At 52.9% G+C, this 57,671-nt stretch carries 53 protein-coding genes and 4 pseudogenes (1 of these 57 running past the window's edge); 37 read left to right on the top strand and 20 right to left on the bottom strand.

What is annotated here, in order from left to right:
• From CJP72_RS09920 to CJP72_RS09900, 5 genes and pseudogenes are all read left to right on the top strand, one after another.
• Positions 1 to 531: the 3' portion of a ZirU family protein gene (locus tag CJP72_RS09920; protein WP_162380699.1), read on the top strand. The gene continues 153 nt to the left of window position 1, outside the view; the window shows 531 of its 684 coding nt (coding positions 154-684); its start codon lies beyond the left edge, outside the window; the stop codon is at positions 529 to 531.
• Between the two features lie 50 nt (positions 532 to 581).
• Positions 582 to 1,442 carry a hypothetical protein gene (locus tag CJP72_RS09915; protein WP_162380698.1) on the top strand — a complete coding sequence of 287 codons (861 nt, stop codon included), beginning with the start codon at positions 582 to 584 and terminating at the stop codon, positions 1,440 to 1,442.
• A gap of 101 nt (positions 1,443 to 1,543) precedes the next feature.
• Positions 1,544 to 1,870, top strand: coding sequence for a flagellar transcriptional regulator FlhD (gene flhD / locus CJP72_RS09910; RefSeq protein WP_162380697.1), 327 nt, complete (start codon positions 1,544 to 1,546; stop codon positions 1,868 to 1,870).
• Positions 1,863 to 2,366: pseudogene (flhC, locus tag CJP72_RS09905) on the top strand (flagellar transcriptional regulator FlhC); the annotation flags it as partial. The gene flhD and the pseudogene flhC, both read left to right, overlap by 8 nt.
• Positions 2,367 to 2,729: 363 nt before the next feature.
• Positions 2,730 to 4,049: a hypothetical protein gene (locus tag CJP72_RS09900; protein ID WP_162380695.1), complete on the top strand. Its 1,320-nt coding sequence runs from the start codon at positions 2,730 to 2,732 to the stop codon at positions 4,047 to 4,049.
• 254 nt (positions 4,050 to 4,303) lie between these two features.
• Here CJP72_RS09900 and nikR read toward each other — a convergent pair whose 3' ends face one another.
• The 6 genes and pseudogenes from nikR to CJP72_RS09880 form a co-directional block, all read right to left on the bottom strand.
• A complete protein-coding gene (gene nikR / locus CJP72_RS09895; RefSeq protein WP_162380694.1) occupies positions 4,304 to 4,705 on the bottom strand; it encodes a nickel-responsive transcriptional regulator NikR in 402 nt (133 codons plus the stop codon).
• 12 nt (positions 4,706 to 4,717) lie between these two features.
• Positions 4,718 to 4,843, bottom strand: a pseudogene (gene nikE / locus CJP72_RS09890) (nickel import ATP-binding protein NikE); the annotation flags it as partial.
• Positions 4,824 to 4,994, bottom strand: coding sequence for an ATP-binding cassette domain-containing protein (locus CJP72_RS26310; RefSeq protein WP_446714966.1), 171 nt, complete (start codon positions 4,992 to 4,994; stop codon positions 4,824 to 4,826). The gene CJP72_RS26310 and the pseudogene nikE, both read right to left, overlap by 20 nt.
• Positions 4,994 to 5,182: pseudogene (locus CJP72_RS25485) on the bottom strand (hypothetical protein); the annotation flags it as partial. The gene CJP72_RS26310 and the pseudogene CJP72_RS25485, both read right to left, overlap by 1 nt.
• Positions 5,183 to 5,246: 64 nt before the next feature.
• The gene (gene acpT / locus CJP72_RS09885; protein ID WP_162380693.1) at positions 5,247 to 5,834 is read right to left on the bottom strand and encodes a 4'-phosphopantetheinyl transferase AcpT; all 588 of its coding nucleotides are present in this window, start codon (positions 5,832 to 5,834) and stop codon (positions 5,247 to 5,249) included.
• A gap of 54 nt (positions 5,835 to 5,888) precedes the next feature.
• A complete protein-coding gene (locus CJP72_RS09880) occupies positions 5,889 to 6,938 on the bottom strand; it encodes an AI-2E family transporter (protein ID WP_162380692.1) in 1,050 nt (349 codons plus the stop codon).
• A gap of 91 nt (positions 6,939 to 7,029) precedes the next feature.
• Between CJP72_RS09880 and CJP72_RS09875 the strand changes: the two genes are divergently transcribed.
• On the top strand, positions 7,030 to 8,289 hold the full coding sequence (locus CJP72_RS09875; RefSeq protein ID WP_162380691.1) for an MFS transporter: 1,260 nt from the start codon (positions 7,030 to 7,032) through the stop codon (positions 8,287 to 8,289).
• 3 nt (positions 8,290 to 8,292) lie between these two features.
• On the opposite strand, the gene CJP72_RS09870 is transcribed toward CJP72_RS09875, so the two are convergent.
• Together CJP72_RS09870 and CJP72_RS09865 are read right to left on the bottom strand one after the other, a co-directional pair.
• Positions 8,293 to 8,850, bottom strand: a complete 558-nt coding sequence (locus CJP72_RS09870) for a DcrB family lipoprotein (RefSeq protein WP_162380690.1) — start codon at positions 8,848 to 8,850, stop codon at positions 8,293 to 8,295.
• 72 nt (positions 8,851 to 8,922) lie between these two features.
• Positions 8,923 to 9,588, bottom strand: a complete 666-nt coding sequence (locus tag CJP72_RS09865) for a 7-cyano-7-deazaguanine/7-aminomethyl-7-deazaguanine transporter (RefSeq protein WP_162380689.1) — start codon at positions 9,586 to 9,588, stop codon at positions 8,923 to 8,925.
• Positions 9,589 to 9,758: 170 nt separating this feature from the next.
• On the opposite strand from CJP72_RS09865, the gene tusA reads away from it, so the two are divergent.
• Positions 9,759 to 10,004: a sulfurtransferase TusA gene (tusA, locus tag CJP72_RS09860; RefSeq protein WP_162380688.1), complete on the top strand. Its 246-nt coding sequence runs from the start codon at positions 9,759 to 9,761 to the stop codon at positions 10,002 to 10,004.
• Positions 10,005 to 10,107: 103 nt separating this feature from the next.
• Here the strand turns inward: tusA and zntA are convergent, their stop codons facing one another.
• Both zntA and CJP72_RS09850 read right to left on the bottom strand, forming a co-directional pair.
• Entirely contained in the window at positions 10,108 to 12,309 is a 2,202-nt protein-coding gene (gene zntA, locus CJP72_RS09855; RefSeq protein WP_162380687.1) for a Zn(II)/Cd(II)/Pb(II) translocating P-type ATPase ZntA, read from the bottom strand.
• A gap of 76 nt (positions 12,310 to 12,385) precedes the next feature.
• A complete protein-coding gene (locus CJP72_RS09850) occupies positions 12,386 to 13,012 on the bottom strand; it encodes a lysoplasmalogenase (RefSeq protein WP_162380686.1) in 627 nt (208 codons plus the stop codon).
• Positions 13,013 to 13,153: 141 nt separating this feature from the next.
• Between CJP72_RS09850 and CJP72_RS09845 the strand changes: the two genes are divergently transcribed.
• Positions 13,154 to 13,522, top strand: coding sequence for a DUF2500 domain-containing protein (locus CJP72_RS09845; RefSeq protein WP_162380685.1), 369 nt, complete (start codon positions 13,154 to 13,156; stop codon positions 13,520 to 13,522).
• Between the two features lie 24 nt (positions 13,523 to 13,546).
• On the opposite strand, the gene CJP72_RS09840 is transcribed toward CJP72_RS09845, so the two are convergent.
• Positions 13,547 to 13,822, bottom strand: a complete 276-nt coding sequence (locus CJP72_RS09840; protein WP_162380684.1) for a DUF1145 family protein — start codon at positions 13,820 to 13,822, stop codon at positions 13,547 to 13,549.
• A gap of 10 nt (positions 13,823 to 13,832) precedes the next feature.
• The gene (gene rsmD, locus CJP72_RS09835) at positions 13,833 to 14,408 is read right to left on the bottom strand and encodes a 16S rRNA (guanine(966)-N(2))-methyltransferase (protein ID WP_162380683.1); all 576 of its coding nucleotides are present in this window, start codon (positions 14,406 to 14,408) and stop codon (positions 13,833 to 13,835) included.
• Positions 14,409 to 14,556: 148 nt separating this feature from the next.
• On the opposite strand from rsmD, the gene ftsY reads away from it, so the two are divergent.
• The 6 genes from ftsY (at position 14,557) to CJP72_RS09805 (ending at position 21,673) form a co-directional block, all read left to right on the top strand.
• Positions 14,557 to 16,140: a signal recognition particle-docking protein FtsY gene (ftsY, locus tag CJP72_RS09830; protein ID WP_162380708.1), complete on the top strand. Its 1,584-nt coding sequence runs from the start codon at positions 14,557 to 14,559 to the stop codon at positions 16,138 to 16,140.
• A 2-nt stretch (positions 16,141 to 16,142) separates the two neighbouring features.
• Positions 16,143 to 16,811: a cell division ATP-binding protein FtsE gene (gene ftsE / locus CJP72_RS09825; protein WP_162380682.1), complete on the top strand. Its 669-nt coding sequence runs from the start codon at positions 16,143 to 16,145 to the stop codon at positions 16,809 to 16,811.
• Complete coding sequence (ftsX, locus tag CJP72_RS09820) at positions 16,804 to 17,862, top strand: permease-like cell division protein FtsX (protein ID WP_162380681.1); 1,059 nt, start codon at positions 16,804 to 16,806, stop codon at positions 17,860 to 17,862. The genes ftsE and ftsX overlap by 8 nt, the downstream gene beginning before the upstream one ends.
• A 252-nt stretch (positions 17,863 to 18,114) precedes the next feature.
• A complete protein-coding gene (rpoH, locus tag CJP72_RS09815; protein WP_162380680.1) occupies positions 18,115 to 18,969 on the top strand; it encodes an RNA polymerase sigma factor RpoH in 855 nt (284 codons plus the stop codon).
• A 129-nt stretch (positions 18,970 to 19,098) separates the two neighbouring features.
• Entirely contained in the window at positions 19,099 to 20,364 is a 1,266-nt protein-coding gene (locus CJP72_RS09810; RefSeq protein WP_162380679.1) for a 4-aminobutyrate--2-oxoglutarate transaminase, read from the top strand.
• Positions 20,365 to 20,569: 205 nt separating this feature from the next.
• Positions 20,570 to 21,673, top strand: coding sequence for a branched-chain amino acid ABC transporter substrate-binding protein (locus tag CJP72_RS09805; RefSeq protein ID WP_162380678.1), 1,104 nt, complete (start codon positions 20,570 to 20,572; stop codon positions 21,671 to 21,673).
• An 83-nt stretch (positions 21,674 to 21,756) separates the two neighbouring features.
• Here CJP72_RS09805 and CJP72_RS26305 read toward each other — a convergent pair.
• A pseudogene (locus CJP72_RS26305) lies at positions 21,757 to 21,891 on the bottom strand (hypothetical protein).
• Positions 21,872 to 22,255 carry an aspartate 1-decarboxylase autocleavage activator PanM gene (gene panM / locus CJP72_RS09800; protein ID WP_162380707.1) on the bottom strand — a complete coding sequence of 128 codons (384 nt, stop codon included), beginning with the start codon at positions 22,253 to 22,255 and terminating at the stop codon, positions 21,872 to 21,874. The pseudogene CJP72_RS26305 and the gene panM overlap by 20 nt, the downstream one beginning before the upstream one ends.
• Positions 22,256 to 22,679: 424 nt before the next feature.
• Here panM and livK point away from each other — a divergent pair, with 424 nt between their 5' ends.
• From livK to CJP72_RS09770, 6 genes are all read left to right on the top strand, one after another.
• The gene (gene livK / locus CJP72_RS09795) at positions 22,680 to 23,789 is read left to right on the top strand and encodes a high-affinity branched-chain amino acid ABC transporter substrate-binding protein LivK (protein WP_162380677.1); all 1,110 of its coding nucleotides are present in this window, start codon (positions 22,680 to 22,682) and stop codon (positions 23,787 to 23,789) included.
• 47 nt (positions 23,790 to 23,836) lie between these two features.
• On the top strand, positions 23,837 to 24,763 hold the full coding sequence (gene livH / locus CJP72_RS09790; RefSeq protein ID WP_162380676.1) for a high-affinity branched-chain amino acid ABC transporter permease LivH: 927 nt from the start codon (positions 23,837 to 23,839) through the stop codon (positions 24,761 to 24,763).
• A complete protein-coding gene (gene livM, locus CJP72_RS09785; protein WP_162380675.1) occupies positions 24,760 to 26,037 on the top strand; it encodes a branched chain amino acid ABC transporter permease LivM in 1,278 nt (425 codons plus the stop codon). Before livH ends, livM begins: the two co-directional genes overlap by 4 nt.
• Positions 26,034 to 26,801 (top strand): high-affinity branched-chain amino acid ABC transporter ATP-binding protein LivG, encoded by a 768-nt coding sequence (gene livG, locus CJP72_RS09780; RefSeq protein WP_162380674.1) that lies wholly within the window; start codon positions 26,034 to 26,036, stop codon positions 26,799 to 26,801. The genes livM and livG overlap by 4 nt, the downstream gene beginning before the upstream one ends.
• Position 26,802: 1 nt before the next feature.
• Positions 26,803 to 27,516, top strand: a complete 714-nt coding sequence (gene livF / locus CJP72_RS09775) for a high-affinity branched-chain amino acid ABC transporter ATP-binding protein LivF (protein WP_162380673.1) — start codon at positions 26,803 to 26,805, stop codon at positions 27,514 to 27,516.
• A 186-nt stretch (positions 27,517 to 27,702) separates the two neighbouring features.
• Positions 27,703 to 28,440 carry a tetratricopeptide repeat protein gene (locus CJP72_RS09770; protein ID WP_162380672.1) on the top strand — a complete coding sequence of 246 codons (738 nt, stop codon included), beginning with the start codon at positions 27,703 to 27,705 and terminating at the stop codon, positions 28,438 to 28,440.
• A gap of 135 nt (positions 28,441 to 28,575) precedes the next feature.
• On the opposite strand, the gene CJP72_RS09765 is transcribed toward CJP72_RS09770, so the two are convergent.
• Positions 28,576 to 28,752, bottom strand: a complete 177-nt coding sequence (locus CJP72_RS09765; RefSeq protein WP_162380671.1) for a hypothetical protein — start codon at positions 28,750 to 28,752, stop codon at positions 28,576 to 28,578.
• A gap of 62 nt (positions 28,753 to 28,814) precedes the next feature.
• Here CJP72_RS09765 and ugpB point away from each other — a divergent pair, with 62 nt between their 5' ends.
• The 5 genes from ugpB to ugpQ all read left to right on the top strand — a co-directional run bounded on the left by ugpB (position 28,815) and on the right by ugpQ (position 33,779).
• The gene (gene ugpB / locus CJP72_RS09760; protein ID WP_162380670.1) at positions 28,815 to 30,131 is read left to right on the top strand and encodes a sn-glycerol-3-phosphate ABC transporter substrate-binding protein UgpB; all 1,317 of its coding nucleotides are present in this window, start codon (positions 28,815 to 28,817) and stop codon (positions 30,129 to 30,131) included.
• A gap of 100 nt (positions 30,132 to 30,231) precedes the next feature.
• Complete coding sequence (gene ugpA / locus CJP72_RS09755) at positions 30,232 to 31,119, top strand: sn-glycerol-3-phosphate ABC transporter permease UgpA (protein WP_162380669.1); 888 nt, start codon at positions 30,232 to 30,234, stop codon at positions 31,117 to 31,119.
• Complete coding sequence (ugpE, locus tag CJP72_RS09750) at positions 31,116 to 31,961, top strand: sn-glycerol-3-phosphate ABC transporter permease UgpE (RefSeq protein ID WP_162380668.1); 846 nt, start codon at positions 31,116 to 31,118, stop codon at positions 31,959 to 31,961. Before ugpA ends, ugpE begins: the two co-directional genes overlap by 4 nt.
• 1 nt (position 31,962) lies before the next feature.
• Entirely contained in the window at positions 31,963 to 33,033 is a 1,071-nt protein-coding gene (locus CJP72_RS09745) for a sn-glycerol-3-phosphate import ATP-binding protein UgpC (RefSeq protein ID WP_162380667.1), read from the top strand.
• The gene (gene ugpQ, locus CJP72_RS09740; RefSeq protein WP_162380666.1) at positions 33,030 to 33,779 is read left to right on the top strand and encodes a glycerophosphodiester phosphodiesterase; all 750 of its coding nucleotides are present in this window, start codon (positions 33,030 to 33,032) and stop codon (positions 33,777 to 33,779) included. The genes CJP72_RS09745 and ugpQ overlap by 4 nt, the downstream gene beginning before the upstream one ends.
• On the opposite strand, the gene CJP72_RS09735 is transcribed toward ugpQ, so the two are convergent.
• A complete protein-coding gene (locus CJP72_RS09735) occupies positions 33,760 to 34,140 on the bottom strand; it encodes a DUF2756 family protein (RefSeq protein ID WP_162380665.1) in 381 nt (126 codons plus the stop codon). The two genes, ugpQ and CJP72_RS09735, sit on opposite strands and share 20 nt — an antisense overlap.
• Before the next feature lie 120 nt (positions 34,141 to 34,260).
• On the opposite strand from CJP72_RS09735, the gene ggt reads away from it, so the two are divergent.
• A complete protein-coding gene (gene ggt, locus CJP72_RS09730) occupies positions 34,261 to 36,006 on the top strand; it encodes a gamma-glutamyltransferase (protein ID WP_162380664.1) in 1,746 nt (581 codons plus the stop codon).
• A gap of 310 nt (positions 36,007 to 36,316) precedes the next feature.
• On the opposite strand, the gene tssD is transcribed toward ggt, so the two are convergent.
• From tssD to yhhY, 3 genes are all read right to left on the bottom strand, one after another.
• The gene (gene tssD, locus CJP72_RS09725) at positions 36,317 to 37,456 is read right to left on the bottom strand and encodes a type VI secretion system tube protein TssD (protein ID WP_162380663.1); all 1,140 of its coding nucleotides are present in this window, start codon (positions 37,454 to 37,456) and stop codon (positions 36,317 to 36,319) included.
• 275 nt (positions 37,457 to 37,731) lie between these two features.
• Positions 37,732 to 38,616, bottom strand: coding sequence for a hypothetical protein (locus CJP72_RS09720; protein ID WP_162380662.1), 885 nt, complete (start codon positions 38,614 to 38,616; stop codon positions 37,732 to 37,734).
• A gap of 49 nt (positions 38,617 to 38,665) precedes the next feature.
• A complete protein-coding gene (yhhY, locus tag CJP72_RS09715) occupies positions 38,666 to 39,154 on the bottom strand; it encodes an N-acetyltransferase (RefSeq protein WP_162380661.1) in 489 nt (162 codons plus the stop codon).
• Between the two features lie 524 nt (positions 39,155 to 39,678).
• On the opposite strand from yhhY, the gene CJP72_RS09710 reads away from it, so the two are divergent.
• The 5 genes from CJP72_RS09710 (at position 39,679) to gntU (ending at position 44,674) form a co-directional block, all read left to right on the top strand.
• The gene (locus tag CJP72_RS09710) at positions 39,679 to 40,716 is read left to right on the top strand and encodes an oxidoreductase (RefSeq protein ID WP_162380660.1); all 1,038 of its coding nucleotides are present in this window, start codon (positions 39,679 to 39,681) and stop codon (positions 40,714 to 40,716) included.
• A 123-nt stretch (positions 40,717 to 40,839) separates the two neighbouring features.
• Positions 40,840 to 41,535, top strand: a complete 696-nt coding sequence (gene yhhW / locus CJP72_RS09705) for a quercetin 2,3-dioxygenase (RefSeq protein WP_162380659.1) — start codon at positions 40,840 to 40,842, stop codon at positions 41,533 to 41,535.
• Between the two features lie 131 nt (positions 41,536 to 41,666).
• Positions 41,667 to 42,662, top strand: coding sequence for a gluconate operon transcriptional repressor GntR (gntR, locus tag CJP72_RS09700; RefSeq protein WP_162380658.1), 996 nt, complete (start codon positions 41,667 to 41,669; stop codon positions 42,660 to 42,662).
• 140 nt (positions 42,663 to 42,802) lie between these two features.
• Positions 42,803 to 43,330: a gluconokinase gene (gene gntK, locus CJP72_RS09695; RefSeq protein WP_162380657.1), complete on the top strand. Its 528-nt coding sequence runs from the start codon at positions 42,803 to 42,805 to the stop codon at positions 43,328 to 43,330.
• 3 nt (positions 43,331 to 43,333) lie between these two features.
• Positions 43,334 to 44,674, top strand: coding sequence for a gluconate transporter (gene gntU / locus CJP72_RS09690; RefSeq protein WP_162380656.1), 1,341 nt, complete (start codon positions 43,334 to 43,336; stop codon positions 44,672 to 44,674).
• Between the two features lie 865 nt (positions 44,675 to 45,539).
• On the opposite strand, the gene yhgN is transcribed toward gntU, so the two are convergent.
• Positions 45,540 to 46,133 (bottom strand): NAAT family transporter YhgN, encoded by a 594-nt coding sequence (gene yhgN / locus CJP72_RS09685; protein ID WP_162380655.1) that lies wholly within the window; start codon positions 46,131 to 46,133, stop codon positions 45,540 to 45,542.
• 191 nt (positions 46,134 to 46,324) lie between these two features.
• On the opposite strand from yhgN, the gene asd reads away from it, so the two are divergent.
• The 6 genes from asd (at position 46,325) to glgP (ending at position 57,071) form a co-directional block, all read left to right on the top strand.
• Positions 46,325 to 47,431, top strand: coding sequence for an aspartate-semialdehyde dehydrogenase (gene asd / locus CJP72_RS09680; protein ID WP_162380654.1), 1,107 nt, complete (start codon positions 46,325 to 46,327; stop codon positions 47,429 to 47,431).
• Between the two features lie 270 nt (positions 47,432 to 47,701).
• Positions 47,702 to 49,888 (top strand): 1,4-alpha-glucan branching enzyme, encoded by a 2,187-nt coding sequence (gene glgB, locus CJP72_RS09675; RefSeq protein WP_162380653.1) that lies wholly within the window; start codon positions 47,702 to 47,704, stop codon positions 49,886 to 49,888.
• Positions 49,885 to 51,858 carry a glycogen debranching protein GlgX gene (gene glgX, locus CJP72_RS09670; RefSeq protein ID WP_162380652.1) on the top strand — a complete coding sequence of 658 codons (1,974 nt, stop codon included), beginning with the start codon at positions 49,885 to 49,887 and terminating at the stop codon, positions 51,856 to 51,858. The genes glgB and glgX overlap by 4 nt, the downstream gene beginning before the upstream one ends.
• Before the next feature lie 17 nt (positions 51,859 to 51,875).
• Positions 51,876 to 53,171 (top strand): glucose-1-phosphate adenylyltransferase, encoded by a 1,296-nt coding sequence (gene glgC / locus CJP72_RS09665; RefSeq protein WP_162380651.1) that lies wholly within the window; start codon positions 51,876 to 51,878, stop codon positions 53,169 to 53,171.
• Positions 53,171 to 54,604, top strand: a complete 1,434-nt coding sequence (gene glgA, locus CJP72_RS09660; RefSeq protein WP_162380650.1) for a glycogen synthase GlgA — start codon at positions 53,171 to 53,173, stop codon at positions 54,602 to 54,604. The genes glgC and glgA overlap by 1 nt, the downstream gene beginning before the upstream one ends.
• A 19-nt stretch (positions 54,605 to 54,623) precedes the next feature.
• Positions 54,624 to 57,071 carry a glycogen phosphorylase gene (glgP, locus tag CJP72_RS09655; RefSeq protein WP_162380649.1) on the top strand — a complete coding sequence of 816 codons (2,448 nt, stop codon included), beginning with the start codon at positions 54,624 to 54,626 and terminating at the stop codon, positions 57,069 to 57,071.
• Positions 57,072 to 57,671 lie beyond the last annotated feature (600 nt).

Raw genomic sequence — 57,671 nt, 5'->3', positions numbered from 1 at the left:
CTGGATACTGGTGATGTCGTGAAAATTGATGACGCCCATCAATTCATTTTTTCTGATATAGACGGTGATACCCCCACAAATAACACTTACAGCTGGAAAGTAGACGGTAAAGAAGTCAGTACCGCCGGGACTTACACCATTAAAGACGAAGATTTAAATAAAAGCGTTGGGCTGGAAGTTACACCGCATACGGATGCCACCAGTACAGATCCTGCCATCGGTATTGCCACGCAGGCAACCGGGAACCTGCCGATTGTGGGAGGAGATACCGTGACGGCGGTTGCCATTACCGGTGGTTCTGGTACAGCAGGTGCACCCGTTGTTAAGGACACCCTGAAAGCAACACCGACTTGTTCGAAGACTTGCGGGACGTTGAACTACCAGTGGCGGGTAGAAACCGCAGTCGGAAGCGGTGAGTGGGAAGACATTACTGGTGCGACCAACGCAACATGGGTTGTTACCGGTGGTGTTCAGAAACGTAAGGTCCAAGTGAGGGTCAGCAACCCAGCGTCAAAAACCTCAGAAAAGTAGAAAAATCAACAACCTTAATTAACAGAACAACCGCAGGCTGAAATGCCAGTATGTACCAACGTAAAACAGAGAAGAAAGTGAAGAGAATAAAACTAACATTGCCCTGGAAATTGGCCTGTCTGACGTGGGGAATACTGTTGAGTCTGGCTACAGGTTCTGTTGCCGCATCCGCCAATATACTGTCTTTGCCTACACCGACCGTGCGTGGTCATAAACCGACAGTGACAGCCGGACAGATGGTGCTTGAAGACAAAAACCACAATGGCATACCGGATGTGGGTGAGGTTGTGAGTGTTGATGTCAGTCATCCGTTTAAGTCCACGGATCCGGATGGCGACGTGGTTTCGAACGTGTATAACTGGAAAGTAGACAATAGCAAGGTGAGCACTAAAGAAAGCTACACCATCAAAGCATCAGACGTTAACAAAATACTCACTCTGGAAGTGACACCTTACACGGATATTGCCACCACGGAGCCGTCAGTGGGTGATGTGGTGATCGTTTCTGACCTGCAAACTGCTGACGAATATTTTCAGCATTGCATTCCGAGTGGCGAGCGTTGGTACTATTCTGAGCGGTGGCGATTCTATTTATATCCTTGTGGATATAAAAATGCGCAACGTCCCGCCGAAACGGACATTACAGTAGAACGATTTTCTTCTACGGATAAGGATGGGATTACCAGGAACATCTCCTCTTTTCAGGCGTGGGTTTCGGAAACGTATGGCGCAGGTATATATGTTTTTGCCGACAATGAAAATGTCCCCAGGAGTTTTCCATTCACCCTGGTTGCTGACACTGTGCTGAAAATAAAAGATGGGACGATCAGACGGCTCAGGACGTCCTGCGTATTCTCAGAATATGGTGCTCCATATAATAAAGCTACCTGCACCGTGATCAGAAAACTATAAATTGATCTTACTCGCGTAATCTGGACACAGCACTAAGCGAAGTTCTGGTTTTCAAATAGTTCCACTTATTAAACTGCGTTAACTAAAACAGGAAGAGAAAAATGACCAAATTCAGTTATCAACATGATGTTCAGAGTATAAATCTTTCTTATCTCTCTTTAGCACAAAACATGATTAAGCATGATAAAGCATCAGCAATGTTTCGTCTTGGTCTCACAGAGAGTCTTGCTGATTTAATGGGAATGTTGACGTCGGCGCAAATGGTAAAGTTATCCAGCCTGGGGCAGTTTCTCTTTCATCTCCGACTGGATGACAAAATACTTGACTCCATGCTTGCAGAATCACGCGTTGAGGATGTTCAGTCGGTACATGCCGGAATATTATTGTCTACGGGGATGCTTGATAAAAACAGCATAAACCATGAATAATCAAAGTATTCTTCAGGATATACGCAATATAGGGCTTGCTGTCGAATTAATTTCTCTTGGAGCGCGCTTGCAAATGGTGGAGGCTGAAACAAACCTCAGTCGCGGTAAACTGACAAAACTTTATAAGGAGATTCATGGTTGTTCCCCACCAAAGGGATTATTGCCATTTTCCGCTGACTGGTTTATGCATTGGGAACAAAATATTCATGCCTCGGTTTTTTGTAATATATGGCGATTTATCCAGTCAACGGGGCTTTGTAGTAAAATTGAAACTATTGTAAAGGCATACCGACTTTATCTTGAACATGTCCCATCAATGGATGATAGTCCTTTATTATCATTTACACGGGCATGGACGCTGATTCGTTTTTTGGACGCCGACGTACTTGGAAGTACTCATTGCACTCAGTGTCGGGGGTTATTTGTCTCACACGCTTTTCAGCCGAAAGGGATCTTTATTTGCAGTTTATGTGCGCCGCCAAGCAGAGCGACAAAAATAAGTCAGGAAATTGGCTTCACAAAAGAAAGAGAAGAGGAAGTGGTTTATTCTGGTCAGTTTTTTTCTGCCCATGTCGGGTTTGCAAGAAAAGTGGATGTGTCACATCATTATATTGCAAGGTGAGTAAGATGAAATGTCGTGTTGTCATTAAAAAATAAACACAAATTCCAGGGTGATGTTATCATCTTTTGATTTTTATACTCGTTATAATTGTAGAGATATTCAGATCTCGTTCATGTCTCTATTTTAGTCGGGCAGGTTTTTTTCTGCCCGGCACCACTATATGGCTTCATGATGACAATATTATTACTATTTCGATTGCTATTCCGGATGCGCGTGGGCATTAAAAAAGGAATACAAATGGCAGACAGAAAAAAACATTCAGCACACCTCATCTGTGCGCTGTTGTTAATGGCAGGCACCTGCAATGCAGGCGCGACAACGGTTTTCGCACAGACTGAAACCGTTACGGGACATGCACCCGTGGTGGAGACCCCTGTAATTAAACTCACGGGAGGGCCTGGTCACTGGCGGCTGGAGTCAACCCCTGTACAATGGCGCGATGAGGATGGTGATTCCTTCGGCGAAGGGAATCATGGCGTGCAGTATGAATGGCAAATCTATCGCAATGACGGCACGAAGAAGACTGTTTTCTCTACCCCTGAAAACTATTTAGACGTCCCTGCGGAAAATGAAGGGATGGATATTGCTCTGCTTATCGGGGTATTTACGGACAACAAAACGACTGAATCTGCTAATGGATATTCACCAGAAACGGCAACAGTACATATTCCTGGAGTGGAGAATTTTCCCGATGAGAACAAGACTGAGGTAGCATTAACGACTAATGAAGTAGTCATTGGGAGTGGTGCGGGCGTGCAGGTCCGTCTGAAGGATAAGAACGGGAATAAAATAGAGGGACAATGTTCCCTGCTTGGTAAACAAATAAAGGTTAATGTACCCGCTGCAGAACCTTATAGTGAATGGCGTGAGGAATTTCCTGGTACAAGCTATTCATCCTGTACGCGTTATTACAACATGATGAAAATAGGTAATAATTTGAAAATAAGTTTGTCTTCTCCACAATGGAAGGAGACACATTTTTCGGAAGGCTACTCCGTCCGCAGTCCATATATTACCAAAATAACAACGTCAGACGGGTGGTATTTTTATCCTGAAGAAGGATTTCCGCACACCGGCATCAAGGGAAAGCAGTTCACACTGGAGTTCTGGGATGGTAACCCCGCAGACTATGACTGGTCTGATAATTCAGATGCTGTTGACGTCAACAACGGAACGGTCACATTCACGACGAACACGCCACCTGCAAACAGGACAATAACGATCACCGGGACACCCCACCATAAAGAATGGGACGTCGTCACCTATACCTTCACGCTCCATAAATGGTTTACCGAAGCGGGTAATGGTCAGAAATATACCTGGAAAGACGCCGTTAATCAGTGCGCATTAATGTCCGATGTTTTTCCTGAGAAGGACCAGCTTGACCTGGAGGGATGGTATATTCGCACGGCGTCCAGTGACTCCTTCTGGACAGCCACTAAAGGCACCTTTAATCACACGTATACTGTCAAAGGTTATGGTTTTCCTGACTGGGGGGGCTCTATGAATGAAAACGACAAAAATGGCGTGCTCTGTCTGCACGAATATTCTCACTGACCGTTACATCTTCATCCGTTAACGTTGACCGGTATATCGGCTGGGCTTTGGTCAGCAGGCCGTTGTAACGGCCTGCTGTTTAATTTACAGACTGCGCAGTCTTACGCTACACCATGAATGAAAACAGGTTTTTGCCAGACGGATGCAACGATTATTGTAGTTGCACAACTTTTTTATCACCACACCGCCAGCCTGAATATCACGCCCGACAATCCCAGCGTCGGGCAGGTGAAACTGCCATCAGGCAACGGATATCACTCTTCCTTCGGCAGGCACTGCAAATGACCGTGACGCACGCCGCGCTGGGAAATGACATCATCGGCAAAATGCTGGACATCGCCCATGTCGCCTTTCAGGACGGCAATTTCCAGACAGTCGTCGTGATTGATGTGTACATGCAACGTGGCGACAGACAAATCATGGTGGTGGTGCTGCGTAGAGACAATACGGCTGGCTAAATCGCGCTTCTCATGCTCATAAACGTAAGAAAGCACTGCGAAACCCTGGGTGCCGTGCTCTTGCGTTGTCTCCTGTGCCAGCGCGCCGCGCAGAATATCGCGGATCGCTTCCGAGCGGTTATTGTAGCCACGGTGCTGACTCAGGCTGTCCAGCGTTTCCAGTAAATCGTCATCGAGGGTGATGGTGACACGTTGCATCTGAGTAAAACCTTATAATTTCTGACTGCGGCGCACGGGAAATGCGGGAAGTACCGCATTTTGTAGCACACGTCCGGCGTCAGTGGAAAACGTTAATGCATCGCCCACATCCTGCGTCTCAACAATGTTGCCTTCTTCCTGTCACGGCGAAGCGCTTTTTGCGCCGGGCGGTTAAGCCGGATACCGGTTTTCCCTGCCTGCTCATGTCACCCTGCGTCTGCGATTCTAAACCAACCAGCAAGCGCTCGGAGGAACTTTTGCCACAGCCGCTACGGCCAGGCCATGTCACGGTTTCACGAAACCCTCTGCCTGATATTTCACCAACGGTTCATACACCAGGCTCTGGGCGAATATTTGATCAGGTGTGGAAAGGAAACGGGCGAGTGGCCCTACTTTTACCGGCCATGCGGTGGTTGTCTCGTCAGGTGTGGCGGTGTGTGCTGGATCAATAGATGGGCAACCAGAAGGGGAAAGTATACGAAAATCGTATACTCAATCGGGAGAAACGGGCGTGGGATACCTGCGTTTCTCAATCGTTGTTTCAGGCAACCGCGTCCAGTCGCTGTATCGATGCGGCGCTGATCTGAAACGGCGTAGGGGTGCATACGGCCAGGCTCAAGGTGTCAAGCTGGCAGTGGCTGACCGACAAGGCTGAAGCCAGTGTGCTGTCGACGCTGACGATTTGCCAGGCGGTGCCGCCGCGCTGTTTCACCATCGCTTCTTTACGCGTCCAGATGCGCCAAAACGCGGCCAACTGCTGGTCCGGATGCTCTGCGTCCATTTCGGCATGTTCCCCGAGGCTGAAGACTGCATTGGCCAGCGCCTGCCAGTTATGATGTGGACGGATAATTTCGATATCGCAACCCACCTCGCCTTCGTCACTCAACAGCAGGACGATGTCATCGCCGCTGTGACTCAAGTTGAACCACAGCGGTGTCTGGGCTGAAAACGCGGGTTTTCCCTGTTCGCCATATACAATCTCGGGTAAGGGTGAAAGCGCGTGGGAAAGCAGCACGCGGCCCGCCAGCCAGCGGGCACGACGCTTGCCTTGTGGAGCTTGAGCGTACAGCGAAGACGGTAACGCGCCTTTGCTCAGTGTCGACACTTTTCCCAGAACGATCCGGTACATATCAGGACCAACGTTTAATAATAATGGAATTTATACAGTGTATCATTTGTCATCTTATCCCGGTAATCGGCTCTTGGGGCGTCCTGGCCCCAGTAATATCGCCAGTTTGCTGCCGCCTTTGGTGGTTTCCATCCAAATCTTGCACACGCTGGTTAAGGGGACAGAAAGTAACATACCTACCGGACCTAATAACCATCCCCATACCAGTAATGAGAGAAAGACCACGAGAGTGGACATTCCCAGACGATGTCCCATGATGCGCGGTTCCAGGATATTACCAATGACCATATGGACCACCAAAAAGAGCGCGCCTACCAGGACACACTCATAAAACCCGTTAAATAACAGGGCCTGGATCATGGGCGGCACCGCCGAAATTACAGAGCCAATGTTGGGGACATAGTTCAGCAGGAAGGCGAGCACGCCCCACATGAGCGCAAATTGAATACCCATCAGCGCAAGTCCCAGCCAGATAATGGCCCCGGTCCATAAACTCAGCAGTGTTTTCAGTGCCAGATAGTGAGAGACGCCTTTTAACGCCCGGTGCAGACCGGCAATGTGGATCTGCGGATTGTTCAGCGCAAAACGCAGTTTGTATGGGACGTGGCGGACTTCAAATAGCATGAAAACGACGGTCATCACCAGCAGAACAATACTGGCCATCGCACCTGACAGTCCGGTCATCAGCGTGGTGGTAAAGGACATTAGTTTGTCAGAATCAATGCGTTGCAACATACGCTCCGGCGACAAATGGAGGTTGAGAAACGGCACCATCTCTTGCAGATGCAGGAGTTTGCGCGTCAACTCTTTGTTGTATTTCGGCAACATGGCAATGAACTCATTGATGGAGGAGGCCAGCACGCCAACCAGCGCGGTGAGAACGATGAGCATCACCACGACCACCAACGTAATCGCCAACGGACGATGCAACCCCCGACGGATGAACCAGGTGACCAACGGGTTCAGAACAATGGCGAAAAAGAGTGCCAGCAAGAGTTGCACAATGATATCTGCTGCGGCATGAATACCGGCCAGAATGACCACTAACGCCGCCAGTTTTAGCAGGATGTGCAAACCCGTTTTGTCAGGCTGAGGGGTTGTCATGTCTACGTCCTTCTTGTGTTTCGTTTGCTAAGTGTAGCGGCTGGCTTGCTGCTGCTATTCTGAATCTTGCTGCTGATTTTCGTGGCCGGGCATGATAGAAATGAAACACTGTTGTAAGAACGTGGTAAATCCCATGCCAGAACCTGTCGCTGAATCGGCGCTCAATGGATTGCGTCTTAATCTACGTATTGTCTCGGTTGTCATTTTTAACTTCGCCAGCTATCTGACCATCGGCCTGCCGCTCGCGGTACTGCCTGGCTATGTTCATGATGTGATGGGATTCAGCGCCTTCTGGGCGGGGTTGGTCATCAGCCTGCAATATTTTGCTACCCTCCTGAGTCGGCCCCATGCCGGACGTTTTGCCGATCTCCTGGGACCGAAAAAAATCGTGGTATTCGGTCTGTGCGGCTGTTTTTTAAGTGGCCTGAGCTATTTTCTGGCGGGCACCACCAGCGCCTGGCCGATCGCGAGCTTACTGCTGTTGTGCCTGGGGCGAGTGATCTTCGGCGTCGGCCAAAGTTTTGCCGGAACCGGCTCCACGCTGTGGGGCGTTGGAGTGGTGGGATCGTTGCACATTGGGCGGGTGATTTCGTGGAACGGGATTGTCACCTATGGGGCAATGGCGATGGGGGCACCGCTCGGCGTGCTGTTCTACGCCTGGGGTGGCTTGCAAGGGCTGGCGCTGACGATTATGGGCGTCGCTTTGCTGGCGGTGTTGTTTGCGCTCCCGCGTCCCGCTGTAAAAGCCAGTAAAGGCAAACCTTTGCCGTTTCGCGCCGTTCTCGGGCGGGTTTGGCTGTACGGCCTGGCCTTATCGCTGGCGTCTGCCGGATTTGGCGTGATCGCCACCTTCATCACACTGTTTTATGACGCTAAAGGCTGGGACGGCGCAGCGTTCGCTCTCACGCTGTTTAGCTGTGCGTTTGTCGGCACGCGTCTGTTGTTCCCCAATGGCATCAATCGGATCGGGGGGTTAAATGTGGCGATGATCTGTTTTGTGGTGGAGGTCGTCGGGCTGCTGCTGGTGGGGATGGCGGTCATGCCGTGGATGGCGAAAATCGGCGTCTTGCTGGCCGGCGCTGGGTTCTCGCTGGTCTTCCCGGCACTGGGCGTGGTGGCGGTAAAAGCGGTACCGCAGCAAAACCAGGGCGCAGCGTTAGCAACCTATACGGTGTTTATGGATTTGTCGTTGGGTGTCACCGGGCCGCTGGCCGGGTTGGTTATGACATGGGCGGGGGTGCCGGTTATCTATCTGGCGGCGGCAGGGCTGGTGACCATCGCCTTTTTGTTGACCTGGCGGTTAAAAAAACGGCCTCCGGCAGTATTGCAGGAGACCGTATCATCGTCGTAACCGTTACTGGATGACCAGCGTGTTAATGATGTTTTCAGCGGCGATTTGCGCTTTTTGCTGATCGTCGGCAGGCAGCGTGATCTGCAGGGTCAACAGTTGGTTACCCACTTTACCCAGCACGACGGAAGAGTAAGCGGTCTGGCCTTTCGCCGAAATAATGCTGTCTAACTGCTGAAGCGTGTGGCCTTTCAGTTCGATAGATTTGTTGGTCACGACCTGCAATTGCGGGTCGCGGCTACGCTGTTGCTCTTCCAGACGTTTCGCCAGCACGGCCAGCTCTTCTTTGGTGTCGTCGCCCACAATCACAATGACGGCTTTCTGGCCGGTGGCGTCAGAATAGACGTGCATATTGTTGGCCTGAGTCCCCAGCTTGCCGCTCTGGTCGGTCATATCTGCCGGCAGTGAGAAGCTGAGTTTGCCATCCATCAGGCTGACAGGTTGTCCGGTTGCGTTACTTTGGGCGGTGGCACCCTCTGCCGGAGCTTTCGTATCGCTGTTATCACAGGCCGCAAGCCCCATAACCAGCAGGCCAATACCGACATATTTAACCAGATTGCGCATTGACTTCTTCCTTTCGATAAACGGCCATAACGGCTCATTCGCCCATCTTATCACAACTCGGAAAACGAACCTTTAACTCGTCTGTAATGCCGAAATTTCAGATTTATCTGCCAGCCTTTTCAGCAACATATTGAGCAATACGCCATACATCGGCAGGAAGAAGACGAGGCTGATCAGCACTTTGAATGCGTAGTCGACGAGGGCTATTTCCATCCAGTGCTCGGCCATAAACGCGTCTGGGCTACGCCAGAAGGCGATAAAGAAGAAAGCGAGCGTATCACTGACGTTACCAAACAGCGTCGAGGCTGTCGGCGCCAGCCACCAGCGACGATTCTGACGCAGACGATTAAAGACATGCACATCCAGAATTTGCCCCAGCGCATAGGCCATAAAACTGGCGGCGGCGATACGGGCGACAAACAGGTTGAAGTGCAACAGCGCGCCAAATCCCTGCCAGGATCCCATATAGAACAGCGACGAGATGACATAGGAGATCAGCAGCGCCGGGATCATCACGGCAAAGATGATTCGGCGTGCCAGCGGCGCGCCAAAAATACGCACGGTCAGATCGGTGGCGAGAAAAATAAAGGGAAAACTGAACGCGCCCCATGTGGTGTGGAAACCAAAAATGGAAACCGGGAGCTGTACCAGATAGTTACTGGAGGTGATCACCAGCAAATGGAATAACGATAACCAGAACAACGCATTTACGCGCTGCATTTGAGTAAAGGAGTTCATATTGTACCTTTTTGATAAACCATTGGGGTGAGGGAACCCAATAAAACGGTCGCATGATACTGCTTTAACTACGCAATGCAATGGTTGTTTTTCACGCAATCGTTAACCTGATTGGCTTACTCGCAAACTGGGCGTAAACTACGACCGTTTTTTGAGTAAATGAGACGAAGATGACCGATCTGCTTTCAACCCCCGACCATACGCTTGATGCTCAGGGACTGCGCTGTCCGGAACCCGTAATGATGGTGCGTAAAACTGTGCGTAACATGCAGACAGGCGAGACGTTGTTGATTGTCGCCGACGATCCGGCCACGACCCGTGATATCCCCGGTTTTTGTACCTTTATGGAACATGAACTGTTAGCGAAAGAGACGGAATCACTGCCGTATCGCTATTTAATCCGTAAAGGGCAGTAAGCGGTGCCGGATGGCGCTTACGCTTATCCGGCCTACGGGCTGCACGTGGAGCATTATTCTTTGTAGGCCGGATAAGGCAACGCCGCCATCCGGCACAAACACATTAGCCTTTTCGCAACAGTCGCAGCGCATTCGCGGTCACCAGCACTGTCGCCCCCGTATCTGCCAGCACCGCCAGCCAGAGTCCGGTTAGCCCCAGCAGCGTCGTGACGAGAAAAATCCCTTTCAACCCCAGCGCAATAGCGATGTTCTGTCGAATATTGGCGTGAGTCGCGCGCGCCAGTTGAATCATCTGAACCAGCCCACGCAGACGGTTATGGGTCAGCGCGGCATCGGCGGTTTCCAGCGCGACATCCGTACCGCTTCCCATCGCGATGCCGATCGCGGCTGCTTTCATGGCGGGGGCGTCGTTAATACCGTCGCCAACCATCGCCAGCGGCGACTGCTGGTTAAGGGCGAAAACGGCCTTAACTTTATCTTCCGGCAGCAGCCCGGCTTTAAATTCAAGCCCCAGCTCACTGGCGATAGCAGCCGCTGCGCGTGGGTTATCGCCGGTCAGGATCACGCCATTCACCCCTAACGCGTTGAGTTCGCTAACGGCGGTGTGGGCATCCTCACGCAACGTATCTTGTAGGGCAATCACGCCAAGAACCGTTTCGTTACGCAACACCAGCACTACCGTTTGCCCGGCGTTTTCCAGCGCGTTGATCACCCCGACAAAGGTGTCAGCAGGTTGTTTACCCGCAGCGCAAATCAGCACGCGCTCGCCGTTGACCAGCGCTTCAATGCCGGAACCGACCAGCGCACGTTGAGACTGCGCTGTGGGAATATTGAGTTTGCGTGCCTGGGCTTCACCGACGATGGCCTGTGCCAGCGGATGCGTCGCCCCCTGTTCCACCGCCGCAGCCAGCGCCAGCAGGTCAGCTTCGCCGATTTCTGCCGCCGGATGGATAGCCGTAACCCGGGGTTTCCCGACCGTCAACGTCCCGGTTTTATCAAAGGCGACATGGGTGACTCTGCCCAGTTGTTCCAGCGCCGCCCCCCCTTTGATCAGCGCGCCACGGCGTGCCGCCGCCGCCAGCCCGGAGGTAATGGCGGCGGGCGTTGAGATAACCAGAGCACACGGGCAGCCAATCAGCAGCAGCGTCAGACCTTTATAAATCCACTCTTGCCACGAGGCGGCAAACAGCAACGGTGGCACGAGGGCGACCAGCAGCGCGATGGCCATGATCGCCGGGGTATAAATTCGGCTGAAGCGATCGATAAAACGTTCGATCGGCGCGCGGCGCTCTTCGGCCTCTTCAATCAGTTTCAGGATACGGTCAATCGCGCTGGCGCCCGGTTCCGAAAGCACTTCGAGCGTAACGAGGCGGTCAACGCTGGTGGCGCCAGCAGGAACCTTTTCGCCGGTTGCGCGCTCAACCGGGATGGATTCTCCCGTCAGTGCGCTTTCATCAAAACTGGCGAAAGCGGAAACCAGTTTACCGTCGGCAGGCAGGCGACCACCGGCGGCAACTTCAATGATGTCACCCGGTTGCAGGGTATTGATCGCCACCTCTTCGCGCTGGCCGTTACGTATACGTATGGCGGTTTCGGGTTTGAGCGCCATCAGCGCGCTGACCCCTTTACGGGCGCGGCTGGCAGCCCAACCTTCCAGGCGTTCGCCAATCAGGAACAGCAGTAGCACCATGGCCGCCTCTGCGGTTGCGCCAATAAACAGTGCGCCGATGGCGGCGACACTCATCAGTGTTTCAATGGCGAAGTAGCTACCGGTTTTCATCAGTCGTAGCGCCTGGCGGGCGATCGGGTAGAGACCGACCAGCGTGGTGGCGATAAACGCTAACTGACCAAACGGATGATTGAATTGCTCCAGGCCCCAACTGAGCGCCATCAACAGGATGAGCGTGACCAGCGGCAGATTTTCTTTAAAGCGCGATGCGGAACTCTCTTCACGGGCCTGCTCGTCGCGCAGGGTATAGCCCGCGTTTTGGACGGCGCGTTCAATTTGCTGACGCAGATCGGAACCCGCGTCTACCACCAGTTTTTCTGTCGCGAAGAGAACCTGAACCTGATTGACGCCACTCACCTGGCGTACGGCATTCTCGACTTTCCGAGCGCAGGCGGCGCAATCCATACCGGCAACTTTCCAGATATAACGGGTGCCTTCAATGGTGTCGGAAACCGGGGGGGCAGAGGTGCTACACGCCCCTTCACAGCAGCAGTCATCCGACTTCTGTGGCGCGGGCGCAAGGGTAAAGGATGAAAATTGTGGGGCCTTTTTGCCATCAGTATCGGGTGTCGACATGGCATCCTCCGGTCGATGATAATTTTCTCATTAACCGGAGGATACACTCTGGAGTCGACTCCAGAGTCAAGCGTTATTAGAGATAAAGTGAGCGCACGATCAGGAAGTGCCCCGCGAAGTAGCAGGCGGCGGCAATCGCGTTATCCGCCCGGAAGCGGTAGCGATAGTGGCTCCCCAGCCAGACAATATTGCCAACGAACAGCAATGCCGCCCCCATAAACGCAGAAAATGCTGGCGCGGTGGGGCGGAAGAACCACAGTTCACCGGCCAGCCAGACCATCACCAGCGTCATCGCGATAAACGTACACACCGGCCAGCGTAACTCCTCCAGACGCGTCCAGATGACCGCGATCAACAACGCGCCCAGCACCAGCAGTACCAACGGCAACGGCCAGAAGAAGGAGAGCGTCATTTGGCTGGCGAAGTAGATGGTATACAGCAGGTGCGACAAGAAGAATGCGCCAATGGCGTACAGCAGGCGCTGGCGAGGCAGCAGTGTCAGCGCGTCGCCCACCAGTGTGGCGCACAACCCCGCAAGGACCAGGTAGCTGACGGCACTGAACATCGGCGCTTGCCAGGCAAGCAACAGCAGGAGTAACAATGTGACGGGTTTAAAGACCCAGCGTTGCCACGCAGGCCCACGATAAGACGCATCCACAAATAACCATGCGGAAAGACAGACAGCGATAAACGACCAAAGCATCTTAGTTCCTTGAATTCGTTATTTTTTCGCAAGCGATATGCTCACGGCCTTAGTGTCCAGTGTAGAGGCGGGTACAGGCGGATGACAACACCATAACAGGCAGGGTATGCTTATTTCCGCATTTTCTGATGGGTTAAAAACATGAGTAAGCCACCTATTTTTTTCATTATTATCATTGGGTTGATTGTCATTGCTGCGTCGTTTCGTTTTGTTCAACAGCGGCGAGAAAAAGCCGATAACGAGAATGCGCCGTTACTGCAAACGTCGGTGGTAGTCAGTAATAAACGTGAAAAACCGCTCAATGACCGACGCTCGCGCCAGCAGCAGGTCACCCCGGCGGGCACGAGTATGCGTTATGAGGCGAGTTTTAAACCGCAGAGCGGGGGTCTGGAACAGACCTTCCGTCTTGATGCACAGCAATATTATGCGCTGACTGTGGGAGACAAAGGCACACTGAGCTACAAGGGAACGCGCTTTGTCGATTTTGTCAGTCAGACTGAGGCCCGGTAAACGTGGTGCCACCGGGCAAAAAAATCACTTTTTCATCTGTGACTTCAGTTTCTTCTGCCAGACCAGCAGTTCAAACACACCGAACAGGAAAATGCGGATTTTCTCGCCGTTAGTCATTTGCGGGCCCTCTTTTGGCAAGGTGCTTTTCAGCAACGCGAGCTGCATACCGTGCATCAACGCCATAAAAATCAACGCGACGTTCACGAAGATATTGAGTGGTCGCGGGAAAGGTTGTACCACGTTAAGTAACAAAAATGCCCAGACGCAGAGCATTAACAACCGTCCCAGATTAATCAGCATTACATTCTCCTTATTTTTCTCTTTGATATAAACGGTATGCGACTTGCCCGGCGACTTTCTCGCGATACAGCGACCAGTTTTCCGGGACCGGAGGCAGACCATTTTCGACTTCGCTTTCAACATAAATATAGGCTTCATCAGCCAGCCAACCGTGCGTTTCCAGCAACGTCAGCGTCTCTTCCAGCAGTCCTTTACGAAACGGCGGATCGACGAAAACCACGTTGTGCGGCGTCCCGGCCTGGGCGAGGTGCGCCAGGGTATTGGCATTGATAACCCGGGCGTTGCTGGCTTTTAGCGTCACCAAATTTTTTTGCAGCTGCTGCGAAACCGCGCGATCCATCTCCAGGAGCGTCGCGCCTGCCGCGTAACGGGACAATGCTTCCAGTCCCAGTGCGCCGCTGCCCGCAAAACAGTCCAGGCAGTGGGCGTCGACCATCACGGGCGCCAGCCAGTTGAACAGCGTTTCGCGGACGCGATCCGTCGTCGGACGCAGACCTGGGCTGTCCGGAACCGGGAGTTTACGGCCTCGCCATTGTCCGCCAATAATGCGGATTTGACCGCTGCCTGAGTGATTCGGTTTTTTCATGTCAAATGGCTCAATCCGCGGCTGATACGTAATACCAGGCGGTGATGTGAATTAAGTTAAGTGATAGACTATTTCATCATTTTTTTAGCTGCTATGTACATAGCGTTGACGCTGTGCCATGAAGCAACAGCGGGGAGTGTGGTCGCAAATGGCGAAAGAGAAAAAACGTGGCTTTTTTTCCTGGCTGGGCTTTGGTCAAAAAGAGCAGGCACCGGAAAACGAGACAGAACTAAAAAACGAAGAACAACAACAGGTTACTGATGAAGTTGTTGCGGCTGAAGAGAAGCAGCACGCCCCGGAGCCGCACAACGACGCTGAATCTGACGCTTTTGCCACTGAGGTGGTTGACGTCACTGAGCAGGTTGCCGAAAGTGAAAAATCGCAGCCGGAGCCTGTCCTTGCTGAAGCCGTGCCGGTAGAACCTGAGGTTGAACCACAGCCAGAAGAGGTAGAGACGACTGCTGTTATCGTCGAAGAGGCGGTTGTTGAAACACCTGAGCCGACCGTGGCTGTTGCTGATGTCATCGAACATGAAGAGCTGCCGTTGCCGGAAGAGGTGAAAGCCGAAGACATTTCCCCGCAGGAGTGGCAGGCAGAAGCGGAAACCGTCGAAATCGTTGAGGCGGTTGAGGAAGCGGCGGAAAACGAACCCGAATTAACCGACGAAGAGCTGGAAGCGCAGGCGCTGGCAGCCGACGCGGTAGAACAAGTAGAAGAAGTAGAAGAGACAGAACAGCCGGTTGTTGACGCCGCAGAGGCACAAGAAGAGACGCCAGTTGAAGAGAGTGCTCAGGAGCAGGAAAAACCGACCAAAGAAGGTTTCTTTGCGCGCCTGAAACGCAGTCTGCTGAAAACCAAAGAAAACCTCGGTTCCGGATTTATCAGTCTGTTCCGTGGAAAGAAAATCGACGATGATCTTTTCGAAGAATTAGAAGAGCAACTGCTGATCGCTGACGTCGGGGTGGAAACCACCCGTAAGATTATTGCTAATCTGACCGACGGCGCGAGCCGTAAGCAACTGCGCGATGCCGAAGCGCTCTACGGGTTGCTCAAGGATGAAATGGGCGAAATTCTGGCGAAAGTCGATGAGCCATTGAATGTGGAAGGCAAAACCCCGTTTGTTATTTTGATGGTTGGCGTTAACGGTGTGGGCAAAACGACCACTATCGGTAAGCTGGCGCGTCAATTTGAACAGCAGGGCAAATCCGTGATGCTGGCGGCCGGAGACACCTTCCGTGCCGCTGCGGTGGAGCAGTTGCAGGTTTGGGGGCAACGTAACAACATTCCGGTGATTGCTCAGCACACGGGCGCAGATTCCGCTTCCGTGATATTTGATGCGATTCAGGCGGCGAAGGCGCGTAACGTTGACGTGCTGATCGCTGATACCGCAGGTCGCTTGCAGAACAAAGCGCACCTGATGGAAGAATTGAAAAAAATCGTTCGCGTCATGAAGAAACTGGACGAAGATGCGCCGCATGAAGTTATGCTGACTATCGATGCCAGCACTGGGCAGAATGCGATAAGCCAGGCCAAACTGTTCCACGAAGCGGTCGGGTTGACTGGGATCACTCTGACCAAGCTGGACGGAACGGCGAAAGGGGGGGTTATCTTCTCGGTTGCCGATCAGTTTGGCATTCCTATCCGCTATATTGGTGTGGGCGAACGTATCGAGGATTTACGTCCGTTTAAAGCGGGCGATTTTATAGAGGCACTTTTTGCCCGAGAGGATTAACAATGATTCGCTTTGAACATGTCAGCAAGGCCTATCTCGGTGGGAGACAAGCGCTGCAAGGGGTCACATTCCACATGCAGCCTGGCGAGATGGCGTTCCTGACCGGTCACTCTGGTGCGGGGAAAAGTACCCTGCTGAAGCTGATCTGTGGAATTGAGCGGCCAAGCGCCGGGAAAATCTATTTCAGCGGGCATGACATCACGCGTTTGAAAAACCGTGAAGTGCCGTTTCTGCGCCGTCAGATCGGGATGATTTTCCAGGATCACCACCTGTTGATGGACCGTACGGTCTACGACAACGTGGCGATCCCGCTGATTATTGCGGGTGCCAGCGGAGACGATATTCGTCGTCGCGTGTCGGCGGCGCTGGATAAAGTTGGCCTGTTGGACAAAGCGAAGAACTTCCCGATTCAACTCTCCGGCGGTGAACAGCAGCGTGTGGGTATTGCCCGGGCGGTGGTGAACAAACCGGCAGTATTACTGGCGGATGAACCAACCGGGAACCTGGATGACGCGCTGTCGGAAGGGATCTTACGTCTGTTCGAAGAGTTTAACCGCGTCGGGGTGACAGTACTGATGGCAACGCACGACCTGGGACTCATTTCCCGCCGTTCGTATCGGATGCTGACCCTGAGCGATGGACATTTGCATGGAGGCGAGGCCCGTGAATAAGCGCGACGCTATCAACCAAATCAAACAGTTCGGTGGACGACTGGACCGTTTTCGTCGTTCCGGCGGCTCCTCCGGCGACGGTGGACGCAATGCGCCGAAGCGGGCGAAACCGTCGCCAAAGCCGAACTCGCGTAAAACCAACGTCTTTAACGAGCAGGTGCGCTATGCGTTTCAGGGCGCGTTACAGGATCTGAAAAGCAAACCGCTGGCGACGTTTCTGACGGTGATGGTTATCGCGATCTCCCTGACCCTGCCAAGCGTGTGCTACATGGTGTACAAAAACGTGAACCATGCGGCAACGCAATATTACCCTTCTCCGCAAATAACCGTTTATCTGCAAAAAACGCTGGATGATGACGCCGCGGCAGGGGTGGTGGCACAGTTACAGGCTGAGCAGGGTGTGGAAAAAGTGAATTACCTGTCGCGGGACGACGCGCTGGGCGAGTTCCGTAACTGGTCCGGATTTGGCGGCGCGCTGGACATGCTGGAAGAGAACCCGCTGCCGGCAGTGGCGGTGGTGGTGCCGAAACTCGACTTTCAGGGAACCGACTCGTTGAATACGTTGCGCGATCGGATTTCGCAAATTAACGGTATCGACGAAGTGCGCATGGATGATAGCTGGTTTGCCCGTCTGGCGGCGCTGACCGGTCTGGTGGGCCGGGTATCGGCGATGATCGGCGTACTGATGGTCGCGGCGGTATTCCTCGTCATCGGTAACAGTGTGCGCCTGAGCATTTTTGCCCGTCGCGATACCATTAATGTACAGAAACTGATCGGTGCGACAGACGGTTTTATTCTGCGTCCGTTCCTGTATGGCGGCGCGCTGCTGGGCTTCTCTGGCGCATTTCTTTCGCTGATTTTGTCAGAAATTTTGGTGATGCGACTGTCGTCCGCTGTGACGGAAGTGGCGCAGGTTTTCGGAACGAAATTTGATATCAACGGGTTATCGTTCGACGAGTGTCTGCTGTTGTTGCTGGTGTGCTCAATGATTGGCTGGGTGGCAGCCTGGCTTGCCACGGTACAACATTTACGTCACTTTACTCCTGACTAAAAAAACCGTGATATAATCTTTCCCTGCAATGAATTCCCGTTCGCAGGGAAAGAGCTTCAAAAAAATCTCCTGTCCCTGCCCGCGTATTTTTCAAAACGGTGTCACATTTTGTGCGTAGTTTATTCACAACGTTGCATTGAACTTGTGGATAGAATCACTGTCTGATAAAAATGTGAATGATATTCTCGTTGCTCATAAGCTCTGGCATGATTGTTGTTGTAACGCCGGAAGATAAAGATTGAGAGGATTTGAATGACCAAAGAAATGCAAAATTTAGCTTTAGCCCCTGTTGGTAACCTGGAGTCTTACATCCGGGCTGCGAACGCGTGGCCGATGTTGTCGGCTGACGAGGAGCGGGCATTGGCTGAAAAGCTGCATTACCAGGGCGATCTGGAAGCAGCTAAGACGCTGATTCTGTCTCACCTGCGCTTTGTTGTTCATGTTGCTCGTAACTATGCGGGCTATGGCCTGCCGCAGGCGGATCTGATTCAGGAAGGTAACATCGGCCTGATGAAAGCCGTGCGCCGTTTTAACCCAGAAGTGGGTGTGCGCCTGGTCTCCTTCGCCGTGCACTGGATCAAAGCTGAGATCCACGAATACGTTTTGCGTAACTGGCGTATCGTCAAAGTGGCGACCACCAAAGCGCAGCGTAAGCTGTTCTTCAACCTGCGTAAAACCAAGCAGCGTCTGGGCTGGTTTAACCAGGATGAAGTCGAAATGGTGGCGCGTGAGCTGGGTGTTTCCAGCAAAGACGTCCGCGAAATGGAATCCCGTATGGCGGCTCAGGACATGACGTTTGATATGTCTTCGGATGATGAGTCCGACAGCCAGCCGATGGCGCCTGTGCTCTATCTGCAGGACAAATCGTCTAACTTTGCCGACGGCATTGAAGACGACAACTGGGAAGAGCAGGCGGCAAACCGTCTGATCGACGCCATGCAGGGGCTGGACGAACGTAGCCAGGACATCATTCGTGCGCGTTGGCTGGATGAAGACAATAAGTCTACGTTGCAGGAACTGGCCGATCGCTACGGCGTTTCCGCAGAACGTGTGCGCCAGCTTGAAAAGAATGCCATGAAAAAACTTCGCGCCGCTATCGAAGCGTAATCCCGCGAAGTTCCCGATAAACCCTCGAATGCAAATTCGGGGGTTTTGTTTTTTTAACGCCTGATCTGGCGAATTTTCATCTCCTGGCAAACACTTACCGATGGGTTGTGCGCTTCTTAGGGGATGGAAATGAAAAATAACGAACTGAATGAACGGCGTTTACAGGCGACGCCGCGTGGGATCGGCGTGATGTGCGATTTTTATGCCGACAGAGCAGAAAACGCCACGTTGTGGGACGTGGAAGGTCATGAGGTGATTGATTTTGCCGCCGGTATTGCCGTGCTTAATACCGGTCATCGACACCCAAAAATTATCGCTGCCATTGAGAAACAGCTTCAGTCATTCACTCATACGGCTTATCAAATCGTTCCTTATGAAAGCTATGTCCGGCTTGCGGAGCGCATCAACGAACGTGTCCCCATCGACGGTCCGGTCAAAACCGCCTTTTTCTCTACCGGAGCGGAAGCGGTAGAAAACGCAGTGAAGATCGCCCGTGCGTACACCAAAAGGCCTGGGATTATCGCCTTCGGCGGCGCTTTTCACGGGCGTACCTTTATGACCATGGCGCTGACCGGAAAAGTCGCTCCCTACAAAATCGGCTTCGGACCGTTTCCCGGATCGGTGTATCACGCCCAGTATCCTAATGCGTTGCACGGGGTCAGCACGGCAGACGCCCTACATAGTCTTGAGCGAATTTTCAAAGCGGATATCGCGCCGGATCAGGTGGCGGCGGTAATCCTTGAACCTGTGCAGGGTGAAGGCGGCTTTAACGTCGCACCGGCTGAATTTATGCACGCGCTGCGCGCGCTGTGCGATACCCACGGTATTCTCCTGATTGCTGATGAGGTGCAGACGGGTTTTGCCCGTACGGGCAAACTGTTTGCGATGGAGCATTACAACGTACAACCCGATCTCATCACGATGGCGAAAAGTCTGGCTGGCGGGATGCCGCTGTCAGCGCTTGCCGGACGCGCCGCTATTATGGATGCACCAGCTCCCGGAGGACTCGGTGGCACCTACGCCGGGAATCCGCTGGCTGTTGCCGCCGCACATGCCGTACTGGATGTGATTGATGAAGAGAAGCTGTGCGCGCGCGCCGCTACGTTAGGTCAGTATCTGGTTGAGACGCTCAACACGGCCAAACTGAATTGTCCGCATATTGCGGATATTCGTGCGCAGGGCTCGATGGTGGCGGTGGAGTTTAACGATCCCTCTTCCGGGCAGCCGTCCCCTGAATTTACTCGTCAGGTGCAGAGTAAAGCGCTGGCGCAAGGACTCCTGCTGCTCTCCTGTGGCGTATACGGTAATGTGATCCGCTTCCTCTACCCGCTGACTATCCCCGACGCGCAATTTCGTAAAGCGCTGGAGATTATTACGCACTCGCTGACACGATAAACCTGCGCCGCCCAATGTGGCGGCCACTTTTTTGTCATCGACTTGTTATCTGACTGTCAAATTAGCTATTCCAAAATCTTAAAAATCGGGTATGTTTTAGCAGAGTGTGCTGAAAAAGCGCGAACTGCACACCTATAATTGAAATAAAGCGCTAAACAACAACATCACAACACACGTAATAACCACAATAATGGGGATTCTCAGGATGAATATGAAGGGTAAAGCGTTATTGGCAGGATGTATCGCCCTGTCTTTGAGCAATATGGCATTTGCTAAGGATATTAAAGTCGCGGTCGTCGGCGCAATGTCGGGTCCGGTAGCGCAGTATGGCGATCAGGAGTTTACGGGAGCGGAACAGGCGGTTGCCGATATCAACGCGAAAGGCGGTATTAAAGGCGACAAACTGGTCGTCGTGAAATATGACGATGCCTGTGACCCGAAACAAGCGGTCGCGGTCGCCAACAAAGTGGTTAACGACGGCATTAAGTACGTTATTGGTCACCTGTGCTCTTCATCCACCCAGCCCGCGTCTGACATCTATGAAGACGAAGGCATTCTGATGATCACGCCAGCGGCAACCGCGCCGGAACTGACCGCACGTGGCTATAAATTGCTTCTGCGTACCACCGGTCTGGATTCTGACCAGGGACCTACGGCGGCGAAATACATTCTGAATAGCGTGAAACCGAAGCGTATCGCAGTCATTCACGATAAACAGCAATACGGTGAAGGTCTGACGCGCGCCGTTCAGGACGACCTGAAAAAAGGTAACGCCAACGTCGTGTTCTTTGACGGTATCACGGCTGGCGAGAAAGATTTCTCCACGCTGGTGGCGCGTCTGAAGAAAGAGAACATCGATTTCGTCTACTATGGCGGCTACCACCCGGAGATGGGACAGATCCTGCGTCAGGCGCGTGCGGCGGGTCTGAAAACGCAGTTTATGGGACCAGAAGGGGTGGCGAACGTCTCCCTGTCTAACATTGCTGGTGAATCTGCGGAAGGTATGCTGGTCACGAAACCGAAGAACTACGATCAGGTTCCGGCGAACAAACCGATTGTGGATGCCATCAAGGCGAAGAAACAGGATCCAAGCGGCGCGTTTGTATGGACCACCTATGCCGCGCTGCAATCTCTGCAGGCTGGTCTGAATCAATCTGAAGATCCGGCAGAGATCGCCAACTACCTGAAAGCGAACACCGTAGAAACCGTGATGGGGCCGCTCTCCTGGGATGAAAAAGGCGACCTGAAGGGCTTCGAATTCGGTGTCTTTGATTGGCACGCCAACGGTACGGCGACTGACGCGAAATAATTTTCCTGGTGCCTTTCGCGCTGCAGGTGCGTTGGCTACGTTATTCAACCCCGGTCACTTACTTATGTAAGCTCCCGGGGATTTCATAACTTGCCGCCTTCCTGCAACACGAAATTCCTGGAAAATTGCGAGGTGGTTTTTTTATCTTTTCTCCCAACATGTAGGCCGGGTAAGGCGTAGCCGCCACCCGGCTTTCTTTTACCGCTTTTCCCAGCCATTCTCCTGGGCCGTAAATCCCAGCGCCTGCATAAACGCCATCATCACGTCCCGGTCCTCAACGCCGACATCCGCCATCCACCAGGAGACGACGCCCGGATTATCGCGCAGCACTTCTTCGATTAAGTATTTCCCCACGCCGCGGCGTCGTGTGACGTCTCGTATACGCAATGAATCCAGTGCGCCTTGCGTTGTCCCGAGCGTGACCCGCACTGCTCCCAGAAGACGCTCATTAAAGCGCGCGGCGTAGATCCGGTGCGTCTCATCAAGCGTTAAGGAGGAGGCTGAATATTCCGGCCAAATTTTGCCCAGATCGATGCGATCCTGGGCGCTGAAGTTTTCTAAACGAATGATGGTCAGCTTCATCAACAGCATGTCCAAATCTCAAAAGATAGGGATAGTTTACCGAAATAATTTCCCCGGAGGCTTTCTCTTTTTTCTATCATTTGTTAGGTGATTAATTTTTTGACAGCGAAAAGTACAGTTTGAAACATTAGGGAATGAAAATTAGGCAGAATAATCCCCTGAAAGGTAGTGTTTTATTCCGCCCTTTGTGCCGTTATTTTATGCTGACAACCGCGCTTTTTTTTGTTTATCTATAGTGAAAAGCAGAATATTATCTTTTCTTAATAGACTGAAAAATAGAGATTTTAATCTGTATTTGCTTAAAAGACATCGCTAAACCATTAATGGGATTGATAAAAGTAGCGAAGTTCAAAAAAAGCACAGACTGCTTTTTGACCATATAAATACAACATATAAATCACATCACAAATGGGGATTCGCAAAAATGAAACGGAATGCGAAAACGGTCATCGCAGGGGTTATTGCATTAGCGATATCGCATGCAGCAATGGCTGAGGATATTAAAGTGGCGGTCGTCGGGGCGATGTCCGGACCGGTGGCGCAATGGGGAGACATGGAATTTAATGGCGCGCGTCAGGCCATTAAAGACATCAACGCCAAAGGCGGCATCAAAGGCGACACGCTGGTTGGCGTTGAGTATGACGATGCCTGCGATCCGAAACAGGCCGTGGCGGTGGCGAATAAGATCGTCAACGACGGCATTCAGTATGTTATTGGCCACCTGTGTTCTTCTTCCACTCAGCCTGCGTCTGACATCTATGAAGAAGAAGGCATTCTGATGATCACCCCAGGGGCGACGAACCCGGAGCTGACGCAGCGCGGCTATGAACACATCATGCGTACGGCGGGCCTGGATTCTTCTCAGGGACCGACTGCCGCCAACTATATTCTTGAAACCGTGAAGCCGCAGCGTATCGCCATTATTCACGATAAGCAGCAATACGGCGAAGGCCTGGCGCGTTCGGTGCAGGACGGCCTGAAAGCAGGTAACGCCAATGTTGTCTTCTTTGACGGGATCACGGCAGGCGAGAAAGATTTCTCTGCGCTGATTGCGCGTCTGCAAAAAGACAACATCGACTTCGTCTATTACGGCGGCTACTACCCGGAAATGGGCCAGATGCTGCGCCAGGCGCGTGCTGTCGGCCTGAAAACACAATTTATGGGACCGGAAGGCGTGGGCAATGCGTCATTGTCTAACATCGCGGGCGAGGCGGGCGAAGGCATGCTGGTGACGATGCCAAAACGCTATGACCAGGATCCGGCAAACAATGCGATCGTCGCGGCACTCAAAGCCGAGAAGAAAGATCCTACGGGTCCGTACGTGTGGATCACCTACGCGGCGGTTCAGTCTCTGGCGACGGCCCTGGAGCGTAGCGGCAGCAAAGCGCCGCTGGATTTGGTGAAAGATCTGAAAGCACACGGGGCTGATACCGTGATTGGGCCGCTGAAATGGGATGAAAAAGGCGATCTAAAGGGATTTGAATTTGGTGTCTTCCAGTGGCACGCCGACGGGTCTTCCTCGGTAGCCAAATAATCATCCCACCGCCCGGCGCTACCGGGCGGACTGAGAAAGGTAGTCTTATGTCCGAGCAGTTTCTCTATTTTCTGCAGCAGATGTTTAACGGCGTCACGCTGGGAAGCACCTACGCGCTGATCGCTATCGGTTACACGATGGTGTACGGCATTATCGGCATGATCAACTTCGCCCACGGCGAGGTGTACATGATCGGCAGCTATGTCTCTTTTATGATCATTGCCGCGCTAATGATGATGGGCATTGATACCAGTTGGCTGCTGGTAGCCGCCGGGTTTGTTGGCGCCATTGTGATCGCCAGCGCCTATGGCTGGAGTATCGAGCGGGTGGCCTACCGGCCCGTGCGCAGCTCCAAGCGCCTGATTGCGCTGATCTCCGCCATCGGGATGTCTATCTTCCTGCAAAACTATGTCAGCCTGACCGAAGGGTCGCGCGACGTGGCGCTACCCAGCCTGTTTAACGGCCAGTGGGTGGTGGGCAGCAGCGAGAACTTCTCTGCCAGTATCACCACCATGCAACTGGTTATCTGGATTGTCACCTTCCTGGCGATGCTGGCGCTGACGCTGTTCATTCGCTACTCCCGTATGGGACGCGCCTGTCGCGCCTGTGCAGAAGACCTGAAAATGGCGAGTCTGCTGGGGATCAATACCGATCGCGTGATTGCGCTGACCTTTGTGATCGGCGCGGCGATGGCGGCGGTCGCGGGTGTACTGCTCGGACAATTTTACGGCGTCATCAACCCATACATCGGCTTTATGGCCGGGATGAAAGCCTTCACCGCAGCCGTGTTGGGCGGTATTGGTAGCATTCCAGGTGCCATGATCGGTGGTCTGATTCTGGGCGTCGCCGAAGCGCTCTCTTCGGCGTATCTGAGTACGGAATATAAAGATGTGGTGTCCTTCGCGCTGCTGATTGGCGTGCTGCTGGTGATGCCTACCGGTATTCTGGGTCGTCCGGAGGTAGAGAAAGTATGAAACCGATGCATTTTGCGATGGCGCTGCTCTCTGCCGCGATGTTCTTCGTGCTGGCGAGCGTTTTTATGGGCGTCCAGTTAGAGCTGGATGGCACTAAGCTGGTGGTTGATATTGCAAGCGATATCCGCTGGCAATGGGTGTTTATCGGCACGGCGGTGGTCTTTTTCTTCCAGATGCTGCGCCCGACATTCCAGAAGAGCCTGAAAAGCGTCTCCGGGCCAAAATTTATTCTGCCGGCGATTGACGGTTCAACGGTCAAACAGAAGCTGTTCCTTGTGGCATTACTGGTTATCGCCGTGGCGTGGCCGTTTATGGTGTCGCGCGGGACGGTGGATATCGCCACCCTGACCATGATTTATATCATCCTCGGTCTCGGGCTGAACGTTGTGGTGGGGCTTTCCGGTCTGTTGGTGCTGGGTTATGGCGGCTTTTATGCCATCGGCGCTTACACTTTCGCGCTGCTGAACCACTATTATGGCCTCGGCTTCTGGACCTGTCTGCCGCTGGCGGGGCTGGTTTCTGCGGCGGCGGGATTCCTGCTCGGTTTCCCGGTGCTACGTCTGCGTGGCGACTATTTGGCGATTGTCACCCTGGGTTTTGGTGAAATCGTCCGTATTCTGCTGCTCAACAACACTGAAGTGACCGGTGGCCCGAACGGCATTAGCCAGATCCCGAAACCGACGTTATTTGGTCTGGAGTTCAGTCGCACCGCCCGTGAAGGCGGCTGGGATACCTTCAGTCACTTTTTCGGCGTGAAGTATGACCCGTCTGATCGCGTAATTTTCCTCTATCTGGTGGCACTGCTGCTGGTGGTCTTCTCGCTGTTTGTCATTAACCGTCTGCTGCGTATGCCGCTGGGTCGCGCGTGGGAAGCGCTGCGTGAAGATGAGATTGCCTGCCGCTCGCTGGGCTTAAACCCAACGCGCATCAAGCTGACCGCCTTTACTATCAGCGCCGCGTTTGCGGGTTTTGCCGGAACGCTGTTCGCCGCGCGCCAGGGCTTTGTCAGTCCAGAGTCGTTCACGTTTGCCGAATCGGCGTTTGTGCTGGCGATAGTGGTTCTGGGCGGCATGGGGTCGCAGTTTGCGGTGATTCTGGCGGCTATTTTGCTGGTGGTTTCACGCGAGCTGATGCGTGACTTCAACGAATACAGCATGTTGATGCTGGGCGGCTTGATGGTACTGATGATGATCTGGCGTCCGCAGGGCTTGCTGCCGATGACCCGTCCACAGTTGAAACTGAAAAACGGGCAACCGAAAGGAGAGCAGGCATGAGTCAGCCATTATTATCTGTTAACGGTCTGATGATGCGCTTCGGCGGTTTGCTGGCGGTGAATAACGTCAACCTGGAGCTGCACCCACAGGAAATCGTTTCCCTGATTGGTCCGAACGGTGCGGGTAAAACCACGGTCTTTAACTGTCTGACCGGTTTTTATAAACCCACGGGCGGCACGATCACGCTACGTGACCAGCATCTGGAAGGGTTGCCGGGGCAGCAAATTGCTCGTATGGGCGTGGTGCGTACCTTCCAGCATGTGCGTCTGTTCCGTGAAATGACGGTGATCGAAAATCTGCTGGTGGCACAACACCAGCAACTGAAAACCGGCGTCTTTTCGGGGTTGTTCAAAACGCCGGCCTTCCGGCGGGCGCAAAGCGAAGCGCTGGACCGCGCGGCGAGCTGGCTGGAGCGAATTGGTTTGCTGGAGCACGCGAACCGCCAGGCCAGTAACCTGGCGTATGGCGATCAGCGTCGTCTGGAGATCGCTCGCTGCATGGTGACGCAACCGGAAATCCTGATGCTTGATGAACCGGCGGCGGGTCTGAACCCGAAAGAAACCAAAGAGCTGGACGAGTTGATTGCTGAACTGCGTAACCATCACAACACCACGATTTTGTTGATTGAACATGATATGAAGCTGGTGATGGGCATCTCTGATCGCATTTATGTGGTGAATCAGGGAACGCCGCTGGCGCACGGCACGCCGGAGCAAATTCGTAACAACCCGGACGTGATCCGCGCATACCTTGGTGAGGCATAAGATGGAAAAAGTCATGTTGTCTTTTGACAAAGTCAGCGCCCACTACGGCAAAATTCAGGCGTTGCACGCGGTGAGCCTGCACATTAATCAGGGTGAAATTGTCACCCTGATTGGCGCAAACGGCGCAGGGAAAACCACGTTGCTGGGGACTCTGTGCGGCGATCCGCGTGCGACCAGCGGGCGGGTGGTGTTTGACGGCAAAGATATTACCGACTGGCAAACGGCGAAAATCATGCGTGAAGCGGTAGCGATTGTCCCGGAAGGGCGTCGTGTCTTCTCACGCATGACCGTAGAAGAGAACCTGGCGATGGGGGGCTTTTTTGCCGAACGCGACCAGTTCCAGCAGCGAATCAAATGGGTGTACGAACTGTTCCCCCGTTTGCATGAGCGTCGCATTCAGCGTGCGGGTACGATGTCCGGCGGTGAACAGCAGATGCTGGCGATTGGTCGTGCGCTGATGAGTAACCCGCGCCTGCTACTGCTGGACGAACCGTCGCTGGGGCTTGCGCCGATCATCATTCAGCAAATCTTCGACACCATTGAACAATTGCGCGAGCAGGGGATGACCATCTTCCTCGTTGAGCAGAACGCCAACCAGGCGCTGAAACTAGCCGATCGCGGTTATGTGCTCGAAAACGGTCATGTGGTGCTGGAAGATACCGGTGACGCGCTGCTGGCAAATGAAGCGGTAAGAAGCGCTTATCTGGGCGGGTAAACTCTCTCCTTAAAAAAGGAGCCACTTCGGCTCCTTTTTTTATGGGGGAATCAAAATCTGAATTTACAGCCCGGTTATTGCTATTGATTAATTTCGACGGTTATAAGTAGCACTGAAATATGCATATTTACATGAATTATTCATCTGGGAATTAATTCAGGGAGAAATACGGTGCCGTTGTTATTAATGCTGTCTATTGCTGCGCAATTATTTTGCGCTTTTCATGTTGTCCGTTCTGGTCACGATCGTTACTGGATTTTTATTATCCTTGTGTTCCCTGCTATGGGATGCCTCATCTACCTTCTGTTTGTGGTGCTACCGGGTATGGGGTCCAGTTATCATGGAAGATCATTGATGCTGCGAATCATGGATAAAATAAGTCCGGAGCGGCATCTCAGAAAAATGACCGAAGAGTTGGCTATTGCCGAGACCAATCAGAATCATTATTTGTTGGCGAATGAATTAGCACGCTTAGGACGTTATCATCAGGCGATTCCCCATTATCAACAAGCATTGAGCGGGATTTTTGCGCATGAAGCCCCGATGATGCTGAGCCTGGCGAAGGCTGAGTTCGCGACGCAGGATTTTGCTGGTTGCCAAAAAACGCTGGAAGACCTGATCCACTTCAACCCCGATTTTCAGTCTTCAGAAGGGCATCTGCTTTATGCAAGAGCGTTAGCGGCTCAGGAAAACTATGCGGTTGCTGAGCCTGAGTTCGAAGAACTGATCAGATACTACCCTGGTCCACAGGCACGGGTTCATTATGCGGAAATGCTGGTGAAGTCGAATAGACTGCATGACGCCAATGCGCAATATGTGGCCATCATCGACGCCGCAAAACATGCGAGACCGCAATATCGTAAATATCACCGGGAGTGGATAAAAATAGCGAATGAAAAACTGAAACAAGGTCTTGTCCAGTAAATGACAGTGCTGTTCCCTGTACTTCATTCCGAATGGTAATACTGAACTCCCCAAAGAAACACCGGCAGCAAAGATGGATGCCAGGTTTGCTGTCGGTATAAAAATCCAGGGTGAAAAGAGCGCGACGTTGAGTGCTTAATAAAACTGGGTTTCATCGAAAGTGAAGTCATGAATTTGTTTTCTTATCTTATATACGTGCCCCACCTCCCATTTTCCTGTCACCGTGCCTTCATCGTCTTGCCATCCTTCTGACGCCTTACTATCTTTTTTTTGTAATGAAAACGTTATTTTTTTGTAATTTGAGCCTGTCATGTTACTTCCGCGAACATAAAACGCGTGAAATCGCGCATTCGAAACAACAAGAGAGATAATCAATGAAACCGTTACGACATACAGCCTTAGGACTGGCGCTCAGCCTGGCATTGGCTGGCCAGGCACTGGCAGTGACCTCTATTCCATTCTGGCATTCAATGGAAGGGGAGTTAGGTAAAGAAGTTGATTCTCTGGCGCAACGTTTCAATGCCGCCAACCCGGATTACAAAGTGGTTCCCGTCTACAAGGGTAACTACGAGCAGAACCTGAGTGCTGGTATTGCGGCATTCCGTACCGGTAACGCCCCGGCGATTTTGCAGGTTTATGAAGTCGGCACCGCCACCATGATGGCGTCGAAGGCGATTAAACCGGTCTATGAAGTGTTTAAGGATGCGGGCATCAGCTTTGATGAATCGCAGTTTGTGCCGACGGTTTCCGGTTACTACACCGACGGTAAAAGCGGCCATCTCCTTTCACAGCCGTTCAACAGTTCGACCCCGGTGCTCTACTACAACAAAGATGCCTTCAAAAAAGCGGGCTTAGATCCGGAGCAGCCGCCGAAAACCTGGCAGGATCTAGCGGCGTATACTGAGAAGTTGAAAGCGGCTGGCATGAAGTGTGGATACGCCAGCGGCTGGCAGGGCTGGATCCAACTGGAAAACTTCAGCGCCTGGAACGGCCTGCCATTTGCGACTAAAAACAATGGCTTTGACGGCGCGGATGCGGTGCTGGAGTTCAACAAGCCGGAGCAGGTGAAACATATTGCGCTGCTACAGGAGATGAACAAGAAGGGCGATTTCAGCTACGTGGGCCGCAAAGATGAGTCCACCGAGAAGTTCTACAACGGGGATTGCGCCATTACGACGGCCTCCTCCGGATCGCTTGCCAACATCCGTCAATATGCCAAATTCAATTACGGTGTCGGCATGATGCCGTACGACGCTGATGTGAAAGGCGCGCCGCAGAACGCCATTATTGGCGGGGCGAGCCTGTGGGTGATGCAGGGTAAAGACAAAGCGACCTATGACGGTGTGGCGAAATTCCTCAACTTCCTGGCGCAGCCGGAAAATGCGGCGGAGTGGCATCAGAAGACCGGTTATCTGCCGATCACCACCGCAGCGTATGACCTGACCCGCGAACAGGGATACTACGACAAGAACCCCGGCTCAGATATTGCAACGCGCCAGATGCTCAACAAACCGCCGTTGCCGTACACCAAAGGGCTGCGTCTGGGCAATATGCCGCAAATCCGCACTATTGTGGATGAAGAGCTGGAAAGCGTGTGGACCGGCAAGAAAACCCCTCAACAGGCACTGGACTCCGCCGTTGAGCGCGGTAATCAGCTGCTGCGTCGTTTTGAACAATCGACTAAATCGTAATGTGAAATGCCGGGTGGCGGCTTCGCCTTACCCGGCCTGGAAATGCGCGTAGGCCGGATAAGCGTAGCGCCATCCGGCGTTGTTCAGGAATCAAACCTCAATGTCCTCATCCCGTCCGGTGTTCCGCTCGCGTTGGTTGCCCTATTTGCTGGTTGCTCCGCAGTTGGTTATCACCCTTATTTTCTTTATCTGGCCTGCGGGCGAAGCGCTGTGGTATTCCCTGCAAAGCGTTGATCCGTTTGGTTTCTCCAGCCGATTCGTTGGGCTGGAGAACTTCGTCGCGCTGTTTCATGATAGCTATTACCTCGACGCTTTCTGGACGACGATTAAATTCAGCACCCTGGTTACCGTCAGCGGCCTGCTGGTCTCGCTGTTCTTTGCCGCGCTGGTGGAGTACATCGTGCGCGGTAGCCGAATCTATCAAACGCTGATGTTGCTACCCTACGCCGTTGCGCCTGCGGTGGCCGCCGTGCTGTGGATCTTCCTGTTTAACCCCGGTCGCGGACTGATCACCCATTTTCTCGCCGAGTTTGGTTATGACTGGAACCATGCGCAATACAGTGGCCAGGCGATGTTCCTCGTGGTGTTCGCCTCTGTCTGGAAGCAGATTAGTTACAACTTCCTCTTTTTCTATGCCGCGCTGCAATCTATTCCCCGTTCGCTGATTGAAGCGGCGGCCATCGATGGCGCTGGCCCGATTCGCCGTTTCTTTAAGCTCGCCCTGCCGCTGATTGCGCCGGTGAGTTTCTTCCTGTTGGTGGTCAATTTGGTGTACGCCTTCTTCGACACCTTCCCGGTGATCGACGCGGCCACCGCCGGAGGACCGGTGCAGGCGACGACGACGCTTATCTATAAGATCTACCGTGAAGGTTTTACCGGGCTGGATCTCTCCGCTTCCGCAGCGCAGTCGGTGGTGCTGATGTTCCTCGTCATTGTGCTGACGGTGGTGCAGTTCCGCTATGTCGAAAGTAAGGTGCGCTACCAATGATTGAGAACCGTCCGTGGCTGACAATATTCAGCCATACCATGTTGATTCTGGGGATTGCCGTCATTCTCTTCCCGCTGTACGTCGCTTTTGTGGCGGCGACGCTGGATGATCAGGCGGTGTTTGCCGCGCCGATGACGCTGATCCCCGGCACGCATCTGCTGGAAAATATGCACACCATTTGGATCAACGGCGTCGGCGTTAACAGTGCGCCGTTCTGGCGGATGATGCTCAACAGCTTTGTAATGGCGTTTAGCATCACGGTGGGCAAAATCACGGTCTCGATGCTCTCGGCGTTCGCCATCGTCTGGTTTCGCTTTCCGCTGCGTAACCTCTTCTTCTGGATGATCTTTATCACCCTGATGCTGCCGGTTGAAGTCCGTATCTTCCCGACGGTGGAAGTGATCGCCAACCTGAAGATGCTCGACAGCTATGCCGGTTTGACGCTGCCGCTGATGGCCTCCGCCACCGCAACCTTTCTGTTCCGCCAGTTCTTTATGACGTTGCCGGATGAATTGGTGGAGGCGGCGCGTATTGACGGTGCCTCACCGATGCGCTTCTTTCGCGACATTGTCTTCCCGCTGTCGAAAACTAACCTCGCGGCACTGTTTGTGATCACCTTTATTTACGGCTGGAACCAGTATTTGTGGCCGTTGCTGATTATCACCGATGTTGATCTTGGCACCGCCGTAGCGGGCATTAAAGGGATGATCGCCACCGGTGAAGGCACAACCCAGTGGAACCATGTAATGGCAGCGATGTTGTTAACGCTTATCCCACCAGTGGTGGTTGTTTTAGTGATGCAGCGTGCTTTCGTACGCGGTTTAGTGGACAGTGAGAAATAAGATGGCGGGATTAACATTACAGGCAGTAACCAAAAGCTGGGATGGCAAAACCCAGGTCATTAAACCGCTGACGCTGGACGTGGCAGACGGTGAATTTATCGTGATGGTTGGCCCTTCCGGCTGCGGGAAATCGACGCTGTTGCGGATGGTCGCCGGACTGGAGCGGGCGACCAGCGGCGATATCTGGATCGACGGTCAGCGTGTCACCGAAATGGAGCCGAAAGATCGCGGTATTGCGATGGTGTTCCAGAACTACGCGCTCTACCCACACATGAGCGTGGAGGAGAACATGGCGTGGGGACTGAAGATCCGCGGAATGGACAAAGGTCAGATTGCTGAACGGGTTAAAGAGGCCGCCCGAATTCTGGAACTGGACGGTCTGCTTAAGCGTCGCCCGCGCGAGCTTTCCGGTGGCCAGCGCCAGCGTGTGGCGATGGGGCGCGCCATTGTTCGCGACCCGGCGGTGTTCTTGTTCGATGAGCCGCTCTCTAACCTCGATGCCAAACTGCGCGTGCAGATGCGTCTTGAACTGCAACAACTGCACCGCCGCCTGAAAACCACCTCGCTGTATGTTACCCATGACCAGGTGGAAGCGATGACCCTCGCCCAGCGGGTGATGGTGATGAATAACGGTGTCGCCGAGCAAATCGGTACGCCGGTGGAAGTTTACGAAAAGCCCGCCAGTCTGTTTGTGGCGAGTTTTATCGGCAGCCCGGCGATGAATCTGCTGGAGGGGCGGCTCAATGGAGAAGGGACTCACTTTGAACTGGAAGGCGGCCCCGCACTGCCGCTTAACGGTGGCTCCCGCCAACACGCCGGGCGTAAAATGACCCTCGGTATCCGTCCGGAACATATTGCGCTAAGCTCGCAGGTAGAAGGCGGCGTGCCGCTGGTGGTGGAGACACTGGAGATGCTGGGCGCGGATAACCTTGCGCACGGTCGCTGGGGCGAGCAGAAGCTGGTGGTACGCCTGGCGCATCAGGAGCGCCCAACCGCAGGCAGTTCGCTGTGGCTCCATCTGCCGGACAATCATTTGCATCTTTTTGATGGTGAAACAGGACAACGACTATGAGTAACTGGCCTTACCCTCATGTTGCAGCCCATCGTGGCGGCGGCAAACTGGCCCCGGAAAACACCCTGGCAGCCATTGATGTGGGGGCGCGTTATGGGCACACCATGATCGAATTTGACGTTAAGTTGTCGAAAGACGGCGAAATCTTCCTGCTGCATGACGACAATCTCGAGCGCACCAGCAACGGCTGGGGCGTGGCGGGTGAGTTAACCTGGCAGGATCTCTTGCGCGTGGATGCGGGCGGCTGGTTCAGCGGCGAATTCAAAGGCGAGCCGTTGCCGTTGCTCGCACAGGTGGCGGAGCGTTGTCGGAAATACGGCATGATGGTCAATATCGAAATCAAACCCACTACCGGCACCGGGCCATTGACGGGCAAAGTGGTGGCGCTGGCGGCGCGAGAGCTGTGGGCGGATATGACGCCGCCGCTACTCTCTTCTTTTGAGATTGATGCGCTGGAGGCCGCACAGCAGGCTGCGCCGGAACTGCCGCGTGGACTGTTGCTGGATGAGTGGCGTGATGACTGGCGTGAATTGACCACGCGGCTGGGGTGCGTCTCCATTCATCTTAACCATCATCTGCTGAATGAAGCGCGTGTCGAGAGCCTGCGTGAGGCGGGGCTGAAGATTCTGGTCTATACCGTCAACAAACCCCAGCGCGCTGCACAACTGCTGCGCTGGGGGGTGAACTGCATCTGTACCGATGCGATCGACGTTATTGGCCCGGACTTCACGGCTGCGAGTGATTAAGCATATCGCCATTCTGACGCGGCGGCAGCATATGCTGCTGACCGCTATCCTGACGTGTTCCGCTGTTCAGCATGCCGCCGTTGGTATTCGGTAACGGTTGTTCGCGTACCTGACCTTGCTGGACCCGTTGCGTATTATTGTTCATCTGCGTTTGCAGATGCTGCTGTTGCAGCTGAGTCTGGGTTTTCAACTGCTGGTTAAGCATCCCTTTCTGCTGGATTTGCTGCGACTGCATTTGCGTTTGCATGCGTTGCTGGCTGGGTATCTTATACCCTTGCTGGTTCGGGTTATTCATGGTGTTGATGGGCTGCGCAAAGACAGCAAACGGCAGTAGCGCCGCCAAAATAAAGAATCGTTTCATCGTCTTTCCTCCTCTGGGGGGATCTCTTAAGTTTACCTCTTTCTTACCCGTCACGATGGTTATTTCAGAGTTATGCACCAGGATTAGTGGGGGCTGACCCCGAACTTCTGGAGAATCATAATGATGAAACCGACGTTTTTTCGCCGGGTGGCGCTTGCTGCTCTGCTGTCAGGAAGCTGCTTTAGTGTTGTTGCTGCGCCGCCAGCGCCCTCTCCGGTGTCATACGGCATTGAAGAGGATGTATTCCATCCCGTGCGGGCAAAACAGGGGATGGTGGCCTCAGTGGATGCGATGGCCACCCAGGTGGGGGTCGATATTCTTAAGCAGGGCGGTAATGCCGTAGATGCCGCAGTGGCGGTGGGTTACGCGCTGGCAGTCACCCACCCGCAGGCCGGAAATTTAGGCGGTGGTGGATTTATGCTGCTGCGCACCAAAGACGGTAATACCACGGCGATCGATTTTCGTGAAATGGCGCCGGCTGGCGCCACGCGTGACATGTTCCTCGACGATCAGGGCAATCCCGACAGTAAAAAATCGCTAACCTTGCATCTGGCTTCCGGGACGCCGGGAACTGTCGCGGGCTTCTCGCTGGCGCTGGAGAAATACGGCACGATGCCGCTTAACAAAGTGGTGCGTCCGGCTATGAAACTGGCGGAAGAAGGATTCGTCGTTAACGATGCGCTGGCTGACGATCTGAAAACCTACGGCAGCGAAGTGCTCCCCAATCATGAAAACAGTAAAGCGATTTTCTGGAAAGACGGTGAGCCGCTGAAAAAGGGCGACAAACTGGTGCAAAAAGATCTGGCGAAAAGTCTGGCGCTGATTGCGGAAAACGGGCCGGATGCCTTTTATAAAGGGGCGATAGCAGACCAGATTGCACAAGAGATGCAGAAGAATGGCGGGTTGATGACCAAAGAGGATCTGGCGGCCTATAAAGCAGTGGAACGCACGCCGATCAGCGGCGACTATCGTGGCTATCAGGTCTTCTCCATGCCGCCACCGTCCTCCGGCGGTATTCATATCGTGCAGATCCTGAATATCCTTGAAAACTTCGATATGAAGAAATATGGGTTCGGCAGCGCGGACGCGATGCAGGTGATGGCGGAAGCTGAGAAACATGCCTATGCCGATCGCTCGGAATATCTCGGCGACCCGGATTTTGTGAAGGTGCCGTGGCAGGCATTGACGAATAAGGCATATGCCAAATCCATTGCTGATCAAATAGATATCAACAAAGCGAAACCGTCCAGCGAAATAAAACCGGGTAAACTTGCGCCCTACGAAAGTAACCAGACCACCCACTTCTCGGTGGTGGATAAAGACGGTAACGCCGTGGCGGTGACCTACACCCTGAACACCACGTTTGGCACCGGGATTGTGGCCGGAAACAGTGGGATTTTGCTCAATAACGAAATGGATGACTTTTCTGCCAAACCGGGTGTGCCAAACGTCTACGGTCTGGTGGGCGGCGATGCCAATGCGGTGGGGCCGAAGAAACGCCCACTGTCGTCTATGTCACCAACTATCGTGGTGAAAGAGGGCAAAACCTGGCTGGTGACCGGTAGCCCTGGCGGTAGCCGAATTATCACGACTGTGCTGCAAATGGTGGTCAACAGTGTCGATTTTGGGATGAACGTCGCTGAAGCAACCAACGCTCCGCGTTTCCATCATCAGTGGTTACCGGATGAGTTGCGCGTGGAGAAAGGGTTCAGCCCGGATACCCTCAAATTGCTGGAGCAAAAGGGGCAGAAAGTCGCGCTGAAAGAGGCGATGGGCAGCACGCAAAGCATTATGGTGGGGCCGGACGGCGCGCTGTATGGCGCATCTGACCCGCGTTCAGTCGATGATTTAACGGCAGGATACTAAGGTGAACGGCCCTCTTCGGTGGAAGAGGGCTTGCCGAGTAGTTTTTACTATAGTGAATCGTCCTGGTGATGTTGTTCCATTTCGATTAGCAACTTATGACCTTGGGTGGATACGCGGTAATAATCCATTCCTGAGGGTGTTCTTGCGACTATATCGACTAAACCCGCTTTGGATAGGTTATTTATGAGTCTGACTACGTTACCAACTCCATCCATTCTCCTGCTGGTCATTGCACGATCAAGATTATACCAGGTCCAATTTACGTCATCTCTGGAAGCTAATAGTTTCAAGATATTAAGTTCAGTTTCATTTACCATGATGGTGCGTCCGGGTGATAAAGGTCGTTACCAGTTATTCTATAATCTTCGAGTGTTGATGTATGCGTGTTATTCCACAGATCATAAGCCTCTTGGTTATCGCTTGGCCTGCCAGTTTCCCAACCTAAATTGCAATAACGTTGATACTCTCGGCATTCATGAGTGTAATAGTTTAAATCAACTTGCTCTGGTAACAAGTCACCGTTCGCTATCTTTTTTAAACGGCTAACCATAAATTTATTACCTGGATCTGGATCGAAGCGAGATATATGTTTTTCTACAATTGCAATTCCTTCATGGGTAATATTTACGCCTTCAGTTGTAAGATGTTCAACTGGGCCTCCTGCTTTATCTGGATCAAATGGCCTTGATGTATAAGTTCCTTTCGCCCCAAACTGTTCCAGTTCTTCTGGTTCAGGGAACCTCATTCTTCCCATTGTTAATCCAGCCGCTATTGAAGCGCCAGCAATGAGTAGACCTTTGTTATCCATAACTTGATCGTAACCCGCTGGAGCCTCCCCTCCCAGTTTCTCCGCCGTTTCCCTGAACCCGTCGATATTTCCGTTATAAACGCCGCCAGCGGCGAGCAGTCTGCCAGCCGCTTTGCTGTTTATCGTTTTGAAGCCGTTAGTTGAGGGCGTTTTGGGGCGGGGGATAAACAGGCGGTTGTAGTTCTCGGGCAACGCCAGGTAGCTGAACTCAGTGTTGGCAATAAGATGTTTGCAGAGAATATATTCATAGCTGATGGTTATTGTTTCTGTATCAAGATTGTTTTCGCTGAATCTCCGCTGAATGCCTGATAAGAATGCGCCACGAATTTGGATGTAATAATACTTCTCCCATCTGCCAAATTTATTGATTCGGGAAAAATAAAACTCCATATATAACTGCTCGTTATTGTTAATGGAATTACTCAGTAGCGGTGTGCTTTTATCAATCAGTTTACAGAAATGCAGTCCCTGCAGTTGAGGGCCTTCACCAGTACTGGTTATGCTATTAGAGAGCGAAAAAGTGAATATTTCATCTTCATGCCCAATTTGCCAACGGTTGCCGACAGAGGCAACAGTTCCACACCCGGCAGAAATAGCGCCCTGTTGCTCTCCTGAAACCGTCAGGTAGACGATATCACTCATGATATCCTTATCCTCTTATTACGTGCTGTCGTAAAATAACGGTGACTAATATTCTTTATCTTTTATTTGCGCTTTATGATGGTGTTCGTATAGAGGAAAAATAAAATGTTTCACTTTACGTGTATTTTCTTGAGTAAAATCTGATTATGAATAAGGCGCGGAGTAGGTATTTATATATTTAATAAGGGAGGGTTATTAATGGCGCGTTTGTGGGTATTGATTAACCCCTGTCAGTGGCCTGCAACGTGTTAAACACTTCAGGCCTTATCTGTAGGTTATGGGACATACTGTTGCAGTGATTCGGACCAACGAAATATGTGACTGCTTTTATCCTGCAGATTAACGCGCTCTAAATCATAAAACCCGTTGGTCTTTGCTGAGCGCAGTTTCAGGATGTATTTACTTTCGCTGATGTCGTGCTGTCGCGTGCCGTCTTGATTCCAGTCTCCGGCGATATCCTCATATTGATAAACAAGGTCGGAAAACACGTTGATTATCTTATTGCCTTTAATCATGTAGAGTTCCAGAATTTCATAAAATGCGCCACCGCCGGAATACGCATTTGAGTACCCGCCTCGAACCCCGAACGCGAGAGTATCTGGTGTTATCCGATAGGGTGCCAGATCCAGTTTTGTATAATACGCCAGCGGTCTGACTGTCTCATCATTGCTCTCTTTTTCGGCGTTTTTATTCCATGCAGAAAGTTGATCCAGCGGTTTTTCCGAACGTGCGATCGGCTGCAATTGTTGGTTCTGCCAGGAAAAAATGCCGAGATATAGTTTGTTGACGCGTCTGCTGTTGTTATTTTCCGGGCAATCGTTACCCGTGTATTGTTTTGCTTGTTTGGCATCCGCTGGATTATCGGCAAAACAGGCAATACCGATATATTTCCCGTCTTTACCCCAGGGTTTGGCACCGGTCAGGATCAGATTTTTGGGATCTTCATTTGGTGCAACCCAGGCAATCCACCGGTTCTTATCTAATCCCTGCGGAAGTTCGCCAAACCCTTTGGTTGGGGTCGCCCCCATCATTTGTTCGGCGAAGATCTGCTTGCCTTCCGGATGGTGAATTGCGTTGGGTACGGAATCCAGATTTTGTACGGTTGTGGCGTAGCTGGGGGAAATCATTGCCAGCAGAATCAGTGAAAAATATTTTTTCACGATGCATCCTTTCAATAAATAAAATAGGTCAATATGACTCGCCAAAAAATCATTTCACCCGCGCCATAAAATACGCGTCGATATACGCGCCATTGCGCAGGCCATATTTCTTACCGGTACCTTCAATCTCAAAACCGTATTTCTTGTAGACTGCGACAGCAGGCTCATTATCGACAAACACCGTTAATTCAATACGGTCGACGCGCAACCAGTTGTCGCACATGTCGATCATGGTACGGATCAGCGCGCTGGCGACGCCGCGATTTTGCCACTGCGCGCCGACGCAAATGCCAAAATCGGCAACATGGCTACGGCGTGGGCGCTGGGCGACCTCAATAGTGAGATGCCCCGCTACACAATCATCAATACAGGCAACCAGTTGCTTGATACCGGGTCGATCGGTTAGCCGATCCTGCCACATCTCTACGGAAGGATGAGGAACCTGTAGCGTGTTGTGATACACCTGTGGCTGGGCATGGATTTGACGGATAGCGTCGTAATCTTTCGGTTCTGCATGGCGTACCACAATGTCACTCATTCCTTCGTCCTCTGTGGGGTATATGTCCTTTTTAACATCATTGACTTTGAAATTTGAGTCAACCGTCTTTTTTTGCAAAAAGTATTGGACAAGTGCGAATGATAATGATTATTATTGCCATGCGTTCAGGGGAACCCATGCGGAAAACCTGAAAGCACGACATTGCTCACATTGCTTCCAGTATTATTTTAGCCAGCGTATCGCTGGCTTTTTTTTGTCTTGTTCCAGCCTGGCTTACTTGCTATTTCGTTCACGGGAAGTGCTCGTGCTCCTCACGTACATTAAGTACGCTCCGGGCCCTGCGCGCTTGCCGTGAACAAACTCGCTGCGCCGCCGACGGCTGGTGCGCGGGCATTTGTGAAAGTGGTGTGTGGGCATCTGTGTTTTGTAGGCTGGATAAGGCAACGCTGCCATCCGGCGCTGCACGGCTGTTGCTGGCGCTTATCCGGCCTACAACGTTCAATGTTTTGTCCGTTTCCGCTTTGCGCTATGGTGTACGCAATCACCTTCAAAAGGACGCTTTCATGACCTTACACTGCGCATTCATCGGGTTCGGTAAAAGTACCACTCGCTACCACCTTCCGTATGTCCTCAATCGTAAAGACAGCTGGCACGTTGCGCATATCTATCGCCGCAGCGCGAAGCCGGAGGAACAGCATCCGCAGTATTCTCACATCCATTTCACCAGTGATCTCGACGATGTGTTCAACGATCCGCAGGTGACGCTGGTTATCGTATGTACCCACGCTGACAGCCACTTCGATTATGCCAGGCGCGCGCTGGAAGCCGGGAAAAACGTGCTGGTTGAAAAACCGTTTACTCCGACGCTGGCGCAAGCGAAAGTGCTGTTTGAACTGGCGAAAAGCAAAGGGCTGACTGTTACGCCGTACCAGAATCGTCGCTTTGATTCCTGTTTCCTGACCGCCAAAAAAGCGATCGAAAGCGGTAAGTTGGGTGACATCGTGGAAGTCGAAAGTCACTTTGACTACTATCGCCCGGTGGCGGAAACCAAACCAGGTTTACCGCAGGATGGCGCTTTTTACGGTCTTGGTGTACATACCCTGGACCAAATCATCTCGCTGTTTGGCCGACCGGATCATGTGGCCTACGACATCCGTTGCGTGCGTAACAGTGCTAACCCGGATGACACCTTTGAAGCGCAGCTTTTTTACGGCAACCTCAAAGCCATCGTCAAAACCAGTCATCTGGTGAAAATTGACTATCCGAAGTTCATCGTTCACGGGACGAAGGGATCCTTTGTGAAATACGGTATTGACCAGCAGGAGACCAGCCTGAAGGCGAATATTATGCCCGGCGAGCCTGGATTTGCGGCTGACGATTCCGTGGGGCAACTGGAGTATGTGAACGAAGACGGCGTCACCGTCAAAGAAGAGATGACGCCTGAGTTCGGTGACTACGGGCGCGTTTATGATGCGTTGTATGAGACGTTAACCACCGGCAAACCAAACTACGTCAAGGAATCTGAAGTTCTCACCAACCTGGAAATCCTTGAGCGCGCATTTGAGCAGGCTTCTCCAGCGACAATTACCCTCAGCAGATAAGTAAAATCGGCTCCTCTGTGTTTGTTCATAATTTTTGAACAGAGGAGTCAATTTTCACCCTCTATGATCGCAGAAGGATTGGGTCCACACTGAGTCCATCGAAAACATCTGGGGGTGAATACAATGATCTACTTACGTAAAGCAAACGACCGTGGCCACGCAAATCATGGTTGGCTGGATTCCTGGCATACTTTCTCATTTGCCAACTATTACGACGCGAACTTTATGGGATTCTCGGCGCTGCGTGTCATTAACGATGACGTGATTGAAGCCGGTCAGGGCTTTGGGACCCACCCCCATAAAGACATGGAAATCCTGACGTACGTTCTGGAAGGCGCGGTTGAGCATCAGGACAGTATGGGCAACAAAGAGCAGGTTCCGGCGGGCGAGTTTCAGATAATGAGCGCCGGGACGGGGATCCGTCACTCTGAATACAACCCGAGCGACACTGAGCGTCTGCGTTTGTACCAGATCTGGATCATGCCACAGGAAAACGGGATTACGCCGCGTTACGAGCAGCGTCGTTTTGACGCGGTCCAGGGCAAACAACTGGTGCTGTCACCGGATGCGCACGACGGTTCGCTGAAGGTGAATCAGGATATGGAGTTGTATCGCTGGGCGTTGCTGAAAGACGAGCAGTCAGTGCATCAGATCGCCGCTGAGCGCCGCGTCTGGATCCAGGTGGTAAAAGGCAATGTCACCATTAACGGCACGAAAGCGTCGACCAGCGATGGCCTGGCGATTTGGGATGAGCAGGCGATCTCCATCCATGCCGATATCGACAGCGAAATATTGTTGTTCGATCTGCCGTCCGTTTAAATCAGTACCGTTACCTTCCTCAGGCCGGATAAAACGTGTGAGCGTTGTCATCCGGCCTTTCATCGTTTGTCATTAATTTCGCACGTCCGTGATAAACTGCGGGGATAATCCCCTTTATATCTTTCAGGACGATGAAAAAGAAAAGACCCGTACTTCAGGATGTGGCTGACCGCGTTGGCGTGACTAAAATGACGGTCAGCCGTTTTTTGCGTAATCCGGAGCAAGTCTCTGTTGCGCTGCGCGGCAAAATTGCCGCTGCACTTGATGAACTGGGTTATATTCCCAATCGTGCTCCTGATATCCTTTCCAATGCCACCAGTCGTGCGATTGGCGTGCTGTTACCCTCTCTTACCAACCAGGTTTTTGCCGAAGTATTACGTGGAATTGAAAGCGTGACTGATGCCCACGGATATCAGACCATGCTGGCGCACTACGGCTATAAACCAGAAATGGAACAGGAACGGCTGGAATCGATGTTGTCATGGAATATTGATGGCCTGATCCTCACTGAACGTTCCCACACGCCGCGCACCCTGAAGATGATTGAAGTGGCGGGGATCCCGGTTGTGGAACTGATGGACAGTCAGTCTCCGTGCCTCGACATTGCCGTGGGTTTTGACAACTTTGAAGCCGGGCGTCAGATGACCGCCGCGATTATTGCGCGGGGTCATCGCCATATCGCCTATCTGGGGGCGCGTCTCGACGAACGTACTATCATCAAACAGAAGGGCTACGAACAGGCGATGCTGGATGCCGGTCTGGTGCCTTACAGCGTGATGGTGGAACAGTCTTCTTCTTACTCTGCCGGTATTGAGCTTATCCGTCAGGCGCGGCGCGAATATCCGCAACTGGATGGCGTGTTCTGTACCAACGATGACCTGGCTGTCGGTGCGGCGTTTGAGTGCCAGCGTTTAGGGCTCAAAATTCCTGATGATATAGCGATTGCCGGTTTCCACGGGCATGATATCGGTCAGGTCATGGAACCCCGTCTCGCCAGTGTGCTCACGCCGCGTGAGCGGATGGGTAGCATCGGCGCAGAACGCCTGCTGGCGCGTATCCGTGGAGAAACGGTGACACCTAAAATGTTAGATTTAGGTTTCACCTTGTCACCGGGTGGATCTATTTAACTCAACAAGTTTGAAGTAGCTCACACTTATTCACTTCTGGCACGAATGGATATTGCTTCTCTATTTGTCCGGCCGGACAATGTTACCGATAACAGTTACCCGTAACAATTCTCTGAACCTTGTACTGTGGGGGCACCGCTTTGAGCACGACTAACCATGATCACCACGTTTACGTTCTGATGGGCGTATCAGGCAGTGGCAAATCCGCTGTTGCCAGCGAAGTGGCGCATCGACTGCATGCCGCGTTTCTTGATGGCGATTTTCTCCATCCGCGCTGCAACATCACGAAAATGGCTTCCGGCGAGCCGCTGAATGACGAAGACCGCAAACCGTGGTTACAGTCGCTGAATGATGCCGCGTTCGCGATGCAGCGTACCAACAAGGTTTCGCTGATCGTGTGTTCCGCTTTGAAAAAACATTATCGGGACCTGCTGCGTGATGGTAACCCGAACCTCTCTTTCATCTATTTGAAAGGGGACTTTGAGGTGATCGAAAACCGCCTGAAGGCGCGTAAAGGCCACTTCTTCAAAACCCAGATGCTGGTGACCCAGTTTGAAACGCTGGAAGAACCGGGCGCTGATGAGAACGATGTTCTGGTGGTGGATATCGATCAGCCGCTGGACGGTGTTGTCGCAAGCACCATCGAGGCCATTAATAAAAGGCAGTAAGTTTTGAGTACATTAACGTTAGTTTTAACAGCAGTAGGGTCTGTTTTACTGCTGTTGTTTTTAGTGATGAAGGCGCGTATGCACGCCTTCGTTGCTTTGATGGTGGTGTCTATTGGTGCAGGTCTCTTTTCCGGTATGCCGCTCGACAAAATCGCAGCGACGATGGAGAAGGGCATGGGGGGAACCCTGGGCTTCCTGGCGATTGTGGTCGCTCTGGGAGCCATGTTCGGCAAGATTTTGCATGAAACAGGGGCGGTCGATCAGATTGCCGTCAAAATGCTCAAATCTTTCGGCCACAGCCGGGCGCATTATGCGATTGGTCTGGCAGGTCTGATTTGCGCGCTGCCGTTATTCTTTGAGGTGGCGATTGTTCTGCTGATTAGCGTCGCGTTTTCTATGGCGCGTCACACTGGCACCAACCTCGTGAAGCTGGTGATCCCGCTGTTTGCCGGCGTTGCTGCCGCGGCGGCGTTTCTGCTGCCGGGGCCTGCGCCGATGCTGCTGGCCTCCCAGATGCACGCCGATTTCGGCTGGATGATCCTGATTGGTCTGTGCGCGGCAATCCCTGGCATGATTATCGCCGGGCCGCTGTGGGGCAATTTCATCAGCCGTTATGTCGAACTGACTATTCCTGACGATATTACCGAACCGCATTTGGGCGAAGGCAAAATGCCTTCCTTCGGGTTTAGTCTGTCGCTGATCCTGCTACCGCTGGTACTGGTCGGGTTGAAAACCATCGCTGCACGCTTTGTGCCGGAAGGTTCTGATGCTTACCAATGGTTTGAATTTATTGGTCATCCGTTCACCGCGATTCTGGTGGCGTGTCTGGTGGCGATTTACGGCCTGGCAATGCGTCAGGGCATGCCGAAAGACAAAGTGATGGAAATTTGTGGTCATGCGCTGCAACCGGCGGGGATTATTCTGCTGGTGATTGGTGCAGGCGGCGTGTTCAAGCAGGTGCTGGTCGATTCTGGCGTCGGTCCAGCTTTGGGCGAAGCGTTGACCGGTATGGGCTTACCGATTGCCATAACCTGCTTTGTACTGGCGGCAGCGGTACGTATCATTCAGGGTTCCGCTACCGTCGCCTGTTTAACGGCGGTCGGTCTGGTGATGCCGGTGATTGAACAACTGAACTTCTCCGGTGCGCAGATGGCGGCGCTGTCTATTTGTATCGCAGGCGGTTCTATCGTGGTCAGCCATGTGAATGACGCGGGTTTCTGGTTGTTCGGTAAGTTTACCGGGGCGACGGAAGCGCAAACGCTGAAGACTTGGACGATGATGGAAACCATCCTCGGCACCGTTGGCGCGCTTGTCGGTATGATTGCATTCCAGCTTCTGAGCTGATTGCATTGCCCGGTGGCGCTTACGCTTACCGGGCCTACAAACGGGCACATATTCAGACCGTTGCCCGGTGGCGCTTGCGCTTACCGGGCCTACAAACGGGCACATATTCAGACCGTTGCCCGGTGGCGCTACGCTTACCGGGCCTACAAACGGGCACATATTCAGACCGTTGCCCGGTGGTGCTATGCTTACCGGGCCTACAAACGGGCACATATTCAGACCGTTGCCCGGTGGCGCTACGCTTACCGGGCCTACAAACGGGCACATATTCAGACCGTTGCCCGGTGGCGCTTACGCTTACCGGGCCTACGAACGGGCACATATTCAGACCGTTGCCCGGTGGCGCTACGCTTACCGGGCCTACAAACGGGCACATATTCAGACCGTTGCCCGGTGGCGCTACGCTTACCGGGCCTACAAACGGGCACATATTCAGACCGTTGCCTGGTGGCGCTACGCTTACCGGGCCTACAAACGGGCACATATTCAGACCGTTGCCCGGTGGCGCTTACGCTTACCGGGCCTACAAACGGGCACATATTCAGACCGTTGCCCGGTGGCGCTACGCTTACCGGGCCTACAAACGGGCACATATTCAGACCGTTGCCCGGTGGTGCTACGCTTACCGGGCCTACAAACGGGCACATATTCAGACCGTTGCCCGGTGGCGCTACGCTTACCGGGCCTACAAACGGGCACATATTCAGACCGTTGCCCGGTGGCGCTTACGCAAACCGGGTCTACAAACGGGCACATATTCAGACCGTTGCCCGGTGGCGCTTGCGCTTACCGGGCCTACAAACGGGCGCATTTTCAGACCGTAGGCCGGGTAAGCGGGAGCGCCACCCGGCGTAAAGTGAGAGCATCACCCCTTCATCCACATCCGCACACCATCCAGGAACATCTGGGTCGCCATCATCACCAGAATCAGCCCCATCAGACGCTCCAGCGCGTTAACGCCTTTCTCGCCCAACAGGCGTAAAAACAGCGACGATTGCAGCAAAATCACAAACGTCCCGCCCCAGGCGATCAGCAGCGCAATCACCAGATGTCCCATCTGGTTTGGGTATTGATGCGATAACAGCATCAACGATGCAAGGATTGTCGGGCCTGCCACCAGCGGAATGGCCAGTGGCACGATGAAAGGTTCTTCACCTGCAGGAAGCCCGGTGCTGTTGCCCGACGCACTGGGGAAAATCATCTTGATAGCGATCAGAAACAGAATGATGCCGCCGGAGATCGACACGGTTTCAGCACGCAGATTAAGAAATGCCAGAATTTTCTCGCCCGCGAACAGGAATATAAACATCACCAAAAGAGCGATGAACAGCTCGCGAACCATAATCGCGCGTCGGCGTTTAGGTTCGGTATGTTTCAATACGGACATGAAAATGGGCAGATTTCCTAACGGATCCATAATTAAGATCAATAAAACTGCCGCTGAAATGATTTCATTCATAAGTCAAATTCCCAGATAATCAATGCGGACTTTCTGCTCTTGTGAAAAGCGGGATAAGTCGCATTTCTGATGGCTTCGCTATCATTGATTAATTTCACTTGCGACTTTGGCTGCTTTTTGTATGGTGAAGGAGATGTGCCACAGGATACTGGCACACATACACAGCACACATCTCTGCAGGAAAAAACGCTATGAAAAATGTTGGTTTTATCGGCTGGCGCGGTATGGTCGGCTCTGTACTCATGCAACGCATGGTTGAAGAGCGCGACTTCGACGCCATTCGCCCTGTTTTCTTTTCGACTTCCCAACTTGGGCAGGCGGCACCGACGTTCAGTGGTACCACGACTGGCACACTTCAGGACGCCTTTGATCTGGATGCGCTGAAGGCGCTCGATATCATTGTGACCTGTCAGGGCGGCGATTATACCAACGAAATCTATCCAAAGCTTCGTGAAAGCGGCTGGCAGGGTTACTGGATTGATGCGGCTTCTTCGCTGCGTATGAAAGATGACGCCATCATCATTCTCGATCCGGTTAACCAGGATGTCATCACCGACGGTTTAAACAAAGGCATCAAGACCTTCGTCGGCGGCAACTGCACCGTGAGTCTGATGCTCATGTCGCTGGGCGGCCTGTTCGCCAACGATCTGGTTGACTGGGTTTCTGTGGCCACCTACCAGGCGGCTTCCGGTGGCGGCGCACGTCATATGCGCGAACTGCTGAACCAGATGGGTCATCTGTATGGCCATGTCGCCGATGAACTGGCAACCCCTTCTTCAGCTATTCTCGACATCGAACGCAAAGTCACAGCCCTGAGCCGTAGCGGTAATTTGCCGGTTGATAACTTTGGCGTGCCGTTGGCGGGGAGTTTGATTCCGTGGATCGACAAACAGCTTGATAACGGTCAGAGCCGCGAAGAGTGGAAGGGCCAGGCAGAGACCAACAAAATTCTCAACACCTCTTCTGTGATCCCGGTAGATGGTCTGTGTGTGCGTGTAGGCGCGCTGCGCTGCCACAGCCAGGCCTTCACCATTAAACTGAAAAAAGATGTATCTATTCCGACCGTGGAAGAACTGCTGGCGGCTCACAATCCGTGGGCGAAAGTGGTGCCAAACGATCGTGAAATCACAATGCGTGAGTTAACCCCAGCGGCCGTGACCGGCACGCTGACCACGCCAGTGGGTCGTCTGCGTAAGCTGAACATGGGGCCAGAGTTCCTGTCAGCCTTTACCGTTGGCGATCAACTGTTATGGGGTGCAGCAGAACCGCTGCGCAGAATGTTGCGTCAGTTGGCATAACCGTTTGTTAAATACTCAGGGGTGCTGAGTCACCCCTTTTTTGCGTAATACAGGAGTAAACGCGATGTTTCATTATTTATCAGGAGTTAAATAGAGCATTGGCTATTCTTTAAGGGTGGCTAAATACAGTGATGTATTTAGACCTTGCCTGGAGGTGGGACGGCGTAGAAAGGATGCACATTGTGCTATGCCGTTCAGGTCAAAGAAGTGTCGCTACCTGATGTCGAAGATCAGTTGGAAGGGGCGATACCATAAAACAGGATGACAACCATGTCCGTTCGTATCGATAGAGACGTGATTAATGCGCTTATTGCAGGCCACTTTGCGGATCCTTTTTCCGTACTCGGTATGCATCAAACTGACGCTGGACTTGAAGTCCGGGCCTTATTACCTGACGCCACCGAAGTGTGGGTGATCGAACCTAAAACCGGGCGTAAAGTCGGCAAGCTGGAATGCCTCGACTCACGCGGTTTTTTTTGCGGCGTAATGCCCCGGCGTAAGAATGTCTTCCGCTATCAACTCGCTGTTGTCTGGCATGGGCAACAGAATCTGATCGATGATCCCTATCGTTTTGGCCCTCTGCTACAAGAAATGGATGCCTGGTTATTATCTGAAGGCACCCATCTGCGCCCGTATGAAACGTTGGGGGCGCATGCGGATACGATGGACGGAGTTACCGGTACGCGTTTCTCTGTCTGGGCGCCTAACGCCCGACGTGTTTCGGTGGTAGGGCAGTTCAACTATTGGGATGGACGTCGCCACCCGATGCGCCTGCGCAAAGAGAGTGGGATCTGGGAACTGTTCATCCCCGGCGCGCAAAATGGTCAACTGTATAAATACGAAATGATCGACGCGCAGGGCCGTCTGCGCGTTAAAGCCGACCCCTATGCGTTTGAGGCGCAAATGCGCCCGGAAACGGCGTCGCTCATTTGTGGTTTGCCGGAAAAAGTCGTCCAGAGCGAGGCGCGCAAAAAGGCCAACCAGTTCGACGCGCCCATCTCCATTTATGAGGTACATCTCGGCTCCTGGCGTCGTCATACCGACAATAATTTCTGGCTCAGTTATCGTGAACTGGCGGATCAGTTGATTCCTTACGTGAAGTGGATGGGCTTTACGCACATCGAACTGTTGCCTGTTAACGAGCACCCTTTTGACGGCAGTTGGGGCTACCAGCCAACCGGTCTGTATGCGCCGACGCGTCGTTTTGGTACGCGTGACGACTTCCGCTATTTTGTGAATGCCGCGCATCAGGCGGGTCTGAACGTCATCCTCGACTGGGTGCCGGGACATTTTCCGTCAGACGACTTTGGCCTTGCCGAGTTTGACGGCACAAGTTTGTATGAGCACAGCGATCCGCGCGAAGGCTATCATCAGGACTGGAACACCCTGATCTACAACTATGGTCGCCGCGAAGTCAGTAACTTTCTGGTTGGCAACGCCCTGTACTGGATTGAACGTTTCGGGATTGATGCCCTGCGTGTAGACGCCGTCGCGTCGATGATTTATCGCGACTACAGCCGTAGAGAGGGGGAGTGGATCCCCAACGAATATGGCGGCCGTGAGAACCTCGAAGCGATCGAATTTTTACGTAACACCAACCGTATTCTTGGCGAACAAGTGCCCGGCGCGGTCAGTATGGCGGAAGAGTCTACGGATTTTGCAGGGGTTTCTCGCCCGCAGGACATGGGGGGGCTGGGCTTCTGGTACAAATGGAACCTCGGCTGGATGCACGACACCCTGGACTATATGAAGCTGGATCCGGTTCATCGTCAGTATCATCACGATAAGCTGACGTTCGGCATGCTGTACAACTACACCGAAAACTTTGTTCTGCCGCTGTCACATGACGAAGTGGTCCACGGCAAAAAATCCATTCTGGATCGCATGCCTGGCGATGCCTGGCAGAAATTTGCCAACCTGCGTGCTTATTACGGCTGGATGTGGGCCTTCCCCGGTAAAAAGTTACTGTTTATGGGCAACGAATTTGCTCAGGGACGCGAATGGAATCACGACGCCAGCCTTGACTGGCATCTGCTGGAAGGTGGTGACAACTGGCATCACGGTGTCCAACGCCTGGTTCGCGATTTGAACCACACTTACCGTCACCATAAAGCGCTGCATGAACTCGATTTTGACGGGTATGGATTCGAATGGCTGGTGGTGGACGACAACGAACGTTCGGTGTTGATTTTTGTCCGTCGGGACAAAGCGGGCAACGAAATTATTGTCGCCAGCAACTTTACACCGGTTCCACGTCCGGGCTATCGCTTCGGCATTAACCAGCCGGGGAAATGGCGTGAGATAGTCAATACCGACTCCATGCACTATCACGGCAGTAATACCGGTAATGGCGGCGCAGTACATAGCGATGAAATAGCCAGTCATGGTCGCCAGTACTCGCTGAGTCTCACGTTGCCGCCGTTAGCCACCATCTGGCTGATGCGGGAGGGGGAATGAGCCCACTGGCCATCGGCAATGCCACGCCGCATGGCGCAACTTACGATGGTCGTGGCGTTAACTTTACGCTCTTTTCAGCACATGCCGCGCGCGTAGAACTGTGCGTTTTCGATGCGCAGGGGGGCGAGCAGCGCTATGAGCTACCGGGGCGGAGTGGCGATGTCTGGCACGGTTATCTGGCCCATGCCAGACCCGGTCTGCGTTACGGCTATCGTGTATACGGTCCATGGAAACCTGAGCAAGGGTTGCTTTTCAATCCGGCAAAATTGCTGATTGACCCTTATGCCCGTCGGGTGGAAGGCGAACTGAAAGATCATCCGGAGCTACATGGCGGATATGACGCGCCGGATCGCCGTGACAGCGCCGCCTTCGCGCCAAAATGCGTGGTGGTGGCCGACCATTATGACTGGGAAGATGATGCCCCGCCGCGTACGCCGTGGGGCAATTCGGTGATCTATGAAGCGCATGTGAAGGGGCTGACGTATCTGCATCCGGATATCCCGGAGGAGATACGCGGCACCTACAAGGCGCTCGGTCACCCGGTGATGGTGGCCTATTTCAAACAGTTGGGGATAACCGCCCTGGAGTTGTTACCGGTGGTGCATTTCGCCAGTGAACCGCGTTTACAACGGCTGGGGCTGTCGAACTATTGGGGTTATAACCCAATGGCCATGTTTGCGCTTCATCCGGCATATGCCTGCTCCCCGGACACTGCGCTTGATGAGTTTCGCGACGCGGTAAAAGCGCTGCATAAGGCCGGAATTGAAGTCATTCTCGACATTGTTCTTAACCATAGTGCGGAACTGGATCTCGACGGTCCGTTCTTCTCCCTGCGCGGAATCGACAACCGTAGCTATTATTGGATTAAGGAGGATGGTGATTACCACAACTGGACCGGCTGTGGGAATACGCTCAATTTAAGCCATCCTGGCGTGGTGGAGTATGCGTGCGAGTGCTTGCGTTACTGGGTTGAGACGTTCCATATCGATGGTTTTCGTTTTGACCTGGCCTCCGTCATGGGGCGTACACCTGAGTTTCGTCAGGATGCGCCTCTGTTTAGCGCCATCAAAAGTTGTCCGTTGCTCTCAAATATCAAGCTTATTGCTGAGCCGTGGGATATCGGTGAAGGGGGATATCAGGTCGGTAATTTCCCGCCGCCGTTTGCCGAGTGGAACGATCATTTCCGCGACGCCGCCCGGCGTTTTTGGTTGCAACGCAATTTATCGCCTGGCGATTTTGCACAGCGTTTTGCCGCCTCCAGCGATGTGTTTAAACGCAATGGCCGTAAACCCAGCGCAACAGTAAATCTGGTTACTGCGCATGATGGATTTACGCTCAGAGACTGTGTTTGTTTCAATCAGAAACACAATGAGGCAAACGGTGAGGAAAATCGCGACGGCACCAACAATAATTATAGTAACAATCATGGTAAAGAAGGATTAGGCGGTACGTTAGATCTGATTGAGCGGCGGCGCGACAGCATTCATGCCCTGTTGACGACGTTGTTGCTCTCTCAGGGCACGCCGATGTTGTTTGCGGGCGATGAGCATGGTCACAGCCAGCATGGCAACAACAACGCTTACTGTCAGGATAATGTCTTAACCTGGCTTGACTGGCAGCAGGCGAACAGTGGGTTAACCCTGTTCACTGCCGCGTTGATTCATCTGCGCCAGACAATCCCTGCGTTAACCAGGGACAGCTGGTGGGAAGAGAACGACGGCAATGTTCAGTGGCTTAATCAGTACGCACAACCCTTGAGTGCGGATGAGTGGCAAAACGGACCGAAACAGATGCAAATCTTGCTGTCGGACCGTTTTCTGATCGCGATAAACGCCACGCTTGAGGTAACAGATATCGTTTTACCTGAAGGGGAATGGCACGCTATTCCCCCATTTGCTGGAGAGGATAATCCAGTGATTACGGCGGTCTGGCAGGGACCTGCGCACGGACTGTGTGTGTTCCAAAGATGATAAAAAAGGAGTTAGTCATGGTGAGTTTAGAGAAAAACGATCGTTTAATGTTGGCGCGCCAGCTGCCATTGAAGTCTGTTGCCCTGATCCTGGCCGGTGGCCGTGGTACACGTCTGAAAGACTTAACCAACAAACGCGCCAAGCCTGCCGTTCACTTCGGCGGAAAGTTCCGCATTATCGATTTTGCTTTATCCAATTGCATTAACTCCGGGATCCGCCGTATTGGCGTCATCACGCAGTATCAGTCCCATACCCTGGTGCAGCATATTCAACGTGGCTGGTCATTCTTCAGTGAAGAAATGAATGAGTTTGTTGACTTGCTGCCCGCCCAGCAAAGGATGCAGGGCGAAAACTGGTATCGCGGCACGGCTGATGCCGTCACCCAAAACCTGGACATCATTCGACGCTATAAAGCGGAATATGTGGTGATCCTCGCGGGCGATCATATCTATAAGCAAGATTACTCTCGCATGCTGATAGACCATGTTGAGAAAGGGGCGCGTTGCACCGTGGCATGTATGCCGGTGCCTATTGAAGAAGCCAGCGCGTTTGGCGTGATGGCTGTTGATGAGAGCGACAAAATTATCGAGTTCGTGGAAAAACCGGCGAACCCGCCGGCGATGCCAAACGATCCGACCAAGTCCCTCGCCAGTATGGGCATCTATGTTTTTGATGCCGATTACCTCTATGAATTGCTGGCGGAAGATGATGAGAATGACGCCTCAAGCCACGACTTCGGCAAAGATATTATTCCGAAAGTGACCGAAGCTGGCCTGGCGTATGCACATCCATTCCCATTGTCCTGCGTGCAGTCAGACGCTGATGCCGAACCATACTGGCGTGATGTCGGAACTCTGGAAGCGTACTGGAAAGCCAACCTCGATCTGGCTTCTGTCACGCCAGAGCTTGATATGTACGACCAGGAATGGCCCATCCGTACGCACATGGAGCCGTTGCCGCCGGCGAAATTTGTGCAAGACCGTTCCGGTAGCCACGGGATGACGCTCAACTCGCTGGTTTCCGGCGGTTGTATTATTTCCGGTTCGGTGGTGGTGCAGTCGGTTCTGTTCCCGCGGGTGAGGGTGAATTCATTCTGTAACATTGATTCGGCAGTCTTGTTGCCAGAAGTTTGGGTCGGACGTTCCTGCCGTTTGCGCCGTTGCATCATCGATCGCGCTTGTGTGATCCCTGAAGGCATGGTGATTGGTGAAAACGCGGAAGAGGATGCACGTCGTTTCTACCGTTCAGAGGAAGGCATTGTGCTGGTCACGCGTGAGATGCTGCGCAAATTGCAGGTCAATCAGGAGCGATAATGCAGGTTTTACATGTATGTTCAGAGATGTTCCCCCTGTTGAAAACCGGGGGACTGGCGGATGTGATTGGCGCATTGCCAGCAGCACAGATTGCGGATGGCGTGGATGCCCGCGTATTGCTTCCTGCATTTCCTGACATTCGTCGGGGGATCACCGATGCACAGGTGGTGACCCGACGCGACACCTTCGCAGGACGGATCACACTGTTGTTCGGGCATTACAATGGTGTCGGTATCTACCTGATTGACGCACCCCATTTGTATGACCGACCGGGGAGCCCATATCACGACACCAACTTATTTGCCTACACCGATAACGTGCTGCGTTTTGCGTTGCTGGGTTGGGTGGGATGTGAAATGGCCTGCGGGCTTGATCCATTCTGGCGCCCGGATGTGGTGCATGCGCACGACTGGCATGCAGGTCTGGCACCTGCCTACCTGGCGGCGCGCGGCCATCCGGCGAAATCGGTGTTCACCGTACACAACCTGGCCTATCAAGGCATGTTTTATGCAAAGCATATGGATGACATCCAATTGCCGTGGTCGTTCTTTAATGTGCACGGACTGGAGTTTAACGGACAGATTTCCTTCCTGAAGGCGGGTCTGTATTACACTGACCATATTACGGCGGTCAGTCCGACCTATGCGCGTGAAATCACGGAGCCGCAATTTGCCTACGGAATGGAAGGGTTGTTGCAGCAAAGACATCGTGAAGGGCGTCTTTCCGGCGTGCTAAATGGTGTGGACGAGAATATCTGGAACCCGGAAACCGATCTCCTGCTGGCGTCACGCTACACGCGTGATTCGCTGGAAGAGAAAGCGGAAAACAAACGGCAGTTGCAGATTGCGATGGGGCTAAAGGTCAATGACAAGGCCCCGTTGTTTGCGGTCGTCAGTCGCCTGACCAGCCAGAAAGGTCTGGATCTGGTGCTGGAAGCCTTACCCGGTTTGTTAGAGCAGGGTGGGCAACTGGCCTTGCTTGGTGCTGGCGACCCCATCTTGCAAGAAGGGTTTCTTGCTGCCGCCGCAGAGCACCCGGGTCAGGTCGGCGTGCAGATTGGCTATCACGAGGCATTCTCACATCGCATTATGGGTGGCGCGGATGTGATTCTGGTGCCCAGCCGTTTTGAACCGTGCGGCTTAACGCAGTTATATGGTTTGAAGTACGGTACGCTGCCCCTGGTGCGGCGCACTGGTGGGTTGGCTGATACCGTGTCGGACAGTTCTCTGGAGAACCTGGCAGACGGCATAGCCAGCGGTTTTGTATTTGAAGATAGTAATGCCTGGTCGCTGCTCCGTGCGATCCGACGTGCTTTCGTATTGTGGTCCCGGCCTTCGCTCTGGCGTTTTGTCCAACGACAGGCAATGGCTATGGATTTTAGCTGGCACGTCGCGGCGAAGTCATACCGCGAGCTTTACTATCGTTTGAAATAGTTATCCAGGAATCACTTATATGAATGCTCCATTTTCTTATGCATCGCCCACACTCAGCGTAGAGGCTCTAAAGCATTCTATTGCCTATAAGCTGATGTTTACGATTGGCAAAGATCCGGTCATAGCCAATAAACATGAGTGGCTGAACGCCACATTGTTCGCGGTGCGCGATCGTCTCGTGGAGCGCTGGCTGCGTTCTAACCGTGCTCAACTGTCGCAGGAAACCCGTCAGGTGTACTACCTGTCGATGGAGTTCCTGATTGGCCGCACTCTTTCCAATGCGCTGTTATCGTTAGGTATTTATGATGATGTTAAAGGTGCTCTGGAAGGCATGGGGCTGGACCTTGAAGAACTGATTGATGAAGAGAACGACCCGGGCCTCGGTAACGGTGGTCTGGGACGTCTGGCCGCGTGTTTCCTTGACTCGCTGGCAACGCTGGGCCTGCCAGGACGTGGATACGGTATTCGCTACGACTACGGTATGTTCCGACAGAACATTGTCGATGGGCGGCAGAAAGAGTCTCCGGACTACTGGCTGGAATACGGTAATCCCTGGGAGTTCAAACGCCATAACAAGCGTTACAAAGTGCGTTTTGGCGGGCGTATCCAGCAGGAAGGCAAGAAGACGCGCTGGATTGAGACCGAAGAGATTCTGGCCGTTGCCTACGACCAGATCATTCCGGGTTATGACACCGATGCCACCAACACGTTGCGTTTGTGGAATGCGCAGGCCAGTAGCGAAATCAACCTCGGTAAATTTAACCAGGGTGACTACTTTGCGGCGGTGGAAGACAAGAACCATTCCGAGAACGTTTCCCGCGTCCTCTATCCGGACGATTCGACCTACTCGGGGCGTGAACTTCGTTTGCGACAGGAGTACTTCCTGGTCTCTTCGACAATACAGGACATCCTGAGTCGCCACTACCAGTTGCACAAAACCTACGACAATCTGGCGGATAAAATTGCTATCCACCTCAACGACACCCACCCGGTGCTGTCGATTCCTGAACTGATGCGTTTGCTTATCGACGACCACAAGTTCAGTTGGGATGATGCGTTTGAAGTGTGCTGCCAGGTCTTCTCCTACACCAACCACACGTTGATGAGTGAGGCGCTGGAAACCTGGCCGGTGGATATGCTGGGTAAAATTCTCCCGCGTCATTTGCAGATAATCTTTGAGATTAACGACTATTTCCTGAAAACCTTGCAGGAGCAGTATCCCAATGATACCGATTTGTTGGGACGTGCATCGATCATTGACGAGTCTCATGGTCGTCGCGTGCGTATGGCGTGGCTGGCGGTGGTGGTGAGTCACAAAGTGAACGGCGTCTCCGAGCTGCACTCGAATCTGATGGTTCAGTCGCTGTTTGCCGATTTTGCGAAGATCTTCCCGACGCGATTCTGCAATGTCACCAACGGTGTGACGCCACGCCGTTGGCTGGCGCTGGCAAACCCGGCGCTCTCCGATGTCCTGGATGAGAACATTGGCCGTACCTGGCGCACGGATCTCAGCCAGTTGAGCGAGCTTGAGCAGCACTGTGATTTCCCGTTAGTGAACCATGCGGTGCGTCAGGCGAAGCTGGAGAATAAAAAACGTCTGGCAGCGTTGATTGCGCAAAACCTGAATGTGGTGGTGAATCCGAAAGCGCTGTTTGATGTGCAGATCAAACGTATTCACGAGTACAAACGTCAATTGATGAATGTGCTGCATGTGATCACCCGATACAACCGCATTAAGGCAGAGCCTGATGCAGAGTGGGTGCCGCGTGTGAATATTTTCGCGGGGAAAGCGGCTTCTGCTTACTACATGGCGAAACACATCATTCACCTGATCAACGATGTCGCGAAAGTGATCAACAATGATCCGCAAATTGGTGACAAGCTGAAGGTGGTGTTTATCCCTAACTACAGCGTCAGCCTGGCACAGGTGATCGTTCCTGCTGCCGACTTGTCTGAACAGATTTCACTGGCGGGGACGGAAGCTTCCGGCACCAGCAACATGAAATTTGCTCTTAACGGCGCGCTGACGATCGGTACGCTGGATGGCGCTAACGTAGAGATACTGGAGCATGTGGGTGCGGAAAATATCTTTATCTTTGGTAATACGGCGAAAGAGGTCGAGGCGCTGCGCAGTAAGGGCTATAAACCTCGCGAGTATTACGAGAAAGATGAAGAGCTACATCAGGTGCTGACGCAAATTGGCAGCGGTGTGTTCAGTCCGGAAGAACCCACGCGTTATCGTGATCTGGTGGATTCACTGATCAACTTTGGTGACCATTATCAGGTGCTGGCGGATTACCGCAGCTATGTTGACTGTCAGGATAAGGTAGACAAACTGTACCTGCGTCCGGAAGAGTGGACCGCTAAGACCATGCTCAATATTGCCAACATGGGGTATTTCTCCTCCGACAGAACGATCAAAGAGTATGCCGATACCATCTGGCATATAGATTCGGTGCGGTTGTAATACACGATGCCGGGGGCGCTTCGCTTGCCCGGCCTACGGTTATGCAGGCTTGTAGGCCGGATAAGGTGTTAGCCGTCATCCGGCAAAAGGCCCGGGGGCGCTTCGCTTGCCCGGCCTACGGTTATGCAGGCTTGTAGGCCGGATAAGGCGTTAGCCACCATTCGGCAAAAGGCCCGGTGGCGATGATGCTTGCCCGGCCTACGGTTATGCAGGCTTGTAGGCCGGATAAGGCGTTAGCCGCCATCCGGCAAAGGCCCGGTGTCGATGATGCTTGCCCGGCCTACGGTTATGCAGGCTTGTAGGCCGGATAAGGCGTTAGCCACCATCCGGCAAAAGGCCCGGTGGTGATGACGTTTGCCCGGCCTACGGTTATGCACGCTTGTAGGCCGGATAAGGTGTTAGCCGCCATTCGGCAAAAGGCCCGGTGGCGATGATGCTTGCCCGGCCTACGGTTATGCAGGCTTGTAGGCCGGATAAGGCGTTAGCCGTCATCCGGCAAAAGGCCCGGTGTCGATGATGCTTGCCCGGCCTACGGTTATGCAGGCTTGTAGGCCGGATAAGGCGTTAGCCGCCATCCGGCAAAAGGCCCGGTGGCGATGA

Source organism: Citrobacter sp. NCU1 (assembly GCF_010231475.1).
Lineage (GTDB): Bacteria > Pseudomonadota > Gammaproteobacteria > Enterobacterales > Enterobacteriaceae > Citrobacter_D.
This window is presented reverse-complemented; position numbering and strand designations above follow the sequence as displayed.

Coding starts and splice junctions, on each gene's coding strand:
- CJP72_RS09915 (WP_162380698.1), top strand. CDS start 582: ATGTACCAACGTAAAACAGAGAAGAAAGTGAAGAGAATAAAACTAACA.
- flhD (WP_162380697.1), top strand. CDS start 1,544: ATGACCAAATTCAGTTATCAACATGATGTTCAGAGTATAAATCTTTCT.
- CJP72_RS09900 (WP_162380695.1), top strand. CDS start 2,730: ATGGCAGACAGAAAAAAACATTCAGCACACCTCATCTGTGCGCTGTTG.
- nikR (WP_162380694.1), bottom strand. CDS start 4,705: ATGCAACGTGTCACCATCACCCTCGATGACGATTTACTGGAAACGCTG.
- acpT (WP_162380693.1), bottom strand. CDS start 5,834: ATGTACCGGATCGTTCTGGGAAAAGTGTCGACACTGAGCAAAGGCGCG.
- CJP72_RS09880 (WP_162380692.1), bottom strand. CDS start 6,938: ATGACAACCCCTCAGCCTGACAAAACGGGTTTGCACATCCTGCTAAAA.
- CJP72_RS09875 (WP_162380691.1), top strand. CDS start 7,030: ATGATAGAAATGAAACACTGTTGTAAGAACGTGGTAAATCCCATGCCA.
- CJP72_RS09870 (WP_162380690.1), bottom strand. CDS start 8,850: ATGCGCAATCTGGTTAAATATGTCGGTATTGGCCTGCTGGTTATGGGG.
- CJP72_RS09865 (WP_162380689.1), bottom strand. CDS start 9,588: ATGAACTCCTTTACTCAAATGCAGCGCGTAAATGCGTTGTTCTGGTTA.
- tusA (WP_162380688.1), top strand. CDS start 9,759: ATGACCGATCTGCTTTCAACCCCCGACCATACGCTTGATGCTCAGGGA.
- zntA (WP_162380687.1), bottom strand. CDS start 12,309: ATGTCGACACCCGATACTGATGGCAAAAAGGCCCCACAATTTTCATCC.
- CJP72_RS09850 (WP_162380686.1), bottom strand. CDS start 13,012: ATGCTTTGGTCGTTTATCGCTGTCTGTCTTTCCGCATGGTTATTTGTG.
- CJP72_RS09845 (WP_162380685.1), top strand. CDS start 13,154: ATGAGTAAGCCACCTATTTTTTTCATTATTATCATTGGGTTGATTGTC.
- CJP72_RS09840 (WP_162380684.1), bottom strand. CDS start 13,822: ATGCTGATTAATCTGGGACGGTTGTTAATGCTCTGCGTCTGGGCATTT.
- rsmD (WP_162380683.1), bottom strand. CDS start 14,408: ATGAAAAAACCGAATCACTCAGGCAGCGGTCAAATCCGCATTATTGGC.
- ftsY (WP_162380708.1), top strand. CDS start 14,557: ATGGCGAAAGAGAAAAAACGTGGCTTTTTTTCCTGGCTGGGCTTTGGT.
- ftsE (WP_162380682.1), top strand. CDS start 16,143: ATGATTCGCTTTGAACATGTCAGCAAGGCCTATCTCGGTGGGAGACAA.
- rpoH (WP_162380680.1), top strand. CDS start 18,115: ATGACCAAAGAAATGCAAAATTTAGCTTTAGCCCCTGTTGGTAACCTG.
- CJP72_RS09810 (WP_162380679.1), top strand. CDS start 19,099: ATGAAAAATAACGAACTGAATGAACGGCGTTTACAGGCGACGCCGCGT.
- CJP72_RS09805 (WP_162380678.1), top strand. CDS start 20,570: ATGAATATGAAGGGTAAAGCGTTATTGGCAGGATGTATCGCCCTGTCT.
- panM (WP_162380707.1), bottom strand. CDS start 22,255: ATGAAGCTGACCATCATTCGTTTAGAAAACTTCAGCGCCCAGGATCGC.
- livK (WP_162380677.1), top strand. CDS start 22,680: ATGAAACGGAATGCGAAAACGGTCATCGCAGGGGTTATTGCATTAGCG.
- livH (WP_162380676.1), top strand. CDS start 23,837: ATGTCCGAGCAGTTTCTCTATTTTCTGCAGCAGATGTTTAACGGCGTC.
- livM (WP_162380675.1), top strand. CDS start 24,760: ATGAAACCGATGCATTTTGCGATGGCGCTGCTCTCTGCCGCGATGTTC.
- livG (WP_162380674.1), top strand. CDS start 26,034: ATGAGTCAGCCATTATTATCTGTTAACGGTCTGATGATGCGCTTCGGC.
- livF (WP_162380673.1), top strand. CDS start 26,803: ATGGAAAAAGTCATGTTGTCTTTTGACAAAGTCAGCGCCCACTACGGC.
- CJP72_RS09770 (WP_162380672.1), top strand. CDS start 27,703: ATGCTGTCTATTGCTGCGCAATTATTTTGCGCTTTTCATGTTGTCCGT.
- CJP72_RS09765 (WP_162380671.1), bottom strand. CDS start 28,752: ATGACAGGCTCAAATTACAAAAAAATAACGTTTTCATTACAAAAAAAA.
- ugpB (WP_162380670.1), top strand. CDS start 28,815: ATGAAACCGTTACGACATACAGCCTTAGGACTGGCGCTCAGCCTGGCA.
- ugpA (WP_162380669.1), top strand. CDS start 30,232: ATGTCCTCATCCCGTCCGGTGTTCCGCTCGCGTTGGTTGCCCTATTTG.
- ugpE (WP_162380668.1), top strand. CDS start 31,116: ATGATTGAGAACCGTCCGTGGCTGACAATATTCAGCCATACCATGTTG.
- CJP72_RS09745 (WP_162380667.1), top strand. CDS start 31,963: ATGGCGGGATTAACATTACAGGCAGTAACCAAAAGCTGGGATGGCAAA.
- ugpQ (WP_162380666.1), top strand. CDS start 33,030: ATGAGTAACTGGCCTTACCCTCATGTTGCAGCCCATCGTGGCGGCGGC.
- CJP72_RS09735 (WP_162380665.1), bottom strand. CDS start 34,140: ATGAAACGATTCTTTATTTTGGCGGCGCTACTGCCGTTTGCTGTCTTT.
- ggt (WP_162380664.1), top strand. CDS start 34,261: ATGATGAAACCGACGTTTTTTCGCCGGGTGGCGCTTGCTGCTCTGCTG.
- tssD (WP_162380663.1), bottom strand. CDS start 37,456: ATGAGTGATATCGTCTACCTGACGGTTTCAGGAGAGCAACAGGGCGCT.
- yhhY (WP_162380661.1), bottom strand. CDS start 39,154: ATGAGTGACATTGTGGTACGCCATGCAGAACCGAAAGATTACGACGCT.
- CJP72_RS09710 (WP_162380660.1), top strand. CDS start 39,679: ATGACCTTACACTGCGCATTCATCGGGTTCGGTAAAAGTACCACTCGC.
- yhhW (WP_162380659.1), top strand. CDS start 40,840: ATGATCTACTTACGTAAAGCAAACGACCGTGGCCACGCAAATCATGGT.
- gntR (WP_162380658.1), top strand. CDS start 41,667: ATGAAAAAGAAAAGACCCGTACTTCAGGATGTGGCTGACCGCGTTGGC.
- yhgN (WP_162380655.1), bottom strand. CDS start 46,133: ATGAATGAAATCATTTCAGCGGCAGTTTTATTGATCTTAATTATGGAT.
- asd (WP_162380654.1), top strand. CDS start 46,325: ATGAAAAATGTTGGTTTTATCGGCTGGCGCGGTATGGTCGGCTCTGTA.
- glgB (WP_162380653.1), top strand. CDS start 47,702: ATGTCCGTTCGTATCGATAGAGACGTGATTAATGCGCTTATTGCAGGC.
- glgX (WP_162380652.1), top strand. CDS start 49,885: ATGAGCCCACTGGCCATCGGCAATGCCACGCCGCATGGCGCAACTTAC.
- glgC (WP_162380651.1), top strand. CDS start 51,876: ATGGTGAGTTTAGAGAAAAACGATCGTTTAATGTTGGCGCGCCAGCTG.
- glgA (WP_162380650.1), top strand. CDS start 53,171: ATGCAGGTTTTACATGTATGTTCAGAGATGTTCCCCCTGTTGAAAACC.
- glgP (WP_162380649.1), top strand. CDS start 54,624: ATGAATGCTCCATTTTCTTATGCATCGCCCACACTCAGCGTAGAGGCT.